This is a genomic window from Hydrogenophaga sp. GW456-12-10-14-TSB4, from assembly GCF_059424305.1.
On sequence record NZ_JBWKZH010000004.1, the window covers coordinates 109369 to 165102 of the forward strand.

A 55734-nucleotide genomic window follows, 5' to 3' on the forward strand; every position below is an offset into this window, starting at 1 on the left:
GCAAGGCCATGCGCCGGGCGGTCTTGGCGTCCTGCGAGCAGTCCAGCACCACCTTGCCTTGCAGCAGCGTGCCCGCTGCGGTCGGCACGGTGAAGTCCATGCCCCGGGCGGTGGACTGGGTGACGTCGAAGGTCGGCGACGCATCGCGGTAGAGCTCGCTGCCGTCGGCGCGGTGCAGTTGCAGGAAGGTGCCCGGGCGGCGCTCGGCCAGCCAGGCCATCTTGGTCTTGACCTCCGCCTCGCCGCCCTTCGCGTAGGCTTCACGGGCCACGTCCGTCAGCACGGCACTGACGTTGCGCAGCTCTTCCTCGTGCTTGGCGATGAAGAGCATCGAGGTGGCGCCGTAGATGAAGGCCAGCAGCACGCCCAGCCCGATCACGGTCTGCACCGCCAGCAGCAGCGAGAGCCGCCGGCCGATGGAATAGGTGCAGGGGGTGGCGGCGGGTTTGTCGCCGCCCAGGGCCGGGGCAGCGTCCAGCACGGTCGTGTTCATGTGCGTTCCTCCAGCACGTAGCCCATGCCGCGCACGTTGTGCAGCAGCTTGGGTTTGAAAGGGTCGTCCATCTTGGAGCGCAGGCGGCGCACCGCCACTTCCACCACGTTGGTGTCGGAGTCGAAATTCATGTCCCACACCTGCTCGGCGATGGTCGTGCGCGAGAGGATCTGCCCCTTGCGGCGCGCCAGCAGTGCCAGCAGCGAGAACTCCTTGGCCGTGAGGTCCAGCCGCTGGCCGGCGCGCCAGGCCTTGCGGCTGATCAGGTCCATCTCGAGGTCGCACACGGCCATGCGGGTGTTGGCGGCTTCGGCGACGGCGGCCGGGCCCCGGCGCAGCAGCGCGGCCACGCGGGCCAGCAGCTCGGAGAATGCAAAAGGCTTGACGAGGTAGTCGTCCGCACCGGCCTGCAGGCCTTGCACCCGGTCTTCCACGCGGTCGCGCGCGGTGAGCATCAGCACCGGCGTGTTGCGCTTCTCGCGCAAGGCCGAGAGCACGCCGAAACCATCGATGCCGGGCAGCATGATGTCCAGCACCAGCAGCTGGTAGTCGCCTTCCAGCGCGAGGTAGCGGCCCTGGATGCCGTCGCTGGCGACGTCCACGGTGTAACCGGCCTCGGAGAGACCCCGCTTGACGTAGTCCGCCAGCTTGGATTCGTCTTCAATGACCAGCACGCGCATGGAATGGGCTCGGTGACCGGGTGGAGGAACAAGGCCGGCAAAAGGCCTTCGTGGGACATCAGATTGTCACGGAATTGCCCGTTTTGCTGCATTACGAATCGGTAATTCTCGCGTTCTGAAAATGACAGACCCGGTTTTTACAGTCTCTCCTGTGCCGAAACCAAGGCGGCACAAACCTCCATCCAAACCTCCATCCATCCCTTCAACTCTCCGCTCAAGGAACGATCATGAAACTCTCGACCCGCGTCCTCATTCCCCTCATGCTGACTGCCGTGGCCGGTGCCGCCATGGCCCAGAGCGCGCCGCTGACCCGCGCCGACGTGCAAGCCCAGGCCATCGCGGCCCGCGACGCCGGCCAGCTCGGCGACAAGAACGTGGTGACCTACCGTGCGCCCGTCAGCAAGACCGTGTCGACGCTGACCCGTGCCGAAGTGCAAGCCCAGGCCATCGCCGCCCGCGACGCCGGCCACTTCGACCACATGGACACGCAACCGCTGATCGTGCCGACCGGCGTTGCCAAGACCCGCGCACAAGTGGTGGCCGAAACCGCCGAAGCCCAGCGCCTGGGCCTGCTCAACGTGAGCGACACCGACTACCCGAAGATCGCCACGCCGGAACAGGCCGAACTGGTTCGCCAGGCTGGTCTGCGCGCGATCGGTGGCACGACCGTCAGCCTGGGTCAATGATGACGGCCCGCCTGGCGGGGTGAACCAGCTGACCCAACTGACCGGCTGGAACACTCCGCCAGGGGGGAGGTCTTTTTGAAGATCGGATGCAGCCATGCCTGCTCAAAAAACAGGGGCCTCTCAGGGCCCCTGTGCCTTTTGGGTGGTGCCCATGCGCAAGTTTCATGCGCGGACGTTGACGGGCATGTTCCGGTGCCAAGAGACGCCAAGCAGGCGATCCAGGCCGACAATCAGCAGTGGAACCATTGCCAATCCGTAGGTGAGCAAGGCGGTTTGCAGCGCGATCTGATTCAGGAAGAACACATTCATCGCCATGACAGCGAAGTAGGTGGTGCGCAGCGCTGGCTCGCGAATTCTCTGGTTGAGCCAGTCCAGCCCCCACAGAAAAAGCCAGCCCGATAGGATGTAGACGAAAAGGCCCGCCCAGCCAAACGCTGCGTAGCCACCCAGAAAGAACACGCCGGGATTGCTCCCGCTGTCAGGTCCCAGTGTGGTTCTGGCGACCTCAATGTCCGGCAGACGCACGGGAATGTCGCTCAATTGGGCCACGAGGGCGATGCCGCTCCATCCGGTAAATGGCTGTAGATCCGGGTAGACGAAAAAGTACCGGACGATGATGGAGTACGGCTCCGACCAGATTCTTTCAATGGCCAGGTTCAGGGGCAGAACCGCCCCATTGATGACCGACGACTGGTATTGCGCCGCGTACAGCAGGATCAGCAGGGTGATGGCCATGCAAGCGGCCACCATGGACATGATGGAGATCCAGCGCAAGTCCAGTAGCCGCGGAAATTTGGCGGCCATCAGCAGGGCGAAGTAACCGGCGAAGAAGAACACCGGGAGCTTGGACAGCGAGGCGGGCAAGGCCACGTAGAAGACCAGCGCCACCATCCCGGCGGCGATAGCGCGTTGCCGCGTGAGCAGCGGGTAGATCATGAGGCAGAAAAGGATGGGCAGCACCGTGAATCGGGCCCTGCCCAGCGCCCCTTCGATGAGCCACGAATGGGCGTACCGGAGGTTGCGCAGGAAGCGGTAGTCGCTGCCTTCGAACTGGAAGGTGAAGAACCTGAGGATGTTGAGCTTGAAGTCGCGGAACTCAGGATCGAGCAGCAATGCCACGAAGATCAACACCGACAGCGCTGAGGCGCCCCACGCCAGGTCGGTCAATCGGCGGGATGGTGTCGACAAGGCCATGTCGGTGGGCAGGTTCTGACCAGGGCTTTCGACACTGCGCCGCAGAATCATCACCAGCGAACCCACGAGAAGCATCGCAACCATGGCCAGCTCTGCCTTCTTGATCGCCGGGTCCGGAAAATGCAGCGCGTTCAGGCTCGTTTCACCGGACGGGTTGAAAAGAAAGCCGGGGACAAAGATGATCAGGAACGAGAGGGTGAAGAAATCACTGATCTCTGCGGTTTTGCCAGTCCGGGATCTGAGCCATGCGGCCATGAACAAGGCAACGGTGGCGATTTTCAGCGCGATCATCATGACTCAGGCCACTTTTTCTGCGCGAAGCATCAGGTCGTAGAGACCCACGCTGAAAAAGACGAAGAACAGAAACGCATTGGCGATCAACACGGAAATGGCGACCGCCATCGCCCGCCAGTCCTGCACGAGTCCCAGCGCGATCGGCAGGATCAGCAGCAGTGCCGCCATGTGGGCGTAGCCGTAGAGCTTTTCACGATCGCACATCAGGGTGAGATTGCTCCATGGCAGGGAGAGCGCGAACATCGTCTGCGAAAAGGCGATGAGGCTGAAGACGTGGGCGGACGCTCGATAGTCTTCTCCGTACAGCTGGCTCATGAGGTTCGCCGGGGCGATCAGCATCAGGGCTGCCAGCGGCAGCACACCCGCGCACACGACAAACGTTTGCGTGACCATCTCGCGGCGCAACAGGGACGTGTTGTTCGAAGAAAACGCTTTGCTCAGGTGGGGCGAAAACACCGGAATCAGTACCACCGGTGCCAGCATCAGCAGGCCGGTGATTCGCTGTGCGGAGTTGTAGTAGGCGAATTCGACGGCGGGCGCCAGTGTGGCCAGCGTGAGGGTGTCCAGGCGATCCAGGATCGCTCTTCCACCAAATCCCAGCAAGGAATGCCCCCCGGTTCGCAGCCATTCCCTTGTCTGGAAAACCGGCTTCCCGGGTTTCAGATAGGGGCGGAGCGCCTGGATGACCGCAGGGATCTGAAGCACACAAGCCAAAGACAATCCCAGAAGGAACAGCAGGATGGCTGCGTCTGCGTGCGCAGGTCGGATCAACCACAAGGCGCAGGATGCGAACAGGAAGGGCACGGATTCCGCGGCGAATATGCCGAATGCGGGCGTGCCCAGCGCCACCAGATACTCCCTCATCAGGGCGTTGACGGCGTAGACCATCGTGACAAGCGCCGCGACGCTGTAGATGGTCGTCATGTGCTCCCCCATGAAGACGGGGGCCATGGCCACGCAGCAACTGGTCAGGAAGATGGCCGCGATCGGTATTTGCAGGGAGCGGATGACAAAACCCTTGAGCAGGGCGGGTGGTAGTTCCGATCGCCGGGAAATTTCCTTCCGGATCAGGTTCAGCCAGCCCAGTGTGCCCAGTTGAATCAGAAGCTGGGGCAGGGTGATGGCATAGATGAAGCTTGCATTGTCCGCAGGGGAGAACAGCCGCGCGGACAGGATGAACAAGGCCAGCGAGAAGAAGCGCCCCGAGAGGACACTGAAGGCCGTTCTGAAAAGACTGACCAGTCGACGCGCGACATACTCCAACGCAGAACGGTGCTCTTCAAGCGCATGGGCCATGCGAGACGAAGCGACACGGAAAACACGGGCGATGACAATCGTGTCGCCCTTCAACCTTAGCTGCATTGTTGGCAGACCTCCCTGGAGCCATCGTGAGAGCCCAGGCCGGATCCGCACGATCAACTTAGGTGCATATCATCATTCGAGATGCGGAGGTCTGATCAAAAAGTACAAAAATTTACTTACAGTCTCGCGTTCAAACAAATGGACGCAATGATGCCCGAGTACCTGTAAAGGTCGAGCCGATGAAAGTGGGGGATGCGCGCGGTGCGCTGAAGCGTTCTGGCGGAGACTGTGAGATTCGAACTCACGGACCCTTGCGGGTCGGCAGTTTTCAAGACTGCTGGTTTAAACCGCTCACCCAAGTCTCCGGAAGCGATGTCAAGGATGGGATTCTAGCCCGCACCCGCTTTTTCAGGCCGGCACGGGCTCCCGGGCTTCGCTGCGCAGCATGCCCCGGGTCTCGATGAAGCGCACCACCTCGTCCACCCCCGCCAGGGTCTTGAGGTTGGTCATCACCCAGGGGCGGCGCGCGGCATCGGGGCGCATGCGCGCGGTGTCGGCCTTCATCACATCCAGGTCGGCGCCCACGTGGGGGGCCAGGTCGGTCTTGTTGATGACGAAAAGGTCGCTTTTGGTGATGCCGGGGCCGCCCTTGCGCGGGATCTTCTCGCCTGCGGCCACGTCGATCACGTAGATCGTGAGGTCGCTGAGTTCGGGGCTGAAGGTGGCGGCCAGGTTGTCGCCACCGCTTTCGATGAACACCACGTCGGCGTTCGGGAACTGATCCAGCATGCGGTCGATGGCTTCGAGGTTGATCGAGGCGTCTTCACGGATCGCGGTGTGCGGGCAGCCGCCGGTTTCCACACCCATGATGCGTTCGGCCGGCAGCGCGCCGCTCACAGTGAGCAGGCGCTGGTCTTCCTTGGTGTAGATGTCGTTGGTGATGGCCACGAGGTCGTAGCGCTCGCGCATGGCTTTGCAGAGCATTTCCAGCAGCGTGGTCTTGCCCGAGCCGACCGGGCCGCCGATGCCCACGCGCAACGGGGGCAGGGTCTTGGTGCGGTGGGGGATGTGGTGCAGGGCGGTGGTCATGGCTGTCTCCTTGGTGTGAGGTCGCTCAGGAGCGGAAAAGGCGAGAGTATTGCGTTTCGTGGCGCGCAGAAAGAATCGCGAGCAGGGGGCTGAAGGCCTGCCGGGCGTCGTCGCTCAGCGCCAGGGCGTGGTCGGCCGCGCCGGGGATCTGTTGCGCCAGGCGCGCGAGCATGCGCTGGCCCGAGCTCTGGCCCAGGGGCACCGACTTGATGGCGGCCTGCACCAGGTTTTCGGCCCAGCCGAAGGCATAGCCCACCAGGCTGTCGCGCACGCTGGCCTGCGCGCTCGCAGCGGCGCAGGCGCAGGCCACCGGGTAGGTGGGCGGGTTCAGGTCGGCGGCTTGCAGTTGCTCGAACACCCCGGCGCCGAGTTCGCCCAGCTGGCGTGCCCACTCCAGCAGGGAACGGCCCATCTGCTCGGTCTGCAGGCGGAACTCCAGCGTCTCGCGGGTCTGCAGCACCCAGTGATTCAGCTCGCGCACGCGGGGGAGGTCGTGGCGGCGCCAGGCGGGAATGGCCTGGGCCACCACCGCGAGGTCGCTGCGCGCCAGGCCCAGGTGCAACTGGTCGGTGAGCCAGGCGGCCGCACTGGTTTCGTCGTGCACCAGGCCCGCGTCCACGGCCGCTTCCAGGCCTTCGGAGTAGGAGAAACCGCCCACCGGCAGCGCGGGCGAGGCGAGCCACAGGATCTGCAGCAGGCTGGCGGCCGAGCGCTCAGGCGTGCCGCTCGCTTCAGCCGTGGTCATGCCCGTGGGGGTGATCGTGGTCGTGACCGTGGTGATGGCCGTGCGCATGGCCTGTGCCGTGGGCGCCGTAGGCACCGCCTTCGGGCTCGAACGGCTCGCGCACTTCCACCACGGTGAGGTGCATGGCGCGCAGCATGTCGGCCAGCACGTGGTCGGGCTCGATCTTGAGGTGGTCGGGCTGCAGCTCGATGGGCACGTGCCGGTTGCCGAGGTGGTAGGCCGCGCGCATGAGGTCGAAGGCCTGGTCCTGCGCGGGGTGGTCGGGGCAGGCGGTGATGCGCAGCACCGGCTGGGGCGCGGCAACCACACGCAGCAGCGAGCCGTCCTGCGTGAGCAGCACGTCGCCGCCGCGCACCACGGTGCCGCGTGGCAGGAACACGCCCACGTGGCGCTCGTCGGACGCGGTGGCGTCGAAACGGCTTTTCTGGCGGACGTCCCAGTCCAGCACCAGTTGCGCGGCGCGCTGCACCAGCGGCCTGGCGAGGCCCCGGCCCTGGGGAATCAGCTTGGAGACTTGCAGCATCGCGGCGATCAGAACAGGAAGTAGCGCTGCGCCATCGGCAGGCGCGTGGCGGGTTCGCAGGTGAGCAGCACGCCGTCGGCGCGCACCGCGTAGGTCTGCGGGTCGATCTCCATCTTCGGCAGCAGCGCGTTGTGCACCATGTGGGCCTTGGTCACGCCCCGGATGCCCTGCACGGCCGACAGGGTTTTCTGCAGGCCGAAGCGTTCGCCCACGCCGGCCTTCAGGCCGGCCTGCGAGACGAAGGTCAGGCTGCTCTTCGCGGTGGCACCGCCGAAGCTGCCGAACATGGGCCGGTAGTGCACCGGCTGCGGGGTGGGGATGGAGGCGTTGGGATCGCCCATGGCGGCCAGCGCGATGCTGCCGCCCTTGAGCACCAGCGCCGGCTTCACGCCGAAGAAGGCGGGCTTCCACAGCACCAGGTCGGCCCACTTGCCCACTTCCAGCGAACCGACGATGTGGGCGATGCCGTGCGCGATGGCCGGGTTGATCGTGTACTTGGCGATGTAGCGCTTGACGCGGAAGTTGTCGTGCCGCGAGCTGTCCTCGGGCAGCGTGCCGCGCTGGCTCTTCATCTTGTCGGCCGTCTGCCAGGTGCGGATGATGACCTCGCCCACCCGGCCCATGGCCTGGCTGTCGCTGCTCATCATGCTGATGGCGCCCATGTCGTGCAGGATGTCCTCGGCCGCGATGGTCTCGCGGCGGATGCGGCTCTCGGCGAAGGCCAGGTCCTCGGCGATGCCGGCGTCCAGGTGGTGGCAGACCATGAGCATGTCCACGTGCTCGTCCAGCGTGTTGACCGTGTAGGGCATGGTCGGGTTGGTGGACGAGGGCAGGAAGTTGGCCTCGCCGACCACGCGCAGGATGTCGGGCGCGTGGCCGCCGCCGGCGCCTTCGGTGTGGAAGGCGCACAGGCTGCGGCCTTTGGTGGCCGCGATGGTGTCTTCCACGAAGCCCGATTCGTTGAGCGTGTCGCTGTGGATCGCGACCTGCACGTCGGCTTCTTCGGCCACGCTCAGGCAGGTGTCGATGGCCGAGGGGGTGGTGCCCCAGTCCTCGTGCAGCTTCAGGCCGATCACGCCGGCGTCGATCTGCTCGTGCAGCGCGGCGGGCAGGCTGGCGTTGCCCTTGCCCAGGAAGCCCAGGTTCATCGGCAGGCCGTCGGCGGCCTGCAGCATGCGCTCGATGTGCCAGGGGCCGGGCGTGCAGGTGGTGGCGAAGGTGCCGGTGGCCGGGCCGGTGCCACCGCCGAGCATGGTGGTCACGCCCGAGGTCAGCGCCTCGTCCACCTGCTGCGGGCAGATGAAGTGGATGTGGCTGTCGATGCCGCCGGCCGTGACGATGTGGCCTTCGCAGCTGATGACCTCGGTGCCCGGGCCGATGACGATGTCCACGCCGGGCTGGGTGTCGGGGTTGCCGGCCTTGCCGATGGCGACGATGCGCCCGCCCTTGAGGCCGATGTCGGCCTTGACGATGCCCCAGTGGTCGATGATCACCGCGTTGGTCATCACCGTGTCCACCGCGCCTTCGGCGCGCGTGCGCTGGCTTTGTGCCATGCCGTCGCGGATCGTCTTGCCGCCGCCGAACTTCACTTCTTCACCGTAGCCGCCGGCGGCCAGGGTGTAGTCCTTCTCGATCTCGATCACCAGGCCGGTGTCGGCCAGACGCAGGCGGTCGCCGACGGTGGGGCCGAACATGTCGGCATAGGCGCTGCGGGGGATGCTGGCCATGGTCAGAGTTTTCCTTGAACCTGGGCACGGAAGCCGTGCACGGTGCGGTCGCCCGCGTAGTCCACCAGCTCGACGGTGCGCTGCTGGCCGGGCTCGAAGCGCACGGCGGTGCCGCTGGCGATGTTCAGCCGCATGCCGCGCGCGGCGGCGCGGTCGAAGTCGAGCGCGCCGTTGGTTTCCGCGAAGTGGTAGTGCGAGCCGACCTGGATCGGGCGGTCGGCGCCGTTCTTCACCACCAGGGTGAGGGTGCGCCGGCCGGGGTTGAGCGTGTGCTCGCCCGCGTCGGTGAAGAGTTCGCCGGGGATCATGGTGTCAACCCGCCAGCAGGGACCAGCCCATGTTCAGGCCCATCAGGGCCACCACGCCGCCGGCCAGGCGCGGCAGCCAGCGGTGGGCACGCTGGAAGCCCAGGCCGATGGCGATGCCCGCCGCGTGCAGCGCCGCCGTGCCCAGCACCATGCCGGCCAGGGCCGCGCCGGCCGCCAGCTCCTGCCCATGGGCCGCGCCATGGAACAGCGCGAAAGCGCCCACCAGCACGGCGCCGGCCGCCTCGGGCAGCTTCACCTGCGCGGCCAGCAGCAGGCCCACCACCAGCATGGAAGCCGCGATCATGGGCTCGATGGCCGGGAAGGCCACGCCCGCCTGCGCCATCAGCGCGCCGGCCAGCAACAGGGCCGCGAACGACAGCGGTGCGACCCACAGGCGCTTCGTGGTCATGGCGCTCCACACGCCCACGGCCAGCATGGCGGCGAGGTGGTCCAGGCCGGTGACGGGGTGCAGGAAGCCGGTGAGCAGACCGCCGTTGTCGTGCGCATCGCCCACGTGGGCGAAGGCGGAGAACGAGAGGGCGGCCAGCGAGAGCGTGAGCAGGTGTTTGAGCTTCATGGGGGTGTCAGGGAATGGGTTGGTGCACGGTCACGAGCTTGGTGCCGTCGGGGAAGGTGGCCTCCACCTGGATGTCCGGGATCATCTCGGCGATGCCGTCCATCACGTCGGCGCGGGTGAGCACGCTGCGGCCTTCGCTCATCAGCTGTGCCACGGTCTTGCCGTCGCGCGCGCCTTCCATCACGGCCGCGCTGATCAGCGCCACCGACTCGGGGTAGTTGAGCTTGAGGCCGCGGGCCTTGCGCCGCTCGGCCAGCAAGGCGGCGGTGAAGATCAGCAGCTTGTCTTTTTCTCGGGGCGTGAGTTCCATGGTGGTGGTGCGCGGTCGTCAGGGAGGCATGAGCATACAAGTCGACCTGGAATCAGCAATTCCCGTGCCCTGCGCACGGGCGTGGCATGAAAGCTGCGAAATCCCGGTGTGAACCCCGCCGTGCCCCCACCGTCCTCCGTGCCCGCCAGCGCCCCGCCGCCGGCCGGGCAGGATGCGCCGCAGCGCATCATCAAGGTGCGCCGCGACTACAACAGCTGGGTCGGCAGCGAGACCATGGAGGACTACGCCCTGCGCTACACGCCGCAGCGCTTCCGCAAGTGGAGCGAATGGCGGGTGGCCAACACCGCGTTCGGTGCCGCCTCCTTCCTGATCCTCGAGGCTGTGGGCGCCACGCTGCTGGTGCAGTACGGCTTCGTCAACGCCGCGCTGGCCATCCTCTGCACCGGCCTCATCATCTTCCTGGGCGGCCTGCCCATCAGCGTCTACGCCGCGCGCCACGGGGTGGACATGGACCTGCTCACGCGCGGCGCGGGCTTCGGCTACATCGGCTCGACCATCACCTCGCTGATCTACGCCTCCTTCACCTTCATCTTCTTCGCGCTCGAGGCGGCGGTGATGGCCTACGCGCTGGAGCTCGCGCTCGACATCCCGCCCGCCTGGGGCTACCTGATCTGCGCGCTGGTGGTCATCCCCCTCGTGACGCACGGCGTCTCGGTCATCAGCCGTTTCCAGGTCTGGACCCAGCCGCTGTGGATCGTGATGATGGTGGTGCCTTTTGGGGCGGTGGCCTGGATGGCGCCCGAGACCTTCACCAACGTGGTGCGGTACGGGGGCGAATCTGGTGCGGGAGCGGTGTTCGATTGGCACCTCTTTGGTGCGGCGCTCACCGTGGGCATCGCGCTCATCACGCAGATGGGCGAGCAGGCCGACTACCTGCGCTTCATGCCCGCGAAAGAACCGGGCCACGCGCTGCGCTGGTGGCTGGGCGTGCTGGCCGGCGGGCCGGGCTGGGTGGTGCTGGGCGTGGTCAAGATGCTGGGCGGTGCGCTGCTGGCCTACCTGGCCATCAGCCACATGGTGCCGCCCGAGCGCGCGGTGGATCCCAACCAGATGTACCTCGCGGCCTACGAGTTCGTGTTCTCCGACTACGGCTGGGCGGTGGCGGCCACGGCGCTGTTCGTGGTGGTCTCGCAGCTCAAGATCAACGTCACCAACGCCTACGCGGGCTCGCTGGCCTGGAGCAATTTCTTTTCGCGCATCACGCACAGCCACCCCGGCCGCGTGGTGTGGGTGGTGTTCAACACGCTGATCGCCTTCATGCTGATGGAGATGAACGTGTTCCAGGCGCTGGGCGAGGTGCTGGGCCTGTACTCCAACATCGCCATCGCCTGGATCATGGCCGTGGTGGCCGACCTCGTGATCAACAAGCCGCTGGGCTGGTCGCCCAAGGGCATCGAGTTCAAGCGCGCCTACCTGTACGACATCAACCCCGTCGGCGTGGGTGCCATGGGCCTGGCCTCGGCGCTGTCCATCGTGGCGCACATGGGCCTGCTGGGGCCGACGGCGCAGGCGTTCTCGGCGGTGATCGCGATGGTGACGGCGTTGATCACGGCGCCCGCCATCGCCTGGATCACCCAGGGGCGCTACTACATTGCGCGGCAAAGCACGGGCGGCGTGTCCCGCACCTGTGTGATCTGTGAACGCGAGTACGAGGCGCCTGACATGGCGCACTGTCCTGCGTACCAGGGCCACATCTGTTCCCTGTGCTGCACGCTCGACGCGCGCTGCGGGGACCTCTGCAAGCCGCATGCGCGCCTGTCCGAGCAGTGGATGGGCGCCTTGCGCCGCGTGCTGCCGCGCCGTGTGTGGCCCTACCTGGAAGCGGGCCTGGCGCACTACCTGCTGCTCATGATGATCGTGGCGCCGGTGCTCGCGGCCGTGCTGGGCCTGCTCTACCGGCAGGAAGTGGAAGGGCTGGCCCAGGGCCTGGGCGTGGCGGCCAACACCTCGCTGCTCGACGCCGCGCTGCGCTCGGGCTTCGTGCGGGTGTATGCGGTGCTGCTGCTGATCGCCGCCACCGTGGCCTGGTGGCTGGTGCTCGCGCACAAGAGCCGCGAGGTGGCACAGGAAGAATCGAACCGGCAGACGCGCCTGCTGATGCAGGAGATCGAGTCGCACCAGCGCACCGACGAGGCGCTGCAGCAGGCGCGGCGCGCGGCCGAGCAGGCCAACCAGGCCAAGACGCGCTACATCTCCACCATCAGCCACGAGCTGCGCACGCCGCTCAACAGCATCCTGGGCTACGCCCAGCTGCTGCAGGAAGATCCCGGCGTGGCGCCGCACCGCGCGCAGGCCATCCGCGTGATCCACCGCGGTGGCGAACACCTGCTCTCGCTGATCGAGGGCACGCTGGACATCGCGCGCATCGAATCCGGCAAGCTCGCGCTCGACGTGCGGCCCATGGCGTTTGCCGACGCCATGCGCGAGGTGGCCAGCATGTTCGAGCTGCAGGCCGCGGCCAAGGGCCTGCGCTTCTCCTACGACACCGGCAGCCGCCTGCCCGACACCGTGCGCGCCGACGAGAAGCGCCTGCGCCAGATCCTCATCAACCTGCTGGGCAACGCGGTGAAGTTCACCCGCAGCGGCGAGGTGCGGCTGCGCGTGGCGCACGCGCGCGAGATGGCGCAGTTCGAGGTGCACGACACCGGGCCCGGCATGGGCCAGCAGGACCTGGACCGGGTGTTCGAGCCGTTCGCGCGCGGGCAGGGCGAGGCGGTCGCCCACGGCGCGGCCACCGGCACCGGCCTGGGCCTGACCATCGCCAAGATGCTCGCCGACCTCATGGGCGGCGAGATGACGGTGCGCAGCACCCCGGGCCAGGGCTCGGTGTTCACCGTGCGCCTGTTCCTGCCTGAGCTGCACGGCGTGCAGCTGCCGGCGCCCGCCGCCTTGCCGCTGCACGCCGGCTACCAGGGCATGCGCCGCCGCGTGCTGGTGGTGGACAACGAGGAGGCCGACCGCGAGCTGCTGGCGCGCTGGCTCGCGCCGCTGGGCTTCGAGGTGATGCTGGCCACCAGCGGCCACGACGCGCTGGCCCTGCTCGACGGCCTGCAGCCCGGCGAGCCCGGTGCGCCGCACGCGGTCTTCATGGACCTGGCCATGCCCGGCATCGACGGCTGGGAAACGCTGCGCCGGCTGCGCGCGCGCGGCTGGGGCACGGTGCCGATGGCCATCGTCTCGGCCAACGCCTTCGACAAGGGCCTGGACAACGACCTCGGCCACCGCCCGCAGGACTTCTTCGTCAAACCGGTGCGGCGCGAGGACCTGCTGGCCTGGCTCGGCCAGCGCCTGTCTTTGGCGTGGATCACCGAGGCCGCGCCCGAGCGGGCATCGGTGCCGGTGGCCGCCGCCGCGCCCGCCACGCGCGACGAACTCGAACCCCTGCTGGAACTGGTGCGCCTGGGCTACTACAAGGGCATCGTGCAATGGCTCGACGAATGGGTGCAGCGCCGTCCCGAACAGGCCGTGTTCGCGCAGGGCCTGCGCACGCTGGCGCGCGAATTCCGTTTTGAAACCATCGAACAGCAACTGCTGCAACACCATGTCGCACCCGGTTGAAACCCCGGCGCCATCGACCGCGCGGCCCCTGACGGACGCGCTGGTGGTGCTCATCGTCGACGACGTGCCGGACAACGTCGCGCCGCTGCACGACGCGCTGGACGAAGCGGGTTACACCGTGCTCGTGGCGCTCGACGGCGAAAGCGCCATCCGCCGCGCCACCCAGGCCCTGCCCGATGTGGTGCTGCTCGACGCCGTGATGCCCGGCCTGGACGGCTTCGAGGTCGCGCGCCGGCTCAAGGCGCAGCCGGCCACGGCGCACATCCCCATCATTTTCATGACGGGCCTGACCGACACCGAGCACCTGGTGGCCGCGCTCGACGCGGGCGGGGCCGACTATGTGACCAAGCCGATCAAGCCGCGCGAGGTGATGGCGCGCATGGGCGTTCACCTGCGCAGCGCGCGCCACGCGCGGCAGGGCGCGGTGGAGCGCAGCCAGGCGCGCAACGCGCTCGACGCCTTCGGCTACGCCACCATCACCGTGCGCGAGCGCGACGGCCGCCTGATGTGGCAGACGCCGCTGGCGCGCGACCTGCTGCGCCACCACTGCGGCACCGAAGCGCCCACCACGCCGCCGGCCGTGCTGCAGTGGCTGCGCCGCCACCTCGGCGAAGCGCTGGCGCAGCGTGAGCCACCGCGCCTCACGGTGGAGAGCGGCCCGCGCCGCCTGACCTTCCGCCTGCATCAGTGCGTGGGCGACGAGGTCAACGGCGAAGGCGGCGACTGGCTGATCGTGATGCAGGAAACCTCGGACGCCAGCGTGCTCGCCGGCCTGGCCGCCGCCTTCGGCCTCACCGCGCGCGAGGCCGAGGTGCTGTACTGGGTGGTCAAGGGCAAGATCAACCGCGACATCGGCGACATCCTGGGCGCCAGCCCGGCCACGGTGAAGAAGCACCTGGAGCGCATCCACGCCAAGCTGGGGGTGGAGACGCGCACGGCCGCGGCTGCCATGGCGATCAACCGCGTGCCGCAGTTGCAACCGCAGCACGGGGGCTGAGCCGCCCTGCCGCGATCGGAGGACAATGGCGCCACGGCGCCCATTCCCCTCCGATGCGACTGCGAACCAAGATCCTCCTGCTGGCCATCCTGCCGCTGCTGGCTTCGCTCGTGCTCATCGCGCTGGCGGTGCAGCACCAGGAGCGCGATCTGGCCAGGCGCGAGTACGCCCTGGTGGAGCGCACCTACCTGGAGGCGCGCCGCGCCGAACTGCGCAACTACGTGGCCCTGGCCGCCAGCACCGTGCAGCCGCTGTACGACCGGGGCGGCAACGAGGCCGCTGACCGCGAGCAGGCGCTGCGCCTGCTGGCCTCGCTGGACTACGGCCGCGACGGCTATTTCTTCGTCTACGACCTGCAGGGCCGCGTGCTCATGCATTCGCGTCAGCCCGAGCTGGTGGGACAGAACCTGTGGGAACTGCGCGACCCCCAGGGCCGGCCCACGATCCAGCGCCTGATTGCCCAGGCGCGCGCCGGCGGCGGTTTCGTGGACTACCTGTGGCGCCAGCCTTCCAGCGGGAAGGACACGCCCAAGCTGGGTTATGTGATGGCCTACGAGCGCTGGGGCTGGATGCTGGGCACCGGGCTCTACCTCGACGGCATCCAGGCCACGCTCACGCGCATCGAAGGCGAGGCCAACCGCAACATCGCCACCACGCTGCTGTGGATCGCCGGCATCGCGGTGTTCGGCATCGCGCTGATCAGCGCCAGCGGCCTGGCGCTGAACCTGAGCGAACACCGCGTGGCCGAGAACAAGCTGCGCCTGCTGGCGCGGCAGGTGCAGCAGTCGCAGGAAGACGAGCGCGCCCGCCTCGCGCGCGAGCTGCACGACGGCATCAGCCAGACCCTGGTGTCCACCAAGCTGCTGGTGGAGGCGGGGGCGGACACCCGCGACCCCGAGCCGCTGGCGAAGGCGCTGCAAGGGCTCAACCACACCCTGGTGGAAGTGCGCCGCATTTCGCACGCCCTGCGCCCGGCGCTGCTTGACACCCTGGGCCTGCCCGCCGCGCTGCAACACCTGGGCCAGGAATTCGAGGACGCCAGCGGCCTGCCGGTGGCGGTGCGCATCGAAGGCACCGAGCGCGAACTGCCCGACGAGGTGAAGACCGCGCTGTTCCGCGTGGCGCAGGAGAGCCTGACCAACGTGGCCAAGCACGCGCGGGCGACGCAGGTGGAGATCGTGCTGGCTTTCGGGCCGGGCGAGGGCCTGCGCATGGGCGTCACCGACGACGGCCGGGGCTTCGACAGCGCGGCCGTGCACCTGCACCCCGAGCGCGGCATCGGCCTGCGCAACATGCGCGAGCGCCTGGCCGCGATCGGCGGGCGGCTGAGCATCCAGGCCGAACCCGGCCACGGCACCCAGATCGAGGCCAAGACATGAAGCACCCCCGCCGCGCTTCGCGCGACCCCCTCAAGGGGGCGGCGCCTGCGGCCCGGCAAAGCCGGTTCCGCGGCACCTCTGGAGAATTGACGTGATCAACTCGCCGCATGTGATCAAGATCCTTCTGGTCGACGACCACCCCATGGTGCGCGAGGGCCTGCGCGCGCGCCTCTCCAGCGTGGCGCAGCTGGCGGTGGTGGGGGAGGCCGGCGACGCCGCCGAGGCGATGCGCCTGCTCGACGGCCTGGTGGTGGACGTGGTGCTGCAGGACGTGGGCCTGAAGGACGGCAACGGCATCGACCTGGCGCAGGCCATGCTGGCGCGCTGGCCCGGTTTGTGCGTGCTCATGTTCAGCATGTACGACAACCCCGAGTACGTGCAGCGCGCCCTGCAGGCCGGTGCGCGCGGTTACGTGCTCAAGGACGCGCCGGCGGGCGAGATCGTGGCCGCCATCGAGGCCGTGGTGGCCGGCGGCACCTTCCTCAGCCCGGGCGTGTCGCGCCGGCTGTTCCGCCAGGCCGCGCCGCGCCCGCTGCTCACGCCGCGCGAGAGCCAGATCCTGAGCGCGCTGGGCCGGGGCGAGTCCAGCAAGCAGATCGCCAAGGCGCTGGACCTGAGCGTGCGCACCGTCGAGACGCACCGCCAGAGCATCAAGCGCAAGCTGGACCTGGAGGGCCAGGCCGAGCTCATCAAGTACGCCGTCGAGCACGCCCGCGAAACCCCCTGATAGGTAGTTCCACCTAAGTGTTGCCACGCGGTCCGGCGCGCGGTGCAACGGATGCGCGCGTGCGCGCGCTTGCCGATACTGCCCGTCGCACGGCGGCCCGATCGGCGAGGCCGCGGCACAAGAGGAGACAAGCATGTCTGGACTGGGTCGCCACCTGGGGTGGTTTTTCGTGGCCGTGCTGGGCGCTTTCGCGCTCGCGGCCGTGGCGCTGGGACGGGGTGAAGCCGTCAGCGCCCTCTGGGTGGTGGTCGCTTCGGTCTGCGTCTACCTCATCGCCTACCGCTACTACAGCCTGTTCCTGGCCACCAAGGTGCTCGGCCTGGACGGCACGCGCATGACGCCGGCCTGGCGCCACAACGACGGGCTGGACTACGTGCCCACGCACAAGTACGTGCTGTACGGCCACCACTTCGCCGCCATCGCCGGCGCCGGCCCGCTGGTGGGCCCGGTGCTGGCCGCGCAGATGGGCTACCTGCCCGGGCTGCTGTGGATCCTGGCCGGCGTGGTCTTCGCCGGCGCGGTGCAGGACTTCATCGTGCTGTTCATCTCCACGCGCCGCGACGGCCGCTCGCTGGGCGACCTGATCAAGCAGGAGATGGGCACCGTGCCGGGCCTCATCGCGCTGTTCGGCGCCTTCATGATCATGATCATCATCCTCGCGGTGCTGGCGCTGATCGTGGTCAAAGCCCTGGCCGAATCACCCTGGGGCACCTTCACGGTGGCGGCCACCATTCCGGTGGCGCTGTTCATGGGCGTGTACCTGCGCTTCATCCGGCCTGGGCGCATCGGCGAGGTCTCCCTCATCGGTTTCGTGCTGCTGATGCTGGCCATCGTGGGCGGCCAGTGGGTGCACGAAAGCCCGACCTGGGCGCCGCTGTTCACCTACGACGGCAAGGCGCTGACCTGGATGCTGATCGGCTACGGCTTCGTCGCCGCCTCCATTCCCGTGTGGCTGCTGCTGGCACCGCGCGACTACCTCTCGACCTTCCTGAAGATCGGCACCATCGTCGCGCTGGCCGTCGGCATCGTCGTCGTCGCGCCGCCGCTGCAGATGCCGGCTGTCACCCAGTTCGCGGCCGGCGACGGCCCGGTCTGGTCGGGCAACCTGTTCCCCTTCCTGTTCATCACCATCGCCTGCGGCGCGGTCTCGGGCTTCCATGCGCTGATCTCTTCGGGCACCACGCCCAAGATGCTGGACAACGAAGTCAACGCGCGCTTCATCGGCTACGGCGGCATGCTGGCCGAATCCTTCGTCGCCGTGATGGCGCTGGTGGCGGCCTCGTGCATCGAGCCCGGCATCTACTTCGCCATGAACAGCCCGGCCGCGCTGGTGGGCAACACGCCCGAGGCGGTGGCCGCCACGCTGTCCACCTGGGGCTTCGTGATCACCCCCGAGATGCTGGTGCAGACCGCCAAGGACGTGGGCGAGAACACCATCCTGGCGCGCGCCGGCGGCGCGCCCACGCTGGCCGTGGGCATGGCGCACATCCTGCACCAGGTGGTGGGCGGCCAGACCATGATGGCGTTCTGGTACCACTTCGCCATCCTGTTCGAGGCCCTGTTCATCCTGACGGCGGTGGACGCCGGCACCCGCGCCGGCCGCTTCATGCTGCAGGACCTGATGGGCAGCTTCGTGCCCGCACTCAAGCGCACCGACTCGCTGCCCGCCAACCTGATCGCCACCGGCCTGTGCGTGGCGGCCTGGGGCTACTTCCTGTACCAGGGCGTGGTCGATCCGCTGGGCGGCATCAACACGCTGTGGCCGCTGTTCGGCATCGCCAACCAGATGCTCGCCGCCGTGGCCCTGATGCTGGGCACCGTGGTGCTGTTCAAGATGAAGAAGGACCGCTACGCCTGGGTCACCATCGTGCCGGCGATCGTGCTGCTGGTCTGCACGCTCACCGCGGGCTGGCTCAAGATCTTCTCGGCCGACGTGAAGGTGGGCTTCCTGTCCAACGCCAACCGCTACGCCGAGGCGCTGCAGAACGGTGTGCTGCTGGCGCCGGCCAAGACGCCCGAGGCCATGTCGCGCATCGTCTTCAACAACCGCCTGGACGCCGTGCTGTGCGCGCTGTTCATGTTCGTGGTGATCAGCGTGCTGTTCTACAGCGTGAAGAGCGTGCTCAAGGCCCGCGCCGAGCGCCGGCCCACGGTGGCCGAAACGCCGTACCAGGCCTTGCCCGAAGGCGCGGTGGCCCGTGGCTGAAGCCGCCACCGGCGGCGGCCTGCTCGACGACTTCGGGCGGGCCGGCCGCTACCTCACGCAGAGCTTTCGCCTCATGGTGGGCGTGCCCGACTACGGCAGCTACGTGGCCCACATCCGGGCCACGCACCCCGACCAGGAACCCATGAGCTACGAGGTGTTCTTCCGCGAACGCCAGGCCGCCCGGTATGGCTCGGCCACGGGGCGCTGCTGCTGACATCGGCAGCGGCGTACGCCACCCGGCGTACATACGCCAAGGAGGGTCTTCCCTAGCATCCAGTTGTCCGTCGAGCACCGCCTGAAAAAGGCGGGCCGGCGGCGCCCAACACCCCTTCCAAGGGACCCCTGGAACACTGGAGAAGCGCCATGTCGAAGACCCCCCAAAACGCCCGCCGATTCACCCTCAAGACCCTGGCCGCCGCGGCCACGGTCGCCACGCTCGGTTTCACCGGCCTGAGCGCTCATGCCGCAGACACCATCAAGGTCGGCGTGCTGCACAGCCTCTCGGGCACCATGGCCATTTCGGAAACCGTGCTCAAGGACACGGTGCTGATGGCCATCGACGAGATCAACGCCAAGGGCGGTGTGCTCGGCAAGAAGCTCGAGCCGGTGGTGGTCGATCCGGCCTCCAACTGGCCGCTGTTCGCTGAAAAGACCAAGCAGCTGCTCACGCAGGACAAGGTCGCCGTGATCTTCGGCTGCTGGACCTCGGTGTCGCGCAAGTCGGTGCTGCCGGTGGTGGAAGAGGCCAACGGCCTGCTGTTCTACCCGGTGCAGTACGAAGGCGAAGAGCTGAGCAAAAACGTGTTCTACACCGGCGCGGCGCCCAACCAGCAGGCCATTCCCGCGGTGGAATACCTGATGAGCAAGGACGGCGGTTCGGCCAAGCGCTGGGTGCTGCTGGGCACCGACTACGTGTACCCGCGCACCACCAACAAGATCCTGCGCGCCTTCCTCAAGAGCAAGGGCGTGGCCGATGCCGACATCATGGAGGAGTACACCCCCTTCGGCCATTCGGACTACCAGACCATCATCGCCAACATCAAGAAGTTCGCGTCTGCCGGCAAGAAGACGGCCGTGGTCTCCACCATCAACGGCGACTCCAACGTGCCGTTCTACAAGGAACTCGGCAACGCCGGCCTCTCGGCCAAGGATGTGCCGGTGGTGGCCTTCTCGGTGGGTGAAGAAGAGCTGCGCGGCGTGGACACCAAGCCGCTGGTCGGCCACCTGGCCGCCTGGAACTACTTCATGAGCGTCAAGAGCCCGGCCAACACCGAGTTCGTGAAGAAGTGGAGCGCCTACGCCAAGGCGAAGAACATTCCCGGCCACAAGGACAAGCCTCTGACCAACGACCCCATGGAAGCGACCTACATCGGCATCAACATGTGGGCCCAGGCCGTGGCCAAGGCCAAGTCCACCGACACCGACAAGGTCATCGCCGCCATGGCCGGCCAGACCTTCAAGGCGCCGGGCGGCTTCACCAGCACCATGGACAAGGAAAACCACCACCTGCACAAGCCGGTGTTCATTGGCGAGGTGAAGGCCGACGGCCAGTTCAACGTGGTGTGGAAGACGCCGGGCCCGGTGGTCGCCGATCCGTGGAGCGACTACATCGCCGAGAACAAGGGCAAGAAGAACGTGCCGGACAAGAAGTAACTCCCCCCTGCGCCGCTGACGCGGCTTCCCCCCTCTCTGGCGCGCCTTCGGCGCTGGGAGGGGGGACGGCAGCTTGGGCCGGCGGAGCCGGACCCTCGCTGCCCCTGGATATGGCGTGTCTGGTGCGCCATCGGGTTTGTTTCTGGGGATTGATATGAAGACTCTTTGGCTCCGCTGTCTGGGGCTGGGGTTGGTGCTGTGGATGTCGCTGGGTGCTGCCCACGCGCTGACCGCTGCCGACGCGCTCGCGCTGGTGGACGGCGACACCGACACCCGCATCGACACCCTCAACCGCCTGGCCGCCGAGCCCGACGAACGCGCGACAGCGCTCATCAAGGCCATGGCCGACGAGGCCGTGCGCGTGCAGGGCGAGCGGGTGCTCATCGCCGACGGCGAAGGCGCGATCGACGCCGTCACCGGCGAGAAACTCGCGGCGTTGCCCGAGGACGCCGGCGACATCATGGTCAACAACCGCCTGCGCAGCGCGATGGAAAACGCGCTGGCCGGCATGGAACTGGTGGGCGCACCGCCCGAGCGCCAGCGCGAAGCGGCCAGCACCCTGCAGCGCACCGCTTTCGAGGAACCCGACACCAGCCAGCTCGCGCTGATCGACAAGGCCCTGGCCGGCGACCTGGACCCGCGCGCCCGCCAGAGCCTGGAGCTGGCCCGCGCCGCCGTGCTGCTGGCCAGCGTTGACCCGGCACAGCGCCTCTCGGCCGCGCAGAAACTCGGCGAAGCCAAACAACCCGTGGTGCGCCCGCTGCTGACGGCGCAGATGGAGAAGGAAGAAGACGCCAGGGTGAAAGCGGCCTTGAAGGACTCGCTCTCCAGCCTGGACACCACGCTGGCCATCGGCAGCGCGCTGGGCCAGGCCTTCACCGGCATCAGCCTGGGCAGCATCCTGCTGCTCGCCGCACTCGGCCTGGCCATCACCTACGGCCTCATGGGCGTGATCAACATGGCGCACGGCGAGCTGATCATGATCGGCGCGTACGCCACCTGGCTGGTGCAGAGCTTCTTCCGCACCTCGCTGCCCGAGTACTTCGACTGGTACCTGCTGGTCGCCCTGCCGGTGGCCTTCATCGCCTCCGGTCTGGTCGGCGCGGCGATGGAGCGCACGGTGATCCGCTTCCTCTACGGCCGCCCGCTGGAGACGCTGCTGGCCACCTGGGGCATCAGCCTGGTGCTGATGCAGGCCGTGCGCAGCCTGTTCGGCGCGCAGAACGTGGGCGTGGAAAACCCCTCGTGGATGAGCGGCGGCATCACCCTGCTGGGCAACCTCGACCTGCCCTGGAACCGCATCATCATCATCGGCTTCGCGCTCGCGGTGCTGCTGGGTGTCACGCTGCTGATCGGCAAGACGCGCCTGGGCCTGTTCGTGCGTGGCGTGACGCAGAACCGCCCCATCGCGGCCTGCATGGGCGTGAACACCGCGCGCATCGACACCTACGCCTTCGCGCTGGGCTCGGGCATCGCCGGCCTGGCCGGCTGCGCGCTGAGCCAGATCGGCAACGTGGGCCCCGACCTCGGGCAGAACTACATCGTGGACTCGTTCATGGTGGTGGTGCTCGGCGGCGTGGGCCAGCTGGCCGGCACGGTGTACGCCGCGCTGGGCTTGGGGCTGCTGAACAAGTTCATCGAAGGCTGGGCCGGCGCCGTGCTCGCCAAGATCGCGGTGCTGGTTTTCATCATCGTCTTCATCCAGAAACGACCCCAGGGCATCTTCGCCATGAAAGGACGCGAGGCATGAGCTCCACGCCCATCACCCCCGTCGTCCTGCCGTCGCACGGCCCGCTGCTCACGCGGGCCGGCTGGAGCGCCTTCGTGGTCGCGCTGCTGGTGGTCTGTGCCGTGGCGCCGCTGCTCAACCTCTTCGTGCCCGAGGGCAGCGCCTTCCACCTCAGCGACTACATGGTGGGCCTGCTGGGCAAGATCATGTGCTACGCCATCTGCGCGCTGGCCATGGACCTGATCTGGGGCTACACCGGCATCCTGAGCCTGGGCCACGGCCTGTTCTTTGCGCTCGGCGGTTACGTGATGGGCATGTACCTCATGCGCCAGATCGGCACCGACGGCAACTACAAGAGCGAGCTGCCCGACTTCATGGTGTTTCTGGACTGGAAGGAGCTGCCCTGGCACTGGGCACTTTCCGACAGCTTCATCGCCACGCTGCTGCTGATCGTTCTGGTGCCGGGCCTGGTGGCCTTCGTGTTCGGCTACTTCGCGTTCCGCTCGCGCATCAAGGGCGTGTACTTCTCCATCATCACGCAGGCGCTCACCTTCGCCGCGCTGCTGCTGTTCTTCCGCAACGAGACCGGCTTCGGCGGCAACAACGGTTTCACCGACTTCAAGCGCGTCCTCGGTCTGCCGCTGGCCACGCAGGGCATGCGCATGACGCTGTTCGTGCTCACCGGCCTCACGCTGCTGGGCTTCTACCTGTTCGCGCGCTGGCTGGTGAAGAGCAAGTTCGGCCGCTTGCTGCAGGCGGTGCGCGACGCCGAGAGCCGCGTGATGTTCTGCGGCTACAACCCGCTGCCCTACAAGCTCACCATCTGGACCATCTCGGCCGTGATGTGCGGCGTGGCCGGCGCGCTCTACGTGCCGCAGGTCGGCATCATCAACCCGGGCGAGATGAGCACGGCCAACAGCATCGAGATCGCGATCTGGGCTGCGGTGGGCGGTCGCGCCACGCTGATCGGCCCCATCCTCGGTGCCTTCATCGTGAACGGCGCCAAGAGCTGGCTCACCGTGACCTTTCCCGAGTACTGGTTGTACGTACTGGGCGCGCTGTTCATCGTCGTCACGCTGTTCATGCCGCACGGCGTGGTGGGCGTGGTGAAGAAGCTGAGAAAAGGGACACAGGCATGACGCCCGACCTGATGGAAGAAGGCGCGAAGCGCGCCGAACGTGTGGCCACCCTGGCCCGGGGCGGGGCGACCGAGTCCGGCGGCCGGCAGGCCGGATTCTCGCGCCCGGTGGTGCGCGGCGAGGTGGACACCACGCACGGCCGCATCCTGTACCTGGAAGACGTGCACGTGAGCTTCGACGGCTTCAAGGCCATCAACGGCCTGAGCCTGGACATCGCGCCCGGTGAGCTGCGCTGCATCATCGGCCCCAACGGTGCGGGCAAGACCACGATGATGGACATCATCACCGGCAAGACCCGGCCCGACTCGGGCCAGGTCTTCTTCGGCAGCACCATTGACCTGCTGCGCTACCGCGAGGCCGAGATCGCCGCCATGGGCATCGGGCGCAAGTTCCAGAAGCCCACGGTGTTCGAGCACCTGAGCGTGTTCGAGAACCTGGAGCTGGCGCTGGCCACCGACAAGCGGGTGCGGCACTCGATGGTGTTTGCTTTGACGGGCGAGGAGAAGGACCGGCTGGGGGAGGTGCTGCAGACCATTCACCTCAGCGACAGTGCTTCGCGTCTTGCCGGCAACCTCAGCCACGGGCAGAAGCAGTGGCTGGAGATCGGCATGCTGCTGATGCAGGACCCCAAGCTGCTGCTGCTCGACGAGCCGGTGGCAGGCATGACCGATGAGGAGACGGAGCGCACGGCGCAGCTGTTTCTCTCTCTGAAAGGCAAGCACTCGCTGATGGTGGTGGAGCATGACATGAGCTTCATCCGCACCATCTCGGAGAAGGTCACGGTGCTTTGCGACGGTTCGGTGCTGGCGGAGGGGACGCTGGATCAGGTGCAGGCGGATGAGCGGGTGATCGAGGTTTATCTTGGGCGCTGAGTTCGCTTCTTCTTCGTTTTGTTGTTGCTTTCGTGGCTGGCCGGGTCTCGCCCCGGCGGGCGACTCACTTTCTTTTGCTTCGCCAAAAGAAAGTAAGCAAAGAAAAGGCGAGCCGAAGTCCGGGGCCCTTCGGGCTTCCTTGCGCTGCTCGGTGCGCGGGGGAAGTTCGCAAACTTGTCCGCTGCGCGGCCTTCGGACATGCGAACTTCTTTTTCCCCGCACCCCTGCGCTGCTCAGCCCGGCCACACGGCACAGGCGGGATCGGGAACGGACTTCCCTTCAGGCATGCGATTCCCACGGAGGACCAGAACTATGAGCCTGCTCAACGTCAAAGACGTCAACCAGTACTACGGCGGCAGCCACATCCTGCGCAACGTCAGCCTGCAAGCCGAACTCGGCAAGGTGACGGTGGTGCTGGGCCGCAACGGCGTGGGCAAGACCACGCTGCTCAAATCGCTCATGGGTCTGGTGCCGATCAAGAGCGGCGGCATCGAACTCGACGGCACCCCCATCCACAAGGCCACGCCCTACGAACGCGCGCGCCTGGGCGTGGGTTTCGTGCCGCAGGGCCGTGAGATCTTCGGGCGCCTCACGGTGCATGAGAACCTGCTCATGGGCCTGGCGACGAAGAAGGGCAGCACGCCCATCCCGGCTGAGCTGTTCGAGCTGTTCCCGGTGCTCAAGCAGATGCTGGGCCGCCGAGGTGGTGACCTCTCGGGCGGTCAGCAGCAGCAGCTGGCCATCGCCCGCGCACTGGCGGCCGGTCCGAAGCTGCTGATCCTGGACGAGCCCACCGAAGGCATCCAGCCCAACATCATCAAGGACATCGGCAAGGTGATCCGCATGCTGGCGGACCGGGGCAACATGGCCATCGTGCTGGTCGAGCAGTACTACGACTTCGCCGAGGCCCTGGCCGACCACTACCTCGTGATGGAGCGCGGCGAGGTGATCGCCAGCGGCCCGGGCAGCGAGATGCAGGCCAAGGGCATCCGGCAGCTGGTGGCGATCTGAGCCGCAAGGCCGGGGTGGGTGGAAGGATTTGCCGAAAAGGGGGATGATCCGTCCACGCCCCCCGGACAGTGAGGCGGAGGGCGCGGGAACACCGTTTGCCCGCCCAGGCGCATCACTCACTGCGAGAGGACCGCCATGCACACCCCGCATACCCAGCCCGCCCCCGACCAGGCCCTGGCCGAGCACCCGAAGGACTATTCGGACCCGGAGCTCCGGATCTACACCGACGAAGAGGCCGAGGACATCTTCGATTCGGTGGTGCACTACATGCCCCTCATGCTGCCCGCCATGGGCGTGCTGCAGATCTTCATGCTGGCCTTTATCGCCGTCTACATGGCGTGATGAAGGCCGGTGGCGCGTTCAGTCGGCCGTGATCTTGCGGTCGCGAATGATCGCGCCGAAGCGCTGCGAGTCGTCCATGCCGCGCTTGCCGAATTCGGCGGGCGTGAGCGGCAGGGCCTCACCGCCGAGCGCGGTGATGCGCTCCTTCACGCTCGCGGTGGCCAGGATCTTGTTGACCTCGGTGTTGATTCGCGTGATCACGGCCGGTGGCGTGCCGGCCGGGGCGTAGAAGCCGAACACGGTGTCGGCGTCGAAGCCCTTGAGGCCGGCTTCGTCGAGCGTGGGCACGTCGGGGAACAGCGGCGAGCGCTTCAGGCTGCCCACGGCGAGCAGTTTGGTGCGCCCGGCCTTGGCATGGGCCAGGCCGATGCCGGGGTCGAAGTAGTAGTCGATCTGCCCGCCCATCAGGTCGTTGAGCGCGGGCGCCGCGCCCCGGTAGGGCACGTGCACGGTGAACATGCCGGTCTGGGCCTTGAGCATTTCGCCCGCCAGGTGGGGCGAGCTGCCGTTGCCGGCCGAGCCGTAGCTCATGCGGCCGGGATTGGCCTTGGCCATCGCCACCAGTTCCTGCACATTCTTCACTTCCAGCGTGGGCCGCGCCATCAGGTAGACCAGCACGCGCGCGGCGGACGCCACCGGCGTGAGGTCCTTCACCGGGTCGAAGCTCATGCGCGAGAGGTGCGGGTTGACCGACACCATGCCACCCGAGCTCAGCAGCAGGGTGTAGCCGTCGGCGGGCGATTTCGCCACCGCCTCGCCGGCGATGTTGCCGTTGGCGCCGGCGCGGTTCTCCACGATGATGGGCTGGCCCAGCGCGGTGGCCAGGGGTGTGGACACCAGGCGCGCGATCTGGTCCGCCGCACCGCCGGGCGGGAAGCCCACGATGACCTTGAGCGGCTTGTCCGGGAAGGCCTGTGCGAGCGCACCCGTCACCGTGCCCAGGGTGAGCAGGGCGGTGGCAGCGGCACGGCGCCAGGGCAGGGACGACGGGGTGGTCGTGGGGTGCTTCATGGGGGTCTCCTTTGTTGTGAATCGAACGTCAGGGCGTCGAGGCCGGTTTGGCCTTGAGCCGGGGATTGTGTTGCCAGCGGATCGGTTGCGCCTTCACCGGGCGCGCCGGCGCGCCGTGCTGGCGCAGCGCCTGGTCCAGCGCCTTGCCGGCTTCGTCGCTCAGCGCGGCGTGGCGCGCGGCGGCCACGGCCTGGGCGCGCTGGGCGGCGCTGGCCGGGTCGGCCAGCGCGGGCAGGGCGAGGTGATCGATGATGTGCAGCAGGTTGTCCTTGCCGCGCTCGTTGGTGCTGCCGTAGCCTTTGATGAGCCGGCCGCACAGCGCCACCTCGTGCGCGAGCGGGGCGTGCATGGCGGCGAGTTGCACCACGGCATCGACCCAGCGGTCGATCAGCGCCTGCTCGGTGTGGAAGCGGCTGCCCAGCGGGCGCAGGCGCTTGCAGGCGGCCAGGCCGCGCAGCGCCAGCATGCCCAGCACCGAGTGCGTGCCGATCTTCATCGGCAATGCCCAGGGCGCCCGGCCGGCCGCCACGCGTTTCCGGTCCCAGGCCAGCACGCGCTGCGCCAGGCCTTCGGGCAGCATGGCCGCGAATTCGGGCGCGCCCGGCTTGAAGTGGTCGTACACCCGCAGCAGGTCGTCCTGGCCGGCCTTCGTCTCGCCGCGCACGCGCGCCTGGCGGCTGGCGCGGCTCTTGAGGTCGGCCACCAGCACGATGTCGTCGAAGGCCATCCACAGCGCGATCCAGCGCGCCATCTCCACCGTGGTGCGGTGGCCGTGCAGGTTCTTCGGGTCGCCGAGCGTCTCGGCGGCCAGCACGCGACGCAGGCGCAGGGCATAACGTTCGCCGTACGCGGCGTTCTGGTACTCGCAGACGCGCGCATGGCCCAGCGCCATGATGCCGTGCGCCTCCAGCGGGAACTCGCGCCGCAGCGCCTCGGGCAGGGCGGCCTGCGCTGGCGCGGGCGTGGCCGCGTCGGCCGCCAGCACCTGTTCCACATAGGCGGCCTGGGTGCGTTGTGCGTTCACCGCGTCGAAGGCGAGCGCGAAGCCGCGCAGGCTGGCCTTGGCGCCGCCGCCGCTCTCGGCGATCACCGCCTCGTAGTCGCGCCGGGAAAACGGCAGCAGGCCGCTGCCCGCGATCGCGCCCAGCATCACCGCGCTCACCACGGTGCCGGCCTGCTTGGTGAGCGCGGCCATGTCCAGCACGTGGCGCGCGCGGCTGTGGGTGTTCACCAGGGCCAGCAGCTCGGCGTTGTCGCGCCGGCCGTCGCCCATCACCATCTTCTCGCCGGTGGTCAAGGCGCGCGCGGACGAGCTGATCACCAGCGTGTGCGTGGCGGAGGCCAGGCCGTTGGTGATCTGGCGGCCGGTCTCCAGCAGCTCGGAGGACACCAGCGCGTCGAGCCGGCCGGGCAGGGGGTTGAGGCCGAACACCGGCCGGCGCCCGCCCAGGTCGGCCGTGGGCACGGGGAAGACCTCCAGGTAGTAGGTGGTGGCGCCGGTGCGCTGCGCCACACCGGGGATGGACGTGGCCTGCGCCGGGTAGCCCGCGTGGCGCGCGGTGTCCACCAGCCAGTCGGTGAGGATGCCGCCGCCTTCGCCACCGAGGGCGCAGAGCAGCAGGGAGATGGGTTGTTGGGACGTAGGCATGTTCAGGCGGGTTGCAGCAGGCGAACGACGCTGCCGCGCAGGGAATGGATCAGGCGCTCGTGCCAGCGCGGGTTCTGGATCACCTCGGCGCGGTAGAACGACGGGCAGAGCGTCGCCGCGTGCGCGTTGGCGCCGCACAGACCGCAGCCCACGCAGCCGTCGATGACGGTGGCCACCGGATCGACCTTGAGTGGGTCGGGGTTGTCCTTGAGCGTGAGCGTGGGGCAGCCCGAGAGGCGGATGCAGGCGTGGTCGCCGTTGCACACGTCCTCGTCCACGCCGTACTTCACGCGCACCACGCGCCGGCCCTTCTTGAGCAGGCTGGCGATCCAGGGCTTGATGCGGCGCTGGCGCTCCAGCTGGCATTCGCCCTCGGCCACGATCACCTTCAGGCCCTGGAACTCGGTGGTGAAGGCCTCGGTGAGCGTGGCGCGCACCGTGTCCACCTCGTAGGTGTGCACCGTGCGCATCCACTGCACGCCCAGGCCTTTGAGCGTGGTCTCGATGGTCTGGTTGGTGTGGGCCAGGCTCTGCAGCTTGTCGGCGGCGGCCTCCTTGGCCTCGTCGCCGGGGGTGGAGATGATGTCCTGCGTGCCGGTGGCCGAGGTGTAGCCGTTCTTGAAGATCAGCAGCACCGCGTCGTCGCCGTTGAACAGGGCCGACTGCACGCCGGTGAGCAGGCCGTTGTGCCAGAAGCCGCCGTCGCCCATGACCGAGAGCACGCGCCGCTTCATCACCGGCGACACGCCGGCGCGGCTGGCCAGGCTCATGCCGTAGCCCAGGATGGAGTGGCCGAACGAGAAGGGCTCGAAGGTGGCCAGCGCGTGGCAGCCGATGTCGCCCGCGATGTGCACTGGGCCCACGTCCTGCTGCGCGAGCTTGAGAGCCGAGAACACCGGCCGTTCGGGGCAGCCCACACACATGCCGGGCGGGCGCGCGGGCAGCGGCGCCTGCAGCTGCTGCGCGGCTTCCTGGCGGCGGGTCTGGTTGCCCTGCAGCCAGGCGCGCGCGGCGTCGGTCACGGCCTGGGTGGCCGGGTCCTGCAGGTAGCGCCCGATGAAGTGCGCCAGGCCGTTGGCCATCACCTCGGCGGTGTACTCGCCCGCGTTGGGCAGCATGTCCTTGCCGTGCAGCGGCGTCTGGATGTCGCCGCGCCGCAGCAGGGTGGCGAGCTCCTGTTCGATGTACTCGGGCTGGCCTTCTTCCAGCATCAGCACCGCGCGCTTGCCGACGCAGAAGTCGGTGAGCTGCTGCGGCACCAGCGGGCAGGTGACGTTGAGCACCAGCATGGGGATGGCGCTGCGCCCGAAGGCATCGGCCAGGCCGAACTGCTGCAGCGCGCGGATCAGGGTGTTGTACAGGCCGCCCTGCACGATCAGGCCCAGGTCCTGGTGCGCGCCGTCGAAGTGTTCGTTCAGGCCGTGCTCGACGATGTAGCGCCGCGCGGCCGGGATGCGCTCGTCGCTCTTGAGCTTCTCGTGGCGGAAGGTCACCGGCGGGTGGGCCAGGCGGTTGTAGTCGAAGCTGGCCGGCTCCTCGATCAGGTTGTGGCGCGAGAGCGCGGGCTTGACGTTGTTCTTGGCGGTGAAGCTGCCGCGCACGTGGCAGGCGCGGATGCGCAGCTCCATCAGCGCCGGCATGTTCGAGGCCTCGGACAGGCGAAAGCCCTGCTCGACCATGTGCACCATGCGCTCCAGGTCGGGCCGCGGGTCCAGCAGCACCATGCTCGACTTGAGCGCGTAGGCGTGCGTGCGCTCCTGGATCACGCTGGCGCCTTCGCCGTAGTCTTCGCCCACCACCACCAGCACGCCGCCGGTGACGCCCGGCGAGGCCAGGTTGGAGAGCGCGTCGGCCGCCACGTTGGTGCCCACGATGGACTTCCAGGTGACCGCGCCGCGCAGCGGGTAGTGGATGGACGCGCCCAGCATGGCGGCGGCCGAGGCCTCGTTGGAGCAGGCTTCGACGTGCACGCCGAGCTCGTCCATGTAGGGCTTGGCCTGCACCATCACGTCGAGCAGGTGCGAGACCGGCGCGCCCTGGTAGCCGCCCACATAGGCCACGCCCGACTGCAGCAAGGCCTTGGTGATGGCGAGGATGCCTTCACCGTGGAAGGTCTCGCCGTCCCCCAGGCGCAGCGATTCGATTTCCTGGCTGAATGAAACTTCCACGGTGCGGGGTCCTATCGAAACAGGGTGTCGACGAAGGCGGCACCGATGCCGACCTTCTCGTAGTGCGCGCGGCACAGGGCGATGTACTGGTGCACGTCGAAGTAGCCGTTCGACTCACCTTTTTCGTCCAGCCAGATCAGCGGGCCTTCGACGATGAAGAACACCTTCATCGGGTCCTGGTGCTCGTAGGCCACCAGCGTGTGACCCTCGCCCGGGGTCTCGTAGACGAAGTCGCCCGCGGTCGCGGTCCACTCGTGCTCAAGATAACCCCATTTGCCGGAAATCGTATAGGCGAAAACCTGATGCGGGTGGTAGTGGCGGTTGACCAGGCCGGCCTTCTTGGCCATCAGGATGTCGCACCACTTGTTCTGGCTCGGCGAGATCCACAGCGGGCGCGAGGACACGGTCTCGGTGAAGGGCACGTAGAGTCGCTCGTCCTCGGTCGGCGCGTTGGGGATGTAGACCTCGGGCAGGGCGTCGGGCTGGAAGACCTTCTCGATCGGCTTGAGGTCTTTCCAGAATTCACTGGTGGCGAGTTCGGGCATGGCGTGGGGTCCTTTCTTTTTTGCGGGGAGGGGTCAGATGTGCATGCCACCGTCGGCCATGAACACGCCGCCGGTGGAGAAGCTGCTGCCGGCCGAGGCCAGGAACACCACCATGCGCGCGATTTCCTCGGGCTGGGCGTGGCGGTGCAGCGGGATGGCCTCGTTCAGCATCTGCGTGGCGTCGCGACCGACCACGTCGCTCAGGCGGCGCTCGATGTCGTTCTGGAAGCCGTTGGTCGTGGGGCCGGGCGCGATGGCGTTGACGCGGATGCCGCGCGGAGCGACCTCCTTGGCGGCCACGCGCATCAGGCCGATCAGCGCGTGCTTGGAGGTGGCGTAGGCGCTCACGCCGGGGTCGGCGGTGACCCCCATCACGCTGGAGGTGATCAGCACGCTGCCGCCGTCGCGCATGAGCGGCAGGCCGTGCTTGAGCGCGAGGAAGGTGCCGCGCACGTTCACCGCCATCACGGTGTCGAACACGTCGTCGGGGTAGGCGGTGATGGGCACGATCTCGCCGTTGAGGCCGGCGTTGCAGAACAGGAAGTCGATCGCGCCCGCGCGCGCCACGGCCTGCGCCAGGTAGTCCTGCGTCTGGCGGCTGTCGCTCACGTCGGCGGCGCTGGTGCCCACGCGCTCGCCGTGGCCTTCGGCCGCGAGCGCCTGGCGCGCGGCCTCGAGCAGGGCCGGGTCGCGGTCCACCAGGTGCACCGAGGCGCCGCGCGCGAGCAGCTGGCGGGCGGCGGCCAGGCCGATGCTGCCGGCACCGCCGGTGAGCACGCAATGTTGTCCTTCAAAGTCCGACACGGGGGTCCTTTCTGTCCGGGGTTCGGGGTGGGTCATGGCACGGGTCCCCACCAGGCCTCGGCCGTGGGGGCGACCAGCGATTTGGGGATGCAGCCGTGGATGCCCTTGACGCCGTCCACGAGCTGGGTGACCTCGAAGTCCACCACCAGGCTGGCCAGCGCGTAGGCCTCGCCCGTGTCCACGCCCGCGAAGGCCTGCAGCACCTCGACCGCGCGCCGCACCGCGTCGGCGGCGGCGGTGTCGAGGTCTTCGTTCAGGCCCATCACGATGTAGTGGCTGGGCGTTTCGGCCATGGGCCAGGCGAGTGTGCGGCGTGGGTGCAGCACGAATTCCAGCCGGGTCGTCATGGAGGTTTCCAGTGCGGTCAGGTTGACCTCGCCGTTGCCCTGCACGCCGTGGCCGTCGCCGGTGAAGAAGAGCGCGCCCGGCACCTGCACCGGCAGGTACAGGCGCGCGCCGGGCACCAGGTGCTTGAGGTCGATGTTGCCACCGAAGCGCCCGGGCGGGATCGACGACACGCGCGAGGTGGGCGCCACCGCCATGATGCCCATGAAGGGCCGCAGCGGAATGTCCAGCCCCTCGCGGAAGCGGGCGGTGCGGCGCGCCGGGTCGATCGGCAGCACCTGGGTGCGTGGCTCGGGCAACAGGTCGGGCAGGCTGCCAGCGCCGGGCCGCGTGAAGTTGACGCCGTAGTGCGGTGCGCGCGGCTCGACTTCGTGGATGCGCACCTCCAGCACGTCACCGGGTTCGGCGCCGTCGATGTGGATCGGGCCGGTGAGCACGTGCGGCCCGATGTCCTTCGGCACGGTCTTCACGATGTCGCAGATGTCCTGCGCGGCGTCGGTGAGCCCGAGCCCGTGGCGCTCGAAGAAGGCCTCGGGCGCGTCGGGCGGCACGCACAGCGCGTTGACGGTGTCGATGCGCACCGTGGTGCCCGAGGCGATGCGCAGCACCGGCGGCACGTCGGGCGCGAGAAAGCCCCAGACCACCGTCTCGGGGCGCGAGCGCAGATGAGGGCTCATGCGGACACGCCTTCGGTGGCGACGCCGCCCAGGTAGGCGCGCTGCACGGCCGGGTCCTGCGCGAGGTCCTGCGCCGAGCCCTGGCCGACGATGCGGCCGTTCTCCAGCAGGTAGCCGCGGTCGGCGATGCGCAGGCTGCGGCGCGCGTTCTGCTCCACCAGCAGCACGCTCACGCCCAGGGTGCGGATCTGCGCCAGCGCGCGGAACAGCTCGCCCGTCATGATGGGCGAGAGCCCCAGCGAGGGTTCGTCGAGCAGCAGCACACGGGGCTGCGACATCAGCGCGCGGCCGATGGCCACCATCTGCTGTTCACCACCGCTCATGGTCTGCGCCATCTGGCCCATGCGCTGTTCCAGCTTGGGGAAGATGGACAGCACCCGCTGCAGCTGCTCTTTCTCGCCGGCGCGTGCGCGCTTCGCGTGGGCGCCGAGCTGCAAGTTTTCGCGCACGCTGAGCTCGCCGAAGATGCCGCGCCCCTCAGGCACCAGGGCGATGCCGGCTTCCACCACCGCATGGGCGGGCAGGGCGAGCAGGTCCTGCCCGTCGAGCGCGATGCGGCTGCCCGGCAAGGACGGAATGAGGCGCGCGATGCACTTGAGCAGGGTGGACTTGCCGGCGCCGTTGGCGCCCAGCATCACCACCACCTCGCCCGCGCCGATGCGCAGGTCCACCCCTTGCAGCGCCACGTGGTGGCCGTAGCTCGCGCTGGCCTGGCTGACTTCAAGCATCGTCGTCTCCCAGGTAGGCGCGCACCACGGCCGGTTCGGCCAGCGCGGCGGCCGGCGGGCCGTCGGCGATGCGGGTGCCGGCGTTCATGATCACGCAGCGGTCGCACAGCGCGCGGATCGCCTCCATCACGTGTTCCACCATCAGCATGGTGATGCCTTCCTCGCGCAGCGAGCGCAACAGGGCGATGCCGTCCACCAGTTCGGAGGGGTTGAGCCCGGACAGCCATTCGTCCAGCAGCAGCAGGCGCGGCCGCAGCGCGAGCGCGCGCGCCAGCTCCAGCCGCTTCTGGTTGATGTAGGTGAGTTCGCTGGCGGTGGTGTGGGCGAAGTCCGCCATGCCCACGCGCTCCAGCAGCTTCAGGGCTTGCGCGCGCGAGGCGCGCTGAGGCAGGTTCTGCGTGCCGAAGGCCAGACCGGCCTGCACGTTCTCCACGCAGTCCATGGAGCCCAGCACGCGCACGAGCTGGAAGGTGCGGGCCACGCCAGCGCGCGCCACGCGGAAGGCCGGCAGCCCGGTCAGTTCCTGGCCTTGCAGGGTCACCGAGCCGGCCGTGGGCGGCAGCGCGCCCGAGATCAGGTTGATCACCGTGGTCTTGCCCGAGCCGTTGGGCCCGAGCAGACCGACGATCTCGCCCTGGGCGACCGAGAAGTCCACGCCATTGACCGCGACCAGGCCGCCGAAGCGCTTGACCAGGCCGTTCACCTGCAACAGGGGGGCGCTCATGGCTTGCCTCCCTGCAGACGGTCCATCAGGCCCACGATGCCGCGCGGCGCCAGGTAGACGATGACAAGGAAGGTGCAGCCGAGCAGGATGCTGAAGTAGTTCGGGAAGTTGGCCGAGAGGAACTCGAACAGCAGCACCAGCGGGATCACGCCCAGCAGCGGCCCGTGCAGGCGCGCGGCGCCACCGAGCAGCGCCATGATCAGCACCTGGAACGAGACCACCGGGTTGAAGGCGATGGTCGGGTCGATGTAGGTCCAGCGCGGCGCCACGATGGCGCCGGCCAGGGCCATGAACATGGCGCTGATGCCGAACACCAGCAGCTTGGCGAAGGTGGTGTGCACGCCGCAGTGGCGCGCGACCATCTCGTCGTCGCCGATCATGCGCAGCGCCAGCCCCACACGGGAGCGCTTCACCAGCCAGCCCGCGACGTAGACCAGCGCGGCCAGCGCGGTGAGCTGCCAGACGATGTGCTTCTGCTCGATGTCCAGGAACAGGTAGCGCCCGACCGAGCCCGAGTGGTTGGCCTCGTACCAGGTCACGACCTGGCGGATCAGCTCGGCCAGGCCGAAGGTGAAGATCACGAAGTACACGCCGCGCAGCCGCAGCGTGGCCAGGCCCACCAGCAGCGCCACCGCCAGCGCGGCGAGCGCGGCCGTGGCCAGCACCGCCGGCCAGGGCCAGGCCTCGCCGAACACCGCGGCCACGTACACGCCCAGGCCGAAGAAGGCCACGGTGGCCAGCGAGACATAGCCCGTGGGCCCCGAGAACAGGGCCCAAGCCGTGGCCAGCACGGTGAAGATCAGCAGGTTGATCGCCATCGACATGGCGTAACCGCTGCCAAAGAAGGGCAGCAGCGCGCAGGCCGCCAGCCCCGCCACGCCGAGCGTGACGAACACGATGTCGCCGCGCTTCATGCCCCGGCCTTTCCGAACATGCCCGTGGGGCGGATGATGAGGACCAGCAGGAACAGGCCGAAGGTGACCGCGAGCGTGAGGCCGGGTGAGACGAAGGTGGCCACCAGGCTTTCGGTGAGGCCCAGCAGCAGGCCCGCCACCAGGCAGCCCATGAGGTTGCCCACACCGCCCATGATCACGACGATGAGGGCCTTCATGGTGAACACCACGCCCATGGACGCGTTGATGGTGAAGAACATGCTCACCAGCGTGCCGCTGGCGGCCACCAGGCCACCGCCGAGCGCGAACGCGAAGGCGGCGGCCTTGCGCACGTCGATGGCGACCAGCTGGGCCGAGGTGGGCGAGACCGCGACCGCGCGCAGGGCCGTGCCCCGGCGCGTGTGGTGCAGCACCAGGTAGAGACCGACGCCGATCACCACCGCGAAGCCCAGGGCCAGCAGGCGGTTGGCCTTGAGCGGCGAGCCCAGCAGCGTGATCACCTGGCCCAGGTAGTCGTAGTTGTAGTAGTTGCCACCGAAGATCACCAGCACGATGCCTTCGATGACGAACAGCAGGCCGAAGGTGGCCAGGATGCTGTCCACCTCCAGCGCTTCGCTGGTCCTGGCGCGCCGCACCAGCGGCGTGAGCAGCAGCTGGTAGAGCAGCCAGTTCAGGGCGAAGGCGGCGGGCGCGATCAGCAGCAGGCCCAGCAGGGGGCTCAGCGCGAAGGTGGTGAAGAGGGCGTAGGCGGCGAAGGCGGCGGCGACCAGCATCTGGCCGTAGGCCAGGTTCATGATGCGCGCCACCCCGTACTGCAGCGTGAGGCCCATTGCGATCAGGGCGTACACACCGCCCAGCGTGAGCCCGTTGAGCAGGGCGTCGATCAATGCCATGGAGCGTTACCGTGGGAGAAAGGAAAAAGGCGAGCCGCCCGCCACGTCTGCGCGTGGATCGGGCGGTGCCGGCAAGGCGAGGAAAGGCTTATGGCTTCCAGGCGGGCTTGGGCAGCGCGACCGGCTTCACGCCGATGGCGTTGGCCGGCGAGACCGGCTGGAACTGGCCGTTCTGCCACTGGCCGACCGAGGAGGCCTCGCTCCAGATGCGGTTCTTCAGCGTGACCGGGCCGATCACGGTGTTGAAGCCGCCCTTGCCGATCTCGGCCGAGACGGCCTTGCGCTCGATGCTGTTGGCGCGCTCGATCGCCTGCTGCAGCACCTGCAGCGTGGCGTAGGTCACCGCGCTGCCGTTGTAGTCGGCCTCCTTCTTGAAGATTTCCAGGTGGCGGGCGCGGTAGGCCTTGGTCACCGGCAGTTCGGGGCTCACGCCGCCCAGGCCCAGCACGCCTTCGGCATTGGCGCCGAAGCGGTCCTTGAAGACCGGGAACACGGTGCCGATGGCGGTGTAGAACAGCTTGGGGTTGAAGCCCACGGCGCGCGCCTGGTCGGTCAGCGCCAGGGTGTCGGGTGGGTAGCTGAAGGCCAGGAAGACCTCGGGGTCGCGGCGCTTGACTTCGTTCAGGATGGACTGCAGATCCTGCGAGCCCAGCGGGTAACTCTGGTCGTAGACGACGTTGAAGTTGCCCTTCTTCAGGCCGTCGCGCGCGGCCTTGGACAGTTCCACGCCGAACTGGTCGGCCACGTTGACGATGGCGACATCGCCCTTGATCTTGCCTTCGCTGCGCAGCCGCGTGAGCAGGTCGATCACGCCGTTGGCGTAGTCGGTGGAGGTGAGCGTGAAGAAGAAGGTGTTGGGCCAGCGTTCGCGCAGTTGCGGAATGCGGTCCGTGATCATGGTGGTCGTCAGGTGCGGGTAGCCGTGGCGGTCCAGGATGGGCGCGACCGCGAGGTTCATCGCCGTGCCCCAGGGCGGCAGGATGAAGTCGACCTTGTCCTGGTTGACCAGGCGCTCGACGGCGCGCACGCCTTCCTCGGAGCTGCTGCGGTCGTCGTACTCGACGAACTTCACCGGCACGCGCTTGCCGTTGATGAGCATGCCACCGGACTTCTCCAGGTCCTGCTGCCACAGCTGGTAGTTCGGCAGCACGGTGGTGCTGGCACCACCCGCGTAGGGGCCGGTCTTGGAAATGGCGTAGCCGATGCGGATCTCGGTCGGGTCGGCGGCGTGGGCGGGCAGGGCCGCCAGGGCGCACAGGGTGGCGGCCACGGCCATCCCGATCAGGGTGGTCCTCTTCTTCATGCTTGTCTCCGGTGGGTGTTGTTGTTGAGTCGCGGAGTTTCACGGTCTGTCACATATTCGGCAATAAGATCAGGGGGATATCGAATATCAATGCCATGCATATCAACGACATCGACCTCAACCTGTTGCGCCTGTTCGCCGCGATCTACCGCGCCGGCAGCGTGAGCCGCGCCGCCGAGCAGGTGGGCCTGACGCAGCCGGCCGCCAGCCACGGCCTGGGCCGCCTGCGGCTGCTGCTGGAAGACGCGCTTTTCGTGCGCACGCCCGGCGGCGTGAAGCCGACGCCGCGCGCCGAGCGCCTGGCGGGCGCGGTGCAGAACGCGCTGGCCATCGTCGAGCAGGCGATCAACGAGTCCACCGGTTTCGACCCGCAGCGCTCGCGCCGGCTCTTTCGCCTGCACATGAGCGACATCGGCGAAAACCGCTTTCTGCCCGAGCTCATGGTCAGCCTGCAGCAGCTCGCGCCCGGTGTGCGCGTGGCCAGCCGCCCGGTGGCCCACGCGCAGCTGGCCGATGCGCTGGACACCGGGGTGATCGACTTCGCCTTTGGTTTTCTGCCCCAGGTGAAGGAGACGCAGCGCACCGAGCTGCTGCGCGACCGCTACGTGGTGCTGATGCGCGCCGGCCACCCCATGCACGCGCCCTTGAAGCGCCTGAAGGGGGCGGCGCAGCTCAAGGCGCTGCAGAAGCTGGAGTTCGTGGGCGTGCGCTCGCACAGCGACACGCTGCGCATCCTGGAGCAGACCGGCCTGCAGGACCGCCTGCGCCTGACCACCGAGCACTTCATGGTGCTGCCCTCGATCGTGAGCGCGACCGACCTTTGCGTGGTGATGCCGGGCAACATCGCGCGCGGCTTCGTGGCCTCGGGCGGTTGCGTGATGGTGCAGCCGCCGTTCGTGGACTGCAACTTCACGGTGTCATTGCACTGGAGCCACCGCTTCGAGAGCGACCCGGACAACCGCTGGTTCCGGGAGCAGGTGGTGCGCCTGTTCTGCGAACTCTGAGGCGCGCTCAGGCGGCGGGCTGGGCCGCGGTGCCGGTCAGGCTTTCGGGACTGGGCGGCTTGTAGCCGGCCGACAGCGAGACGCCGCCCGGCGGCGTCTGGCCGCTGTTGGTGTGCTCTCCCAGGCGGGTGATGGGCGCGGTGGTGTGGAAGCGCGCGCGCAGCGCTTCCACGCGTTCCTGCAGCGCCGGGTAGCTGCTCATGCGCTCGCTGTAGCGCTGCAGCACCTGGTGCGCCGATTCGATCAGCTTGGCGTTGCCGGTGCGTTCGCCGGCCTCGAGCAGCTGTTCCACCGTGCCCTGCGGGTCGCCCTTGAGGCTCAGGGCCATGGCGTCCTGCGAGATGCGCAGCACCTGGGCGTGGGCGGCGCGGATGCGGTCGGCGTGCGCGCTCTCGCCGCCAGCCGCGCAGGCCAGCAGCTCGGTCATGGCGCGGCTGGTGCCGAAACGCAGCGCGAGCTTGTCCACCGCGCCTTCGGCGTCCTGCATGGGCAGGGAGCGCATCGCGAGCCGGCCCATCAGGGCGAGCAGGTTGCAGGCGGATTCGAAGTCGAAGTCCGGCGTGAGCACGCTGTCGGTCAGGCGGCGCACGTCGTCAACGGCGCGCGTGGTGTTCTGCTGCTGCAGCGCGAGCAGGCTCTCGGCCATGGCCAGCAGGCGGTGCGGCCGCGCGGGGGCGTGGCTGCGGTCGCGCAGCCGGGTGAGCTGGTCCACCGTGCGCTGCAGGCCGCGCGCGTCGTTGTTGTCGAGCCGGGCGAAGGCCAGCAGCAGCAGGGCCTGGGCGTCGTACATCTTGGAGTCCAGGCCCAGGCGCGTGGCGCGGTCGAGCAACTCCACACCGACGCTGCGCTCGCCGGTGTAGTAGGCCAGCATGCCGTGCTTGAGCAGGCGGCTGATGGACGAGGGCGTGAGGCGCGTGGCCATCTCGTAGGTGGTGAGCGCGCTCTGGAAATTGCCCAGCTCGAACTGCGCGCGGCCCATCACGTCGTAGGCGTCGGCGTAGGCATCGTCGTCGCGGATCAGGCTCTCCAGCGTGGTCACGGCCTTGGCCGGCTGACCGCTTTCGAGCTGCGCGCGCGCGACGCCCAGGCGCGCCCAGGGCAGGGTCTTGGCCTCGATCACCGCCTGGTACAGGGTCTGCGCCTCGTCCACGCGGCCGCCGCGCAGCATCAGTTCGGCGCCGATGCGCGCGGCATAGAGCCAGTAGGCCTGGCGCGACTCGAAGCGGATCTGGCACAGGTCGGCGGCGCGCTCGAAGTCCTGCGCGTCGATGGCGCTGAAGATCTCCTGCAGCGACTGTTTGCGCATGCGCGCCTGCACGATGCGGTGGGCCAGGCGCGCGGCGGTGTGGGGCTTGAGCAGGTAGGCGTCCAGCGCCGATTCGGCGGCCTCGGCCACGCTGGCGTAGGAGGCCTCGGCCGTGAGCATCACGAACACGGTGTGAAAGGGCAGCAGCTGGTTGCGGCGCAGGTCATCGAGCAGGTCCTGGCCGGAGCCGGACTCGCGCTCGAAGCGCTGTTCGCAGATGACCACGTCGAAGCTCGCCATCTCCAGCTTGCGCCGCGCGTCGGTCAGGCGCGAGCACTGCACGACGGTGCCCACGCCCAGGTCGCGCAGTTGCGAGACCAGGATGGAGCGCGATTGCAGGTTGCCCTCGATCACGAGCGCGTGGGCGTCGTGGAGCTGGTTGGGTGCGGAAGGCATGAACGGACGCAAAAGGGGCAATGTCAGGATTCTGCCCAGCGCCACGCACCATGATGGGGAGAAGAAGGCGGCGATTCCGGTGCTTTTCGGGCAGCGGACGAACGGTCGCCCCCGGGCCGGGGGTCAGCGCAGGTAGGAGCGCAGGGCGGCCACCACCGCGGCCACGTCCTCGTCGCGCTGGGCCGGCTCGACCGCATCGGGGCCCAGGTGTTCGCGGATGTGCCCTTCCAGCACCTCGGCCATCAGGCCGTTCACGGCGCCGCGCACGGCCGCGATCTGCTGCAGCACCGCGGTGCACTCGGCCTCGCCCGAGAGCGCCCGCTCCAGGGCCTCGGCCTGGCCCTTGATGCGCCGAACGCGCGCCAGCAGCTTCTTTTTCCCGGTGATCGTGTGGGCCATCGAGGGGGTGTTTCCTGCAGATGAATATACTGGGGTGGAGTATATTGAATTCGACAGGATACCGACATGAACCACTCGCACGCCCTGCCGGGCTGGCGGCATTCGCACGTTTTTGGTGAAGGCAACCCGCTGGCCGAACGCAACACGAAATGGGCGGTGCTGCTCACCGCCGCGATGATGGTGGCGGAGATCGCGGGCGGCTGGATCTACAACTCCATGGCCTTGCTGGCCGACGGCTGGCACATGAGCTCGCACGCCCTGGCGCTGGGCCTTTCGGCGGCGGCCTATGTGGCGGCGCGGCGGCTTTCGGGTGACGGCCGCTTCGCGTTCGGCACCTGGAAGATCGAGATCCTGGGCAGCTACAGCAGCGCCATCCTGCTGGTGCTGGTGGCGCTGTTCATGCTCTACCACTCGGTGGAGCGCCTGCTGGCGCCGACGGCCATCCACTACGACCAGGCGATCGCCATCGCGGTGGTGGGCCTGCTGGTCAACCTCGCCTGCGCCTGGCTGCTGCGCGGCGGCCATGGGCATGACCACGGTCACGACCATCACCACCACCACGGCGATCACGCCGCACCGCAGGACCTGAACCTGCGCGCGGCCTACCTGCATGTGGTGGCCGACGCGGCAACCTCGGCACTGGCCATCGTGGCATTGTTCGGCGGCAAGCTCTGGGGCGCGGCCTGGCTCGACCCGGTGATGGGCATCGTCGGCGCCGGGCTGGTGGCGGCCTGGGCCGTCGGCCTGCTGCGCGACTCGGGGCGGGTGCTGCTGGACGCGGAAATGAGCGCGCCGGTGGTGCAGGAGATCCGCGACGCCATCGCGGCCGGCCCGGTGCGGGCCGAGCTGTGCGACCTGCACGTCTGGCGCGTCGGGGCGGACCAGTACGCCTGCATCGTGTCGCTGGCGACGGCCGAAGCCGCCGGCCCGGACGACTTCAAGCGCCTGCTGCGGGTGCACGAGGAACTGGTGCACATCTCGGTCGAGGTGAACCGGGTGCCGGCCGCCGCCTGACGCCGGCGCGGCGCGGGGTCAGACCCGCCAGATGCGCGGTGGCACGGCCGACAGCCCCCAGGCCTCGGTGCGCAGCGCGGCCCAGACGCGCTGGAACAGCGCCATCAAGGGCTCCACCAGGGGCGCGACGGCGCGCAGCACCAGCATCTGCGGGTTGGGGCAGGTGGCGCCGGCCTGCACGCCCTCGAGGTCGCCTTCCAGTTGCGCGCGCACGGCTTCCAGCAGGTGCTCGCGCCGCTCGCGCGTGAGCGGGGTGCCGCAGGCCAGCCACAGCGTGCCCAGGCAGCGCTGGCCGGCCAGCCCCAGGGGCGATTCGAGCAGGCGGGTGTCGGCCGCGTCGATGCGCGAGCGCTCCAGCCACAGGCCCGGGATTTCCAGGTGCTGGGTGAGGCTGCCGCGGTCGAAGGGCTGGCCGGCGGTGGGCAGGCCAAGCGCGCACACGTCCCAGCCGATCAGTTCGGCCTCTTCGGCCAGCGTGGCGCGCAGCGTGTTCTGCGCCAGGCAGCCCGGGTAGGCGATGGCTTCGAGCGGCAGCCATTCGAGCCGCGCGCCGGCCTCCAGCGCGAGCTCGACCTGCTGCGTGGCGGTCGGGCCGTCCGAGCGGTAGAAGCGCGTGGCGCCCGGCGTGGAGAGCAGGCCGTGCGCCTGGGCGCCCGCGCGCACGCGCAGATCCAGCGTGTCGCCGCCCACCAGCCCGCCGGGCGGGTGCACCACCACGTTGTGGCAGATGCCCTCGCCCTCGGGGTACAGGCTCTTGAGGATGCGCAATGGCCCGGTGTGGGCGTGCTGCAGCACGGTGCGCTGGGCGTCGTCGCGGCGGTAGTGGAGGTCGAGTTGGGCGTGCCAGGGCATGCGGCGAGTTTACGGGGCGGTCCGCTTCGTTCAGGTTTTCCAGAAGCCCCGGTGCGGCTCGCTCGCTTCGTCCAGCAGCGCCGGGCCGATGCATTCGATGGGGTGGGGCGAAGCTGCGAACACGTCGCGGCACGACAGCTCGGCGTCGCGTTGCTCGGCGCGTTCGCCGCGGAAAACGCGCAGGCTCACGGCGTCGATGCCGAACACCACGCGCCCGATGTTGCTCCAGAAGATCGCGCCCGCGCACATCACGCAGGGCTCGGCCGACGAGTAGAGCGTGGCGCGCGCGAGCGTCTCGCGGTCCACCACCGGGCTGAGCTGGCGCACCGCGTTGGTCTCGGCGTGGCCGGTGCAGTCGCCGGTCTCGCCGGTGCTGCACCAGGCCTCGGCGAGCACGCGGCCGTCGTCGGCGATCACCACCGCGCCGAAGGGGCGGTTGCCCCGCTCGCGCGCCACGCGCGCCCAGCCGATGGCCTGGCGCAGGTAGGCGCCGTCGCGCTCGTTCAGGGGGGCCGTTGTCATGCCTTGAGCACCCGGTCGCCAGCGGCCGGCAGCATGGCGCGGTTGAACACACCCTCCACACTGGGGCGGGCCTTGAGGCCGAACACGTCCACGACCTCGTCCACCTGTTGTTCGAGCGTGCGCTTGAAGACATCGCCCAGGCCGTGGCTGCGCGTGTCGGCGGCGGCGATGTAGCGCTGCGTGATGCGCCAGCGTTCGAGCTCGACGGCTTCGTTGAGGATGGGTTCGCGCAGCTTGGTGGCGGCGATCGCGGCGACGGGGTCGGCCATGCTCTCCTGGATGGCGCGGTTGGTGGCGCGCAGGAAGCCGGCCACGGCAGCGGGGCTCTGCGTGATCATGGCGTTGCTCGCGAGGATGGCATTGCCGTACAGGTTCACGCCGGCGCTGGTGTATTCGAGGATGGAGAGCTCGTCGAGCTTCATGCGCGCGAACAGCGAGACGGCGGAGTCGTGGAAGTAGGTGGCGCCGTCCACGTCGCCGCGCACGACGACGTTGTCGCGCGAGGCGAAGTCGGTGGTGGACCACTGGAAGAGGTCGCTCTTCACGCGCAGCTTGCGCGCCACCATGGGCCAGGCGCGGCGGGTGGACTCGACGGCGGCGGCCGCGATCTTCTTGCCTTCGAGGCTGCGGAAGTCGGTGGTGATGCCCCGGTCCTTGCGGCCGATGATCGCAAATGGTGCGCGGTTGTAGTACTGGTACACGGCCTGCACCACGGGGGTGCCGGTCTGCGCGGCCTGGAATTCGATCAGCGAGCTGATGTCGCCCAGGCCCATCTGGTACACGCCGCTGGCGATGCGCGTGATGGAGGCGACCGAGCCGGAGCCCACGTCGATGCTCACATCCAGGCCTTCGTCTTTGTAGTAGCCCTTGCTCTGGGCGAGGAAGAAGGGCGAGGTCTGGCCGGTGATGCGGAAGTCCAGCGTGAACTTGACGGGGGTGAGCTTGGGCGAGGCCTGGGCCCAGACGGTGGGTGCGGCGAGGGCCGAGACGGCGGCGGCGGAAGAGGAGGCGAGGAAGTGACGGCGTTGCATGGCAAGGCTCCGGAGGGTGGGCTTGTTCCACTCCCGCAGGCCGTTGGTGCGGCCACGGGAGACGTACAAGAGCAATTTCCGGGCGGGTGGTGTGGGGCTCACCCGCTGAACGCTTCTACTCTGCGAGGTGCCGGTATGCACGAGGCATGCCAGCCCGGTGTGGCCTGTCTTTTGCTAGCATGCAAGGCCAGAGTAGAAGCGTTCAACCCCGTACAAGGCGGGGCGGGAAATTGCTCTTGAGAACCACCCCTCGAGCCATTTCTTTCAGGAGCGCCTTCACCATGCTGGTCACCCAACAGCCCGTCTTCCGCCGTTACTGGCACGCCGTCATGCCGTTGACGATGCTGGCCGACGGCCCCAAGCCGTTCACCCTGCTGGGTGAAAACATCGTTCTCTTTCTCGACGAGCACGGCGAGCCGGCCGCGCTAAAGGACCGCTGCTGCCACCGCACCGCGAAGCTGAGCAAGGGCTGGTGCAAGAACGGGAACCTGCAGTGCGGTTACCACGGCTGGGTCTACAACCGGACGGGCCGCGTGATCCAGATTCCGCAGTACCCGCCGGAGCGCGAGATTCCCAAGGACTACGCCACCACGGCGTACCACTGCACGGCGCGCTACGGTTACGTCTGGGTGGCGCTGGAGGACCCGGTGGCGGAGATTCCCGCGATTCCGGAGTTCGAGGCCAAGGGCTGGCGCACGATCTTCCAGTTCTACGAGACCTGGAACACGAGCCCGGTGCGCGCGCTGGAGAATTCGTTCGACAACTCGCATTTCAGTTTCGTGCACCGCGCGACCTTCGGTGTGGCGGCCTCGCCGGCGCCGAGCAAGTACGAGCTGGTGGAGAACGAGGCCGGGTTTTATGCCGAGACGGTGATCGACGCGGTGAACCCTGAGAAATTCCAGCGCATCAGTGGGGTGAAGGACCCGATCACGCAGCGGCACATGCGCAACGCCTATTACCAGCCGTTTTCGCGCCGGCTGGACATCGAGTACCCGAGCGGGGTGCGCCACGTGATCATCAATGCGTTCACGCCGATCGACGATGGGCGCATGCAGTTGTGCCAATGGCTGTTCCGCAACGACACGGAGGCGGATTGTCCGGCGCAGATGCTGATCGATTTCGACGATGAGATCACGCGGGAGGACAAGGACATCCTCGAGTCCACCGACCCGGACGCGGTGGTGGATCTGCGGCGGCGGGGTGTCGAATATTCGATGGACTCCGATCGGCCTGGGATCCTGATTCGCCGGCGGTTGATGGCGCTGCTTTCCTCTGCTGGGGAGGTGGAGGTGCATCGCTGAGGGTTGCTGGCCTGGGCTTCTTCGCTGTCGGCTGGTGTCCCCCCGTTCTCCGGCGCCTGCTCGCGGGCGTCTGCCCGGGTCCGCAGAGACCCCTTCGTCAACACGACCCCTGGCGCTCAAGCTCTGTGGCAACCGCGAATGGGGCGCCTGCGCCCGGGGGGAGCACCATCCGCCGAGAGGTCGACCGGAGCCCGCCTGCAAGGGGACAGAAACCTCTTGCCTGCGTGCCTGCACCGCACTCTCGACGGTGGGTGGGGTTGACGGGCGCAGGCGCCCCATTCGCGGTTGCCACAGAGGCTGAGCGCCTGTCTGGTGTTGACGCGAAGGTGTTGGCCTGCCCGGGTGGACGCCCGCGAGCAGGCGCCGGAGAACGGCAGCCACGCCCACCGGCAGCGAAGAAGCGGTGGCGCGAAACCCGCCGAAACCGAAAGACTCAGCGAGAAGCCCAGAACCCCTGATGGGGCTCCAGCATCTCGGCCTCCAGCGAGGGCACAGGCCCGATGACCTCGATGGCCTTCTGCCCCCGCGCAAGAACCTCACGGCAGGGCAAGGACAGTGTGGGGTTCTCCTCGTGGCTGCCGGTCAACGCCAGCAAGGCTTCCTCACTCGCCCCATAGACCACCCGCCCGATGTTGGCCCAGTACAGCGTGCCCGTGCACATGGCACAAGGCTCGAACGTCGTCACCAGCGTGCAGCGCGCGAGGTACTCGCCGGGATAGTTGTCGGCCGCCACGCGGGCCAGCGTCGACTCCGCGTGGTTCACCGTGTCGATGTTGCCCTGCTCGGCCAACACGGTCTCCCCATCCGGCGCCACCAGCAGCGCACCGAACGGGTGCCGGCCCATGCTCGCCGCACGCCGCGCCACCTCATTGGCGCGGCGCAGGTGCTTTGCCACCTGATCAGGTTTCATGTGTTCTGCGAGCCCCGGTGCGCCCAGCCCGTGGTGTGCTTCTCGACGAAGCTGAACAGCTCGTACATGGCCATCGCCATCGCGCCCACCACCAGCAGACCGCTGAACGCCAGACCCATCTGCATCGACGAACCGGCCGAGATCAGCAGATAACCGATGCCCTCGTTCGACGCCGTCATCTCCGACACCGTCGTGCCCACGAAGGCCAGCGTGATCGCCACCTTCAGCGAACCGAAGAAGTAGGGCATGGAACGCGGCAGGCCCACCTTGGTCAGCACGTCCCAGCGCTTGGCGCCCAGCACGCGCAACACGTCCTCCAGCTCGGGCTCCAGCGTGGCCAGGCCGGTGGCGATGTTCACCATGATGGGGAAGAACGAGATCAGGAACGCCGTGAGAATGGCCGGGCCCACGCCGATGCCGAACCACACCACCAGGATCGGCACGAAGGCCGCCTTGGGCAAGGCGTTGAACGCCGTCATCAAGGGATAGACCGCCGCATAGGCCAGGCGCGAGCTGCCGATGAGGAAACCCAGCAGCACGCCGACCACGATCGCGATGCCGAAGCCCGCCATCGTCACCCAGAAGGTGCGCCAGGCGTGGCCCATGATGGTCGTCTTGTGCTCCATCGTCTGTTCCCAGATCCGCGAAGGGCTGGGGAAGATGAACTCGGAGACGCCGAAGGCGCGGATGACGATTTCCCAAAGAAGAACGATGGCCACCAAAAGGATCAGCGGCGACCAGCGTTCCAGGTGCTTGTTGTGCATGTGTCCGCTCCTGCTCACTGGTTGATCACGGTGCCGGCCTTGCGCATGGCGCCGATGTGGCCGCGCAGCTCGTGCACGATGTCGGTGAAATCCTTGGTGTAGGTGACCTCCAGGTCCCGCGTGCGCGGGATCGGGATGTCGCGCTGCACCACGAAGCGGCCGGGGCTGCGGCTCATGCAGTAGACCGTGTCGGCCAGGAAGACCGACTCGCGCAGGTCGTGCGTGACCAGGATGACGTTGAAGCGCTGCGCCTCCCAGAGGTCGCGCAGCGTGCACCACAGCTCTTCGCGCGTGAACGCATCGAGCGCGCCGAAGGGTTCGTCGAGCAGCAGCATCTTGGGCTCGTGGATCAGCGCGCGGCAGATGCTGGCGCGCTGCTGCATGCCGCCCGAGAGCTCCCAGGGAAACTTCTTTTCCATGCCGCCCAGGCCCACGCTGGCCAGCAGCTTCTTCGCGCGCTCTTCGTATTCCTTGCGCCGGTCCTTGAACTGGCTGCGGAAGGGCTCGACGATTTCCAGCGGCAGCAGGACGTTGTCCAGCGTGGTGCGCCAGGGCAGCAGCGAGGGGGCCTGAAACGCCATGCCCGAGATCTTCAGCGGGCCGGTGACCGGCTGGCCGTCGATGCGGATCTTGCCCATGCTGGGCATCTTCAGCCCGGTGGTGAGCTTCATGAAGGTGGACTTGCCGCAACCCGAGGGGCCGACGATGGCGATGAACTCACCCCGTTTGACCTTGAGGTTGATGTCTTCCACGGCGAAGACGTTCTTGGCCAGCAGATCGTCGTTGTAGGCCAGCCAGACCTTGTCGAAATCGACGAAGGCCTGGTCGCTGGAGGGTTCTTGCATGGGGTCTTCCTGAAAAAAGGCCAGCCGCCGTGGGGTGGCTGGCCTGGGCCAGAGGCGCGGACGGTGGTCTTATTTCTTGGCCGGCGGCAGCACGTTGAGCTCGGCGGCGGTGGGCAGCATGCTGCCGTTCCACACGGTGCTCGGATCGATGCGGGTCTTGGTGCCGTAGGCGTCGGACACTTGCGAGGCCATCAGGCTCATGCGGCCGGGGTTGATCTGGCCGAAGCCTTCCTTGCGCGCGTCGGGGCTGGCCACGACCGAGTCGATCGCCAGCACTAGGCGGCGGGTTTCGAGCGGCACGTTGATGATGCCGTCGCGGGCCTTCACGGTCTCGATGCTGGCGGCCGGGTTGGCCATGACTTCCTTGGCGCCCTTGGCGAAGGCGGTCAGGAAGGCTTTCACGGCGGCCGGGTTCTCCTTGATCATCTTGGGCGTGGCGATGATCACGTTGCCGTACAGCTTCACGCCGTAGTCGGCGTAGGGCATGATGACCACGTCCTCGGTCTTCACGCCGCGCGCTTCGAGGTTGAGCAGCGAGGTGAAGGAGAAGCCGGTGATGGCGTCGATGTCGCCGCGCACCAGCATGGTTTCACGCAGCGGCGGGTCCATGGAGGTCCAGGCCACGTTGCTCACGTTGTTGGCCTTCTGGAAGATCGGGAAGGCCTTGCGGCCGGCGTCGAACACCGGCGCGCCCAGCTTCTTGCCGTTGAGGTCGGCGGGCTTGGTGATGTTGGCCTTCTTGAGCGCGAGCACGGCGGCCGGCGTGTTGTTGTAGACCATCATCACGGCCACCGGCTTGTTGGGGGCGTCCGGGTTGTTGGCGTGGAATTCCATCAGGGCGGCCATGTCGGCGAAGCCCATGTCGTAGGTGCCCGAGGCCACGCGGGTGACGGTGCCACCCGAGCCGTTGCCGGCGTCGATGGTCACGTCCAGGCCGGCGGCCTTGAAGTAGCCCTTGGCGGCCGGTTGCAGGAACAGCGCCGCGGGACCTTCGAAGCGCCAGTCAAGCTGGAATTTGACGGGCGTCTGCGCGTGGGCGCTGCTGCCGAAGGCGGCGGCTGCGGCCAGGGCAGCGGTGGTCTTGATGAAGTGGCGCTTGTTCATGGATTCTCCTGTGTTGGGCGGGTTGCAGGGATTGCTCAGTCGTCACCCGGGCATGCCTTGTCATCAGCAATAAAGGTGCCAGCGGCGCGCATGCGTCAAAAAGGCGCCGAGGCGCCTTTTGAGCACAGAATGTGTATACAGATTCTTGTCCGGGAGCCGGGGTGCGTCATCAAGACTAACCCTGAATGGTGCGCACCACATCGGGGCTTGCACCATGTTCGGGCGTGGTTCGCCCATGAAAAAGGCCCCCGGAGGGGCCTTGTTGAAAAGCGGGAGGCGGTCAGTGCGCTTCGGCGTGCTTGGCCGCTTCGATGGCGGCGCTGGTGTCGCCCCGGCTGCCGTTGAAGTAGAGGTTGAGCGCGACGGCGCTGATGGAGGCCAGCAGGATGCCGGATTCGATCAGCGGGTGGATGGCGTGCGGCATCCACTGTTTGAAGTTGGGCGCCACCAGCGGGATCATGCCGAAGCCGATGGACACGGCGACGATGAAGAGGTTGTTGCGGTTGCCCTTGTAGTCCACGCCGGCCAGGATGCGGATGCCGGTGGCGGCGACCATGCCGAACATCACCAGGCCCGCGCCGCCCAGCACGAAGGTGGGCAGGGACTCGACCAGCGCCGCCATCTTGGGCAGCAGGCCCAGCACGATGAGGATGACGCCGCCGGCCACGCAGACGAAGCGGCTCTTGACGCCGGTGACGCCGACCAGGCCCACGTTCTGCGAGAAGCTGGTGTAGGGGAAGGTGTTGAAGATGCCGCCGATGAGGGTGCCCAGGCCGTCGGTGCGCAGGCCGGCGGTCAGCGCCTTCTGGTCGATCTTGCGGTCGGTCATGTCACCGAGGGCGAGGAACATGCCGGTGGACTCGATCATCACCACGATCATGACCAGGCTCATGGTCAGGATGAGGATGGGGTCGAAGATGGGCATGGCGATTTCGAAGGGCAGCACCAGGTCGAACCAGTTGGCGTGTTTGACTTTCTCGAATGTCATGAGGCCGGTGGCGGCGGCGACCACGGCACCGACGACGATGCCCAGCAGCACCGAGATGTTGGCGATGAAGCCGCGCGCGTATTTGGCGATGAGCAGGATGGCGGCGAGCACGATGGCGGCGATGGCGATGTGCGCGGGCTGCGCGTAGACGGGGTTGGGCACGCTGCTGGCGATCGACAGGCCTTTGGGCATGTCGGGCACCAGGCCTTTGGCGGTGGCTTCGTTGACGGTGTGCAGCCAGGTGATGTGTTCGGTGTTGGGGACAAAGGGGCTGGTGGCGCCGACGGGGTTGCCGAAGATCCAGTTGATGCCCACGCGCATGAGGCTGATGCCGATGACCGCGATGATGGTGCCGGTGACCACGGGCGGGAAGAAGCGCAGCATGCGGCTGACGATGGGCGCGATGAGGATGGAGACGATGCCCGCGCCGATGATGGAGCCGAAGATGAGGCCCGCGCCCTGGATGCCGGGGTTGCTGTTGGCCATGGCGACCATGGGGGCGACGGAGGCGAAGGTGACGCCCATCATCACGGGCAGCTTGATGCCGAACCATTGGGTGGCGCCGAGGGCCTGGATGAGGGTGACGAGGCCGCAGCAGAAGAGGTCGGCCGAGATGAGCATGGCGACCTGTTCGGGGCTGAGCTTGAGCGCGCGGCCCACGATGAGGGGGACCGCGACGGCGCCGGCGTACATCACCAGGACGTGTTGCAGACCGAGCGCGGTGAGTTTGCCGGGGGGCAGGACTTCATCAACCGGGTGGACGGAGGTGGACATGGGGACTCCTTGAGAGGGCGTGGTTCGGCGTCAATGCATGCAAAACTGTATACAGATTATGTGTACTAGTGGATTTTGGGCGGCCTAGGGGAAACCCGGTTTCGGACCGGCGGCTTTGTGTTTCATCGGTGGTTTTCCTTGCCGTTGCACCGGCCGCCGGCGCCGAGGGGGCGTGGCTCCGCGACTGTCCCCCGGACCGGCTTCGCCGGTCCTCCTCCTTTACGTCGCTGCGCCACACCCCCTCGTCACCAACGACCTCAGGGCAGTCGAGAGGAGAAAGACACGGCAGGCCCAGGGATGCCCGGCGTTCTGCGCAGCGGGGTAAAGGAGGAGCCCCGGCGAAGCCGGGGCGGGGGACACCCGCGGAGCAGAGCGCCGGGCGTCCCTGGGCCCGCGAGGTGCAGGCGCAAAAAAAAGGGACGCCAGCGGCGTCCCTTTCAAAGACAAAAAACACTCAGTTCTTCACAGCACCGCTGGCCGCCGCCAGGGCCGTCATGTTGAGCACCCGCCGCACCGTGGCCGCCGGCGTGAGGATGTGCACCGTGCCGGCCGCGCCCATGAGGATGGGGCCGACAGTGACGCCGCCGCTGGTGGTCGTCTTCATCACGTTGTAGAGGATGTTGGCCGCATCCAGGTTCGGGCAGATCAACAGGTTCGCCGACCCCGTGAGCGTGGTCTCGGCCAGGTAGGCGGCGCGGATCTCGGGCTGCAGCGCGGCATCGCCGTGCAACTCACCATCGCACTCGATCTCGGGGTGCGCGGCCACGAACAGGTCGCGCGCATCGGCCATCTTGCGGGCGGACGCGCGCTTGCTCGACCCATAGCTGGAGTGCGACAGGAACGCCACCTTCGGCGGCAGACCGAAACGCTGCACTTCCTGCGCCGCCATCCACGCGATCTCGGCCAGCTCCTCGGCGGAGGGCGTTTCATTGACGTAGGTGTCGGCGATGAACACCGGGCCCCGGTTGGTCATCAGCGCGTTGACCGAGGCGTACAGGCCCGCGCCCTGGCGACGGCCCAGCACGTTGTCGATGCGCTCCAGGTGCGTCATGAACCCGCCGACCAGGCCGCAGATCAGCGCGTCCGCGTCACCCAGCGAGAGCATCAGCGAACCAATGATCGTGTTGGACCGGCGCACGGCGGCCTTGGCCACCTCGGGCGTCGCGCCGTGGCGGCCCATGATCTGGTGGTAGTGCTCCCAGTACTGCCGGAAGCGCGGGTCGTCTTCCGGGTTGACGTTCTGCACGTCCTGCCCGAGCTTCATGCGCAGGCCGGCTTTGGCGATGCGCGCCTCGATCACCGCCGGGCGCCCGATCAGGATCGGCAATGCGAGCTGGTCGTCGATCGCCATCTGCGCCGCGCGCAGCGCGCGCTCGTCTTCACCGTCCGCGTAGGCCACGCGCTGCTTCTTCGGCAAGGCCTTGGCCGCGTTGAAGATCGGCTGCATGAGGATGCCGGTCTGGTACACGAAACGGCCCAGCTGCTGGCGGTACGCGTCCATGTCGGTGATGGGCCGCGTGGCCACGCCCGAATCGGCGGCGGCCTGCGCCACGGCCGGCGCGATGCGCAGGATCAGGCGCGAATCGAACGGCTTGGGAATGAGGTAGTCCGGGCCGAAGCTCAGGTCCTGGCCGGCATAGGCGTTGGCCACTTCCTCGCTGGTCTCGCTCTTCACCAGATCGGCGATCTGGCGCACGCAGGCCAGCTTCATCTCTTCGGTGATGCGCGTGGCGCCGCAGTCGAGTGCGCCGCGGAAGATGTACGGGAAGCACAGAACGTTGTTGACCTGGTTCGGGTAGTCGCTGCGGCCGGTGGCGATGATGCAGTCCGGCCGCACGGCCTTGGCCAGCTCGGGCCGGATCTCCGGCTCGGGGTTGGCCAGCGCCAGCACGATGGGCTTGACGGCCATGGTCTTCATCATTTCGGCGGTGAGCACGCCCGGGGCCGAGCAGCCCAGGAAGACGTCGGCACCGTCGACCGCGTCGGCCAGCGTGCGCTTGTCGGTCTTCTGCGCGTAGCGCGCCTTGGATTCGTCGTAGCCGCCGGCCCGGCCTTCGTAGACCACGCCCTTGGAGTCGCAGACGAAGATGTTGTCGCGCGAGACGCCCAGGCCGACCATCACGTCCAGGCAGGCGATGGCGGCGGCACCCGCGCCGCTGACGGCGAGCTTGACCGAGCCGATGTCCTTGCCCACCAGCTCCAGGCCGTTGATCAGCGCGGCGGCCGAGATGATGGCCGTGCCGTGCTGGTCGTCGTGGAACACCGGGATGCCCATGCGCTCGCGCAGCTTCTTCTCGATGTAGAAGCACTCGGGCGCCTTGATGTCTTCGAGGTTGATGCCGCCCAGCGTGGGTTCGAGCGAGGCGATGATCTCGACCAGCTTGTCCGGGTCTTTCTCGTCGAGTTCGATGTCGAACACGTCGATGCCGGCGAATTTCTTGAACAGGCAGCCCTTGCCTTCCATCACCGGCTTGGCGGCCAGCGGGCCGATGTCGCCCAGGCCCAGCACGGCGGTGCCGTTGGTGATCACGCCCACGAGGTTGCCGCGTGAGGTGTACTCGGCGGCCATCGCCGGGTCGGCCTCGATGGCCAGGCAGGGGTAGGCCACGCCGGGGGAGTAGGCCAGCGAGAGGTCGCGCTGGTTGGACAGGGGTTTGGTGGGAGTGACGGCAATCTTGCCGCGGGAGGGCGTGCGGTGGTACTCGAACGCGGCGTCGCGCAGGGCTTGTTCAGCGGGGGTCATGGTGTCTCCAGAAGGCGTGAAAGCGTGTTCATTGTGTCACGCGTTCAGGCTTCGAGGCCGCGGCGGGCGCGGCGTTTCATGGGTGGCTCAGGCGGGTTGCAGCAGCTCGAACAGGGTGCGCGCGATCACCTTGGTGGCGCGCTTGAGGTCGTCGAGCTGCAGGTGCTCGTCGGCGCGCTTGGCGTTGGATTCGCGCACCGTGCGCGGGCCCGCGCCGTAGATCACGCCGGGGATGCCGCGCTCCACGTACAGGCGCACGTCGGTGTAGAGCGGCGTGCCCACGGCGGGGATGGCCTCGCCGAACACGGCCTGGCCGTGCTTCTGGATCGCCTGCACCAGCGGCTGGTTGCCGGGCAGCGGCTTCATGGCGCGCGCGAGCAGGATGCGGCGCACGTCCACCTGGAGCTGCCGGCCGCCGCGCGGCGGCTGGAAGCTGGCTGCGGCCTGTTCGATGGTGCGGCGCAGGGCGGCTTCCACCTCGGCCGGGTCTTCCTCGGGGATCATGCGGCGGTCCAGCTTGAGCACGACCTTGCCGGGGATCACGTTGGTGTTGGTGCCACCGCTGATCTGGCCCACGTTGAGGTAGGGGTGGGTGATGCCTTCGACCTGGGAGGTGACCTTCAGGTAGTCGGCGTTGAGGGCGTACAGCGCATTGAGGATGTGGGTGGCGCCCTGCAGCGCGTCGGTGCCGCTGTCGGGAATGGCGGCGTGCGCCATGTCGCCGTGCACCGTCACTTCCAGCTGCAGGCAGCCGTTGTGGGCCACCACCACCTGGTAGCTGAAGCCGGCGGCGATCATGAGGTCGGGTTTCGTCAGGCCCTTCTTGAGCAGCCAGTCGGGGCCGACTTCGCCGCCGTATTCCTCGTCGTAGGTCACGTGCAGTTCCACGCCGCCAGCGAGTTTCGCGTTGAGCGATTCGAGCGCGCGGATCGCGAAGGTGAAGCTGGCGATGTCGCTCTTGCTCACGGCCGTGGCACGGCCGTAGATCCGGCCGTCGGCCACCTCGCCGCCGTAGGGGTCGTGCGTCCAGCCTTCGCCGGGCGGCACCACGTCGCCGTGGGCGTTGAGCGCGATGGTCCTGCCCGGCCCGTAGGGGCGGCGCACGATCAGGTTGGTGATGCTCTGCAGGCCGGCGGCCTCCACCTCACCGGCGGGCACGGCGTGCTGTTCGGCTTTCAGGCCCATGGCGCCCAGCAGCTCGGCGGTGCGCTCGGCGTGCGGCGCGTTGTTGCCGGGCGGCGTGTCGGTGGGCACGCGCACGAGTTCCTGCAGGAAGCGCACCTCCTCGTCGAAGTGGGCGTCGATCCAGGCATCCAGTTGTTGTTCGGTGGTCATGGTGTTCCGTTCGGGTGTTCGGTGGCGAGTTGCTCGAGCAGGTGCGAGAAGGCGTTCACACACAGCTCCATGTCGTCGCTGGTGCTGGACTCCAGCGGGTTATGGCTGATGCCGCTGTTGAGGCCGCGCACGAAGAGCATGGCCTGTGGCATCACCTCGTGCAGCTTCATGGCGTCGTGCCCGGCGCCGCTGGGCATGCGGTGCAGCGGCACGCCCAGGGCGGCCACGGCTTTTTCCCAGCGCGCCTGCCAGGCGGGTGCGCTGGGCGCGGCGGCGGCGCGCATGGTTTCTTCGGTCTTGAGACCGATGCCGCGGCGCTCGCAGATGCTGCGCAACTGGGCCAGGATGTCGCGCTCCAGCGCGTCGCGCTGTGCGTTGCTGGGCGCTCGCAGGTCGAGCGAGAACAGGCAGCGGCCGGGCACCACGTTGATCGAGCCGCCGGGCACCTGCAGCATGCCGATGGTGGCGACCGAGTCGCCGTCGGCGGCGGCGCGCTGTTCGGCATAGAGCGCGAGTTCGGCCACGGCGCTGGCGGCGTCGCGCCGGCGGTCCATGGGGGTGGTGCCAGCGTGGCTGGCCATGCCAAGGGCTTCGCACTGGTAGCGCACGCTGGCGTTGATGGAGGTGACCACGGCCAGCGGCAGGTCCATTTCGTTGAGCACCGGGCCCTGTTCGATGTGCACTTCCACGAAACCGAGGTACTTCGACGGGTCGCGCTGCAGCGCCGCGATGGCCTCCAGCGTGGCGGGCAGGCCGGCGTGCCGCATGGCGTCGCGCATGCTCACGCCATCGGCGTCGAGCTGGTCGAGCCAGGCCGGGTTGAAGTGGCCGGTGAGCGCGCCCGAGCCCAGGAAGGTGGCCTTGTAGCGCTGGCCTTCCTCTTCGGCGAAGCCCACCACCTCGAAGGCGAAAGGTAGGCGCCGGCCGGCGGCGTGGAGCTGCTGCACGCAGGCCATGGGCGCGAAGATGCCCAGGCGGCCGTCGTACTTGCCGCCGTTGCGAACGGTGTCGTAGTGGCTGCCGGTGAGCAGGGCCGGTGCGCCCGGCGTGGCGCCGTGGTAGCGGCCGACCACGTTGCCCACGGCGTCGATGTGCACCTCGTCGAAGCCGCAGTCGCGCATGCGGGCTGCGATGTCGGTGGCGCA

At 68.1% G+C, this 55734-nt stretch carries 51 protein-coding genes and 1 tRNA gene (2 of these 52 cut by a window edge); 16 read left to right on the top strand and 36 right to left on the bottom strand.

All coding sequences use genetic code 11. The features are described from left to right. Together AC07ZS_RS03590 and AC07ZS_RS03595 are read right to left on the bottom strand one after the other, a co-directional pair. On the bottom strand, positions 1–493 hold the beginning of the coding sequence (locus AC07ZS_RS03590) for a heavy metal sensor histidine kinase (RefSeq protein ID WP_494797258.1). Its footprint begins 905 nt before the window's first position; only the first 493 of its 1398 coding nucleotides appear in the window; it begins with the start codon at positions 491–493; its stop codon lies beyond the left edge, outside the window. Continuing rightward, complete coding sequence (locus AC07ZS_RS03595; protein ID WP_494797259.1) at positions 490–1173, bottom strand: heavy metal response regulator transcription factor; 684 nt, start codon at positions 1171–1173, stop codon at positions 490–492. The genes AC07ZS_RS03590 and AC07ZS_RS03595 overlap by 4 nt, the downstream gene beginning before the upstream one ends. A gap of 227 nt (positions 1174–1400) precedes the next feature. On the opposite strand from AC07ZS_RS03595, the gene AC07ZS_RS03600 reads away from it, so the two are divergent. Then, complete coding sequence (locus tag AC07ZS_RS03600; RefSeq protein WP_494797260.1) at positions 1401–1859, top strand: DUF4148 domain-containing protein; 459 nt, start codon at positions 1401–1403, stop codon at positions 1857–1859. 162 nt (positions 1860–2021) lie between these two features. Here the strand turns inward: AC07ZS_RS03600 and AC07ZS_RS03605 are convergent, their stop codons facing one another. From AC07ZS_RS03605 to AC07ZS_RS03650, 10 genes are all read right to left on the bottom strand, one after another. After that, a complete protein-coding gene (locus AC07ZS_RS03605; protein WP_494797261.1) occupies positions 2022–3347 on the bottom strand; it encodes a hypothetical protein in 1326 nt (441 codons plus the stop codon). 3 nt (positions 3348–3350) lie between these two features. After that, entirely contained in the window at positions 3351–4697 is a 1347-nt protein-coding gene (locus AC07ZS_RS03610; protein WP_494797262.1) for a lipopolysaccharide biosynthesis protein, read from the bottom strand. Positions 4698–4926: 229 nt separating this feature from the next. Next, a tRNA-Ser gene (locus AC07ZS_RS03615) sits at positions 4927–5014 on the bottom strand. Between the two features lie 43 nt (positions 5015–5057). Continuing rightward, positions 5058–5738 carry an urease accessory protein UreG gene (gene ureG, locus AC07ZS_RS03620; RefSeq protein ID WP_494797263.1) on the bottom strand — a complete coding sequence of 227 codons (681 nt, stop codon included), beginning with the start codon at positions 5736–5738 and terminating at the stop codon, positions 5058–5060. Between the two features lie 25 nt (positions 5739–5763). After that, positions 5764–6483, bottom strand: a complete 720-nt coding sequence (locus tag AC07ZS_RS03625) for an urease accessory protein UreF (RefSeq protein ID WP_494797264.1) — start codon at positions 6481–6483, stop codon at positions 5764–5766. Beyond that, a complete protein-coding gene (gene ureE / locus AC07ZS_RS03630) occupies positions 6470–7006 on the bottom strand; it encodes an urease accessory protein UreE (RefSeq protein WP_494797265.1) in 537 nt (178 codons plus the stop codon). Before ureE ends, AC07ZS_RS03625 begins: the two co-directional genes overlap by 14 nt. 8 nt (positions 7007–7014) lie before the next feature. After that, the gene (gene ureC / locus AC07ZS_RS03635) at positions 7015–8733 is read right to left on the bottom strand and encodes an urease subunit alpha (RefSeq protein WP_494797266.1); all 1719 of its coding nucleotides are present in this window, start codon (positions 8731–8733) and stop codon (positions 7015–7017) included. 2 nt (positions 8734–8735) lie between these two features. Further along, complete coding sequence (locus AC07ZS_RS03640; RefSeq protein ID WP_494797267.1) at positions 8736–9041, bottom strand: urease subunit beta; 306 nt, start codon at positions 9039–9041, stop codon at positions 8736–8738. 4 nt (positions 9042–9045) lie between these two features. Further along, the gene (locus tag AC07ZS_RS03645) at positions 9046–9618 is read right to left on the bottom strand and encodes a HupE/UreJ family protein (RefSeq protein WP_494797268.1); all 573 of its coding nucleotides are present in this window, start codon (positions 9616–9618) and stop codon (positions 9046–9048) included. A gap of 7 nt (positions 9619–9625) precedes the next feature. Further along, the gene (locus AC07ZS_RS03650) at positions 9626–9928 is read right to left on the bottom strand and encodes an urease subunit gamma (RefSeq protein ID WP_494797269.1); all 303 of its coding nucleotides are present in this window, start codon (positions 9926–9928) and stop codon (positions 9626–9628) included. Positions 9929–10162: 234 nt separating this feature from the next. Between AC07ZS_RS03650 and AC07ZS_RS03655 the strand changes: the two genes are divergently transcribed. From AC07ZS_RS03655 to AC07ZS_RS03710, 12 genes are all read left to right on the top strand, one after another. Continuing rightward, positions 10163–13507: a hybrid sensor histidine kinase/response regulator gene (locus tag AC07ZS_RS03655; RefSeq protein ID WP_494797313.1), complete on the top strand. Its 3345-nt coding sequence runs from the start codon at positions 10163–10165 to the stop codon at positions 13505–13507. Next, positions 13491–14504 carry a response regulator gene (locus AC07ZS_RS03660; RefSeq protein ID WP_494797270.1) on the top strand — a complete coding sequence of 338 codons (1014 nt, stop codon included), beginning with the start codon at positions 13491–13493 and terminating at the stop codon, positions 14502–14504. The genes AC07ZS_RS03655 and AC07ZS_RS03660 overlap by 17 nt, the downstream gene beginning before the upstream one ends. A 53-nt stretch (positions 14505–14557) precedes the next feature. Continuing rightward, positions 14558–15883: a cache domain-containing protein gene (locus AC07ZS_RS03665; protein WP_494797271.1), complete on the top strand. Its 1326-nt coding sequence runs from the start codon at positions 14558–14560 to the stop codon at positions 15881–15883. Between the two features lie 91 nt (positions 15884–15974). Continuing rightward, on the top strand, positions 15975–16610 hold the full coding sequence (locus AC07ZS_RS03670) for a response regulator (RefSeq protein WP_494797272.1): 636 nt from the start codon (positions 15975–15977) through the stop codon (positions 16608–16610). A gap of 133 nt (positions 16611–16743) precedes the next feature. After that, complete coding sequence (locus AC07ZS_RS03675; protein WP_494797273.1) at positions 16744–18816, top strand: carbon starvation CstA family protein; 2073 nt, start codon at positions 16744–16746, stop codon at positions 18814–18816. 19 nt (positions 18817–18835) lie between these two features. Further along, a complete protein-coding gene (locus AC07ZS_RS03680) occupies positions 18836–19030 on the top strand; it encodes a YbdD/YjiX family protein (protein ID WP_494797314.1) in 195 nt (64 codons plus the stop codon). Positions 19031–19179: 149 nt separating this feature from the next. Then, positions 19180–20469 (top strand): urea ABC transporter substrate-binding protein, encoded by a 1290-nt coding sequence (urtA, locus tag AC07ZS_RS03685; protein ID WP_494797274.1) that lies wholly within the window; start codon positions 19180–19182, stop codon positions 20467–20469. 202 nt (positions 20470–20671) lie between these two features. Continuing rightward, entirely contained in the window at positions 20672–22219 is a 1548-nt protein-coding gene (gene urtB / locus AC07ZS_RS03690; RefSeq protein ID WP_494797275.1) for an urea ABC transporter permease subunit UrtB, read from the top strand. Further along, the gene (gene urtC, locus AC07ZS_RS03695) at positions 22216–23337 is read left to right on the top strand and encodes an urea ABC transporter permease subunit UrtC (RefSeq protein ID WP_494797276.1); all 1122 of its coding nucleotides are present in this window, start codon (positions 22216–22218) and stop codon (positions 23335–23337) included. Before urtB ends, urtC begins: the two co-directional genes overlap by 4 nt. After that, the gene (urtD, locus tag AC07ZS_RS03700; RefSeq protein WP_494797277.1) at positions 23334–24209 is read left to right on the top strand and encodes an urea ABC transporter ATP-binding protein UrtD; all 876 of its coding nucleotides are present in this window, start codon (positions 23334–23336) and stop codon (positions 24207–24209) included. The genes urtC and urtD overlap by 4 nt, the downstream gene beginning before the upstream one ends. A gap of 318 nt (positions 24210–24527) precedes the next feature. After that, complete coding sequence (gene urtE / locus AC07ZS_RS03705; protein ID WP_494797315.1) at positions 24528–25220, top strand: urea ABC transporter ATP-binding subunit UrtE; 693 nt, start codon at positions 24528–24530, stop codon at positions 25218–25220. 135 nt (positions 25221–25355) lie between these two features. After that, entirely contained in the window at positions 25356–25562 is a 207-nt protein-coding gene (locus tag AC07ZS_RS03710) for a hypothetical protein (protein WP_494797278.1), read from the top strand. 18 nt (positions 25563–25580) lie between these two features. On the opposite strand, the gene AC07ZS_RS03715 is transcribed toward AC07ZS_RS03710, so the two are convergent. The 11 genes from AC07ZS_RS03715 to AC07ZS_RS03765 all read right to left on the bottom strand — a co-directional run bounded on the left by AC07ZS_RS03715 (position 25581) and on the right by AC07ZS_RS03765 (position 37301). Next, the gene (locus AC07ZS_RS03715; protein WP_494797279.1) at positions 25581–26573 is read right to left on the bottom strand and encodes a Bug family tripartite tricarboxylate transporter substrate binding protein; all 993 of its coding nucleotides are present in this window, start codon (positions 26571–26573) and stop codon (positions 25581–25583) included. A gap of 28 nt (positions 26574–26601) precedes the next feature. Then, positions 26602–28221 (bottom strand): indolepyruvate oxidoreductase subunit beta family protein, encoded by a 1620-nt coding sequence (locus tag AC07ZS_RS03720; protein ID WP_494797280.1) that lies wholly within the window; start codon positions 28219–28221, stop codon positions 26602–26604. Positions 28222–28223: 2 nt separating this feature from the next. Further along, positions 28224–30389: a thiamine pyrophosphate-dependent enzyme gene (locus AC07ZS_RS03725; RefSeq protein WP_494797281.1), complete on the bottom strand. Its 2166-nt coding sequence runs from the start codon at positions 30387–30389 to the stop codon at positions 28224–28226. A gap of 11 nt (positions 30390–30400) precedes the next feature. Continuing rightward, a complete protein-coding gene (locus AC07ZS_RS03730) occupies positions 30401–30934 on the bottom strand; it encodes a 2,4'-dihydroxyacetophenone dioxygenase family protein (protein WP_494797282.1) in 534 nt (177 codons plus the stop codon). A gap of 33 nt (positions 30935–30967) precedes the next feature. Further along, complete coding sequence (locus AC07ZS_RS03735) at positions 30968–31738, bottom strand: SDR family NAD(P)-dependent oxidoreductase (protein WP_291120815.1); 771 nt, start codon at positions 31736–31738, stop codon at positions 30968–30970. Positions 31739–31770: 32 nt separating this feature from the next. Further along, complete coding sequence (locus AC07ZS_RS03740) at positions 31771–32760, bottom strand: acetamidase/formamidase family protein (RefSeq protein ID WP_494797283.1); 990 nt, start codon at positions 32758–32760, stop codon at positions 31771–31773. Further along, a complete protein-coding gene (locus AC07ZS_RS03745; RefSeq protein ID WP_494797284.1) occupies positions 32757–33488 on the bottom strand; it encodes an ABC transporter ATP-binding protein in 732 nt (243 codons plus the stop codon). Before AC07ZS_RS03745 ends, AC07ZS_RS03740 begins: the two co-directional genes overlap by 4 nt. Beyond that, a complete protein-coding gene (locus tag AC07ZS_RS03750; RefSeq protein WP_494797285.1) occupies positions 33481–34212 on the bottom strand; it encodes an ABC transporter ATP-binding protein in 732 nt (243 codons plus the stop codon). The genes AC07ZS_RS03745 and AC07ZS_RS03750 overlap by 8 nt, the downstream gene beginning before the upstream one ends. Beyond that, entirely contained in the window at positions 34209–35126 is a 918-nt protein-coding gene (locus AC07ZS_RS03755; protein WP_494797286.1) for a branched-chain amino acid ABC transporter permease, read from the bottom strand. Before AC07ZS_RS03755 ends, AC07ZS_RS03750 begins: the two co-directional genes overlap by 4 nt. Beyond that, entirely contained in the window at positions 35123–35998 is an 876-nt protein-coding gene (locus tag AC07ZS_RS03760; protein ID WP_494797287.1) for a branched-chain amino acid ABC transporter permease, read from the bottom strand. The genes AC07ZS_RS03755 and AC07ZS_RS03760 overlap by 4 nt, the downstream gene beginning before the upstream one ends. Before the next feature lie 88 nt (positions 35999–36086). After that, on the bottom strand, positions 36087–37301 hold the full coding sequence (locus AC07ZS_RS03765) for an amino acid ABC transporter substrate-binding protein (RefSeq protein WP_494797288.1): 1215 nt from the start codon (positions 37299–37301) through the stop codon (positions 36087–36089). A 95-nt stretch (positions 37302–37396) separates the two neighbouring features. Here AC07ZS_RS03765 and AC07ZS_RS03770 point away from each other — a divergent pair, with 95 nt between their 5' ends. Then, entirely contained in the window at positions 37397–38305 is a 909-nt protein-coding gene (locus AC07ZS_RS03770) for a LysR family transcriptional regulator (protein WP_494797289.1), read from the top strand. A 7-nt stretch (positions 38306–38312) separates the two neighbouring features. Here the strand turns inward: AC07ZS_RS03770 and AC07ZS_RS03775 are convergent, their stop codons facing one another. Then, positions 38313–40007 (bottom strand): response regulator, encoded by a 1695-nt coding sequence (locus AC07ZS_RS03775; RefSeq protein ID WP_494797290.1) that lies wholly within the window; start codon positions 40005–40007, stop codon positions 38313–38315. Positions 40008–40130: 123 nt separating this feature from the next. Next, the gene (locus tag AC07ZS_RS03780; RefSeq protein ID WP_494797291.1) at positions 40131–40406 is read right to left on the bottom strand and encodes a metal/formaldehyde-sensitive transcriptional repressor; all 276 of its coding nucleotides are present in this window, start codon (positions 40404–40406) and stop codon (positions 40131–40133) included. 66 nt (positions 40407–40472) lie between these two features. On the opposite strand from AC07ZS_RS03780, the gene dmeF reads away from it, so the two are divergent. Next, positions 40473–41420 (top strand): CDF family Co(II)/Ni(II) efflux transporter DmeF, encoded by a 948-nt coding sequence (gene dmeF / locus AC07ZS_RS03785; protein WP_494797292.1) that lies wholly within the window; start codon positions 40473–40475, stop codon positions 41418–41420. An 18-nt stretch (positions 41421–41438) separates the two neighbouring features. Here the strand turns inward: dmeF and AC07ZS_RS03790 are convergent, their stop codons facing one another. The 3 genes from AC07ZS_RS03790 to AC07ZS_RS03800 are packed head-to-tail and all read right to left on the bottom strand — an operon-like array spanning position 41439 to position 43825. Further along, positions 41439–42272: an urease accessory protein UreD gene (locus AC07ZS_RS03790; RefSeq protein WP_494797293.1), complete on the bottom strand. Its 834-nt coding sequence runs from the start codon at positions 42270–42272 to the stop codon at positions 41439–41441. A gap of 30 nt (positions 42273–42302) precedes the next feature. After that, positions 42303–42794: a nucleoside deaminase gene (locus AC07ZS_RS03795; protein WP_494797294.1), complete on the bottom strand. Its 492-nt coding sequence runs from the start codon at positions 42792–42794 to the stop codon at positions 42303–42305. Continuing rightward, positions 42791–43825 (bottom strand): ABC transporter substrate-binding protein, encoded by a 1035-nt coding sequence (locus tag AC07ZS_RS03800; RefSeq protein WP_494797295.1) that lies wholly within the window; start codon positions 43823–43825, stop codon positions 42791–42793. The genes AC07ZS_RS03795 and AC07ZS_RS03800 overlap by 4 nt, the downstream gene beginning before the upstream one ends. 281 nt (positions 43826–44106) lie before the next feature. Between AC07ZS_RS03800 and AC07ZS_RS03805 the strand changes: the two genes are divergently transcribed. Next, the gene (locus tag AC07ZS_RS03805) at positions 44107–45126 is read left to right on the top strand and encodes an aromatic ring-hydroxylating dioxygenase subunit alpha (protein ID WP_494797296.1); all 1020 of its coding nucleotides are present in this window, start codon (positions 44107–44109) and stop codon (positions 45124–45126) included. 433 nt (positions 45127–45559) lie between these two features. Here the strand turns inward: AC07ZS_RS03805 and AC07ZS_RS03810 are convergent, their stop codons facing one another. From AC07ZS_RS03810 to uraD, 8 genes are all read right to left on the bottom strand, one after another. Next, a complete protein-coding gene (locus AC07ZS_RS03810; RefSeq protein WP_494797297.1) occupies positions 45560–46036 on the bottom strand; it encodes a nucleoside deaminase in 477 nt (158 codons plus the stop codon). After that, positions 46033–46800 carry an ABC transporter permease gene (locus AC07ZS_RS03815; protein ID WP_494797298.1) on the bottom strand — a complete coding sequence of 256 codons (768 nt, stop codon included), beginning with the start codon at positions 46798–46800 and terminating at the stop codon, positions 46033–46035. Before AC07ZS_RS03815 ends, AC07ZS_RS03810 begins: the two co-directional genes overlap by 4 nt. Positions 46801–46814: 14 nt before the next feature. Continuing rightward, positions 46815–47645 (bottom strand): ABC transporter ATP-binding protein, encoded by an 831-nt coding sequence (locus AC07ZS_RS03820; RefSeq protein ID WP_494797299.1) that lies wholly within the window; start codon positions 47643–47645, stop codon positions 46815–46817. 69 nt (positions 47646–47714) lie between these two features. Beyond that, on the bottom strand, positions 47715–48749 hold the full coding sequence (locus tag AC07ZS_RS03825; RefSeq protein ID WP_494797300.1) for an ABC transporter substrate-binding protein: 1035 nt from the start codon (positions 48747–48749) through the stop codon (positions 47715–47717). Between the two features lie 280 nt (positions 48750–49029). After that, positions 49030–50511 (bottom strand): nucleobase:cation symporter-2 family protein, encoded by a 1482-nt coding sequence (locus tag AC07ZS_RS03830; protein ID WP_494797301.1) that lies wholly within the window; start codon positions 50509–50511, stop codon positions 49030–49032. 454 nt (positions 50512–50965) lie between these two features. Continuing rightward, on the bottom strand, positions 50966–53254 hold the full coding sequence (locus AC07ZS_RS03835; RefSeq protein WP_494797302.1) for an NADP-dependent malic enzyme: 2289 nt from the start codon (positions 53252–53254) through the stop codon (positions 50966–50968). An 87-nt stretch (positions 53255–53341) separates the two neighbouring features. Next, positions 53342–54589 carry a M20 family metallopeptidase gene (locus AC07ZS_RS03840; protein WP_494797303.1) on the bottom strand — a complete coding sequence of 416 codons (1248 nt, stop codon included), beginning with the start codon at positions 54587–54589 and terminating at the stop codon, positions 53342–53344. Further along, on the bottom strand, positions 54586–55734 hold the 3' portion of the coding sequence (gene uraD, locus AC07ZS_RS03845; RefSeq protein WP_494797304.1) for a 2-oxo-4-hydroxy-4-carboxy-5-ureidoimidazoline decarboxylase. It continues 645 nt past the right edge of the window; the window shows 1149 of its 1794 coding nt (coding positions 646–1794); its start codon lies off the right edge, out of view — the gene reads right to left on this strand; its stop codon occupies positions 54586–54588. The genes AC07ZS_RS03840 and uraD overlap by 4 nt, the downstream gene beginning before the upstream one ends.

What these genes read in the sequence shown, in the direction of transcription:
- AC07ZS_RS03595 (WP_494797259.1), bottom strand. Translation starts at nt 1,173, where the DNA reads ATGCGCGTGCTGGTCATTGAAGACGAATCCAAGCTGGCGGACTACGTC.
- AC07ZS_RS03600 (WP_494797260.1), top strand. Translation starts at nt 1,401, where the DNA reads ATGAAACTCTCGACCCGCGTCCTCATTCCCCTCATGCTGACTGCCGTG.
- AC07ZS_RS03605 (WP_494797261.1), bottom strand. Translation starts at nt 3,347, where the DNA reads ATGATGATCGCGCTGAAAATCGCCACCGTTGCCTTGTTCATGGCCGCA.
- ureG (WP_494797263.1), bottom strand. Translation starts at nt 5,738, where the DNA reads ATGACCACCGCCCTGCACCACATCCCCCACCGCACCAAGACCCTGCCC.
- AC07ZS_RS03625 (WP_494797264.1), bottom strand. Translation starts at nt 6,483, where the DNA reads ATGACCACGGCTGAAGCGAGCGGCACGCCTGAGCGCTCGGCCGCCAGC.
- ureE (WP_494797265.1), bottom strand. Translation starts at nt 7,006, where the DNA reads ATGCTGCAAGTCTCCAAGCTGATTCCCCAGGGCCGGGGCCTCGCCAGG.
- ureC (WP_494797266.1), bottom strand. Translation starts at nt 8,733, where the DNA reads ATGGCCAGCATCCCCCGCAGCGCCTATGCCGACATGTTCGGCCCCACC.
- AC07ZS_RS03640 (WP_494797267.1), bottom strand. Translation starts at nt 9,041, where the DNA reads ATGATCCCCGGCGAACTCTTCACCGACGCGGGCGAGCACACGCTCAAC.
- AC07ZS_RS03645 (WP_494797268.1), bottom strand. Translation starts at nt 9,618, where the DNA reads ATGAAGCTCAAACACCTGCTCACGCTCTCGCTGGCCGCCCTCTCGTTC.
- AC07ZS_RS03650 (WP_494797269.1), bottom strand. Translation starts at nt 9,928, where the DNA reads ATGGAACTCACGCCCCGAGAAAAAGACAAGCTGCTGATCTTCACCGCC.
- AC07ZS_RS03655 (WP_494797313.1), top strand. Translation starts at nt 10,163, where the DNA reads ATGGAGGACTACGCCCTGCGCTACACGCCGCAGCGCTTCCGCAAGTGG.
- AC07ZS_RS03660 (WP_494797270.1), top strand. Translation starts at nt 13,491, where the DNA reads ATGTCGCACCCGGTTGAAACCCCGGCGCCATCGACCGCGCGGCCCCTG.
- AC07ZS_RS03665 (WP_494797271.1), top strand. Translation starts at nt 14,558, where the DNA reads ATGCGACTGCGAACCAAGATCCTCCTGCTGGCCATCCTGCCGCTGCTG.
- AC07ZS_RS03675 (WP_494797273.1), top strand. Translation starts at nt 16,744, where the DNA reads ATGTCTGGACTGGGTCGCCACCTGGGGTGGTTTTTCGTGGCCGTGCTG.
- urtA (WP_494797274.1), top strand. Translation starts at nt 19,180, where the DNA reads ATGTCGAAGACCCCCCAAAACGCCCGCCGATTCACCCTCAAGACCCTG.
- urtB (WP_494797275.1), top strand. Translation starts at nt 20,672, where the DNA reads ATGTCGCTGGGTGCTGCCCACGCGCTGACCGCTGCCGACGCGCTCGCG.
- urtC (WP_494797276.1), top strand. Translation starts at nt 22,216, where the DNA reads ATGAGCTCCACGCCCATCACCCCCGTCGTCCTGCCGTCGCACGGCCCG.
- urtD (WP_494797277.1), top strand. Translation starts at nt 23,334, where the DNA reads ATGACGCCCGACCTGATGGAAGAAGGCGCGAAGCGCGCCGAACGTGTG.
- AC07ZS_RS03710 (WP_494797278.1), top strand. Translation starts at nt 25,356, where the DNA reads ATGCACACCCCGCATACCCAGCCCGCCCCCGACCAGGCCCTGGCCGAG.
- AC07ZS_RS03715 (WP_494797279.1), bottom strand. Translation starts at nt 26,573, where the DNA reads ATGAAGCACCCCACGACCACCCCGTCGTCCCTGCCCTGGCGCCGTGCC.
- AC07ZS_RS03720 (WP_494797280.1), bottom strand. Translation starts at nt 28,221, where the DNA reads ATGCCTACGTCCCAACAACCCATCTCCCTGCTGCTCTGCGCCCTCGGT.
- AC07ZS_RS03730 (WP_494797282.1), bottom strand. Translation starts at nt 30,934, where the DNA reads ATGCCCGAACTCGCCACCAGTGAATTCTGGAAAGACCTCAAGCCGATC.
- AC07ZS_RS03740 (WP_494797283.1), bottom strand. Translation starts at nt 32,760, where the DNA reads ATGAGCCCTCATCTGCGCTCGCGCCCCGAGACGGTGGTCTGGGGCTTT.
- AC07ZS_RS03745 (WP_494797284.1), bottom strand. Translation starts at nt 33,488, where the DNA reads ATGCTTGAAGTCAGCCAGGCCAGCGCGAGCTACGGCCACCACGTGGCG.
- AC07ZS_RS03750 (WP_494797285.1), bottom strand. Translation starts at nt 34,212, where the DNA reads ATGAGCGCCCCCCTGTTGCAGGTGAACGGCCTGGTCAAGCGCTTCGGC.
- AC07ZS_RS03755 (WP_494797286.1), bottom strand. Translation starts at nt 35,126, where the DNA reads ATGAAGCGCGGCGACATCGTGTTCGTCACGCTCGGCGTGGCGGGGCTG.
- AC07ZS_RS03760 (WP_494797287.1), bottom strand. Translation starts at nt 35,998, where the DNA reads ATGGCATTGATCGACGCCCTGCTCAACGGGCTCACGCTGGGCGGTGTG.
- AC07ZS_RS03765 (WP_494797288.1), bottom strand. Translation starts at nt 37,301, where the DNA reads ATGAAGAAGAGGACCACCCTGATCGGGATGGCCGTGGCCGCCACCCTG.
- AC07ZS_RS03770 (WP_494797289.1), top strand. Translation starts at nt 37,397, where the DNA reads ATGCATATCAACGACATCGACCTCAACCTGTTGCGCCTGTTCGCCGCG.
- AC07ZS_RS03775 (WP_494797290.1), bottom strand. Translation starts at nt 40,007, where the DNA reads ATGCCTTCCGCACCCAACCAGCTCCACGACGCCCACGCGCTCGTGATC.
- AC07ZS_RS03780 (WP_494797291.1), bottom strand. Translation starts at nt 40,406, where the DNA reads ATGGCCCACACGATCACCGGGAAAAAGAAGCTGCTGGCGCGCGTTCGG.
- dmeF (WP_494797292.1), top strand. Translation starts at nt 40,473, where the DNA reads ATGAACCACTCGCACGCCCTGCCGGGCTGGCGGCATTCGCACGTTTTT.
- AC07ZS_RS03790 (WP_494797293.1), bottom strand. Translation starts at nt 42,272, where the DNA reads ATGCCCTGGCACGCCCAACTCGACCTCCACTACCGCCGCGACGACGCC.
- AC07ZS_RS03795 (WP_494797294.1), bottom strand. Translation starts at nt 42,794, where the DNA reads ATGACAACGGCCCCCCTGAACGAGCGCGACGGCGCCTACCTGCGCCAG.
- AC07ZS_RS03800 (WP_494797295.1), bottom strand. Translation starts at nt 43,825, where the DNA reads ATGCAACGCCGTCACTTCCTCGCCTCCTCTTCCGCCGCCGCCGTCTCG.
- AC07ZS_RS03805 (WP_494797296.1), top strand. Translation starts at nt 44,107, where the DNA reads ATGCTGGTCACCCAACAGCCCGTCTTCCGCCGTTACTGGCACGCCGTC.
- AC07ZS_RS03810 (WP_494797297.1), bottom strand. Translation starts at nt 46,036, where the DNA reads ATGAAACCTGATCAGGTGGCAAAGCACCTGCGCCGCGCCAATGAGGTG.
- AC07ZS_RS03815 (WP_494797298.1), bottom strand. Translation starts at nt 46,800, where the DNA reads ATGCACAACAAGCACCTGGAACGCTGGTCGCCGCTGATCCTTTTGGTG.
- AC07ZS_RS03820 (WP_494797299.1), bottom strand. Translation starts at nt 47,645, where the DNA reads ATGCAAGAACCCTCCAGCGACCAGGCCTTCGTCGATTTCGACAAGGTC.
- AC07ZS_RS03825 (WP_494797300.1), bottom strand. Translation starts at nt 48,749, where the DNA reads ATGAACAAGCGCCACTTCATCAAGACCACCGCTGCCCTGGCCGCAGCC.
- AC07ZS_RS03830 (WP_494797301.1), bottom strand. Translation starts at nt 50,511, where the DNA reads ATGTCCACCTCCGTCCACCCGGTTGATGAAGTCCTGCCCCCCGGCAAA.
- AC07ZS_RS03835 (WP_494797302.1), bottom strand. Translation starts at nt 53,254, where the DNA reads ATGACCCCCGCTGAACAAGCCCTGCGCGACGCCGCGTTCGAGTACCAC.
- AC07ZS_RS03840 (WP_494797303.1), bottom strand. Translation starts at nt 54,589, where the DNA reads ATGACCACCGAACAACAACTGGATGCCTGGATCGACGCCCACTTCGAC.